Origin of the sequence: Tateyamaria pelophila (assembly GCF_019966495.1) — a bacterium.
Taxonomy (GTDB): domain Bacteria; phylum Pseudomonadota; class Alphaproteobacteria; order Rhodobacterales; family Rhodobacteraceae; genus Tateyamaria; species Tateyamaria pelophila.
Genome location: NZ_JAIMIA010000014.1, coordinates 1 through 57,671, shown reverse-complemented (window position 1 = coordinate 57,671; position 57,671 = coordinate 1). Strand labels below are relative to the sequence as shown.

At 58.8% G+C, this 57,671-nt stretch carries 47 protein-coding genes and 1 pseudogene (1 of these 48 running past the window's edge); 27 read left to right on the top strand and 21 right to left on the bottom strand.

Annotated elements, in window-relative coordinates; translation table 11 throughout:
• The 3 genes in view from LC354_RS07045 to LC354_RS07035 are tightly spaced (each overlapping or abutting the next) and all read right to left on the bottom strand, a layout consistent with a single transcriptional unit that may run on beyond the window.
• A protein-coding gene (locus LC354_RS07045) for a thymidine phosphorylase (protein WP_223422382.1) crosses the window boundary here: on the bottom strand, positions 1–1,236 show its 5' portion. 72 nt of this gene lie to the left of the window's left edge; 1,236 of the gene's 1,308 nt are visible here — the first part of the coding sequence; its start codon is at positions 1,234–1,236; its stop codon lies off the left edge, out of view.
• Positions 1,233–1,631, bottom strand: a complete 399-nt coding sequence (locus tag LC354_RS07040; protein ID WP_223422380.1) for a cytidine deaminase — start codon at positions 1,629–1,631, stop codon at positions 1,233–1,235. Before LC354_RS07040 ends, LC354_RS07045 begins: the two co-directional genes overlap by 4 nt.
• On the bottom strand, positions 1,628–2,731 hold the full coding sequence (locus LC354_RS07035) for a cupin domain-containing protein (protein WP_223422379.1): 1,104 nt from the start codon (positions 2,729–2,731) through the stop codon (positions 1,628–1,630). Before LC354_RS07035 ends, LC354_RS07040 begins: the two co-directional genes overlap by 4 nt.
• Positions 2,732–2,924: 193 nt before the next feature.
• Between LC354_RS07035 and LC354_RS07030 the strand changes: the two genes are divergently transcribed.
• The 5 genes from LC354_RS07030 to LC354_RS07010 all read left to right on the top strand — a co-directional run bounded on the left by LC354_RS07030 (position 2,925) and on the right by LC354_RS07010 (position 9,465).
• Positions 2,925–5,198, top strand: coding sequence for an NADP-dependent malic enzyme (locus LC354_RS07030; RefSeq protein WP_223422377.1), 2,274 nt, complete (start codon positions 2,925–2,927; stop codon positions 5,196–5,198).
• A gap of 129 nt (positions 5,199–5,327) precedes the next feature.
• Positions 5,328–5,582: a hypothetical protein gene (locus LC354_RS07025; RefSeq protein ID WP_223422375.1), complete on the top strand. Its 255-nt coding sequence runs from the start codon at positions 5,328–5,330 to the stop codon at positions 5,580–5,582.
• A gap of 109 nt (positions 5,583–5,691) precedes the next feature.
• On the top strand, positions 5,692–5,946 hold the full coding sequence (locus LC354_RS07020; protein WP_223422374.1) for a hypothetical protein: 255 nt from the start codon (positions 5,692–5,694) through the stop codon (positions 5,944–5,946).
• A 127-nt stretch (positions 5,947–6,073) separates the two neighbouring features.
• Positions 6,074–7,963, top strand: coding sequence for a propionyl-CoA synthetase (locus LC354_RS07015; RefSeq protein WP_223422372.1), 1,890 nt, complete (start codon positions 6,074–6,076; stop codon positions 7,961–7,963).
• Between the two features lie 206 nt (positions 7,964–8,169).
• The gene (locus LC354_RS07010) at positions 8,170–9,465 is read left to right on the top strand and encodes a hypothetical protein (RefSeq protein ID WP_223422371.1); all 1,296 of its coding nucleotides are present in this window, start codon (positions 8,170–8,172) and stop codon (positions 9,463–9,465) included.
• 40 nt (positions 9,466–9,505) lie between these two features.
• On the opposite strand, the gene LC354_RS07005 is transcribed toward LC354_RS07010, so the two are convergent.
• The 5 genes and pseudogenes from LC354_RS07005 to LC354_RS06985 form a co-directional block, all read right to left on the bottom strand.
• Positions 9,506–10,636: an alpha-hydroxy acid oxidase gene (locus LC354_RS07005; RefSeq protein WP_223422369.1), complete on the bottom strand. Its 1,131-nt coding sequence runs from the start codon at positions 10,634–10,636 to the stop codon at positions 9,506–9,508.
• A gap of 66 nt (positions 10,637–10,702) precedes the next feature.
• A complete protein-coding gene (locus tag LC354_RS07000; RefSeq protein ID WP_223422367.1) occupies positions 10,703–11,161 on the bottom strand; it encodes a tripartite tricarboxylate transporter TctB family protein in 459 nt (152 codons plus the stop codon).
• Positions 11,158–12,663: a tripartite tricarboxylate transporter permease gene (locus tag LC354_RS06995; protein ID WP_223422365.1), complete on the bottom strand. Its 1,506-nt coding sequence runs from the start codon at positions 12,661–12,663 to the stop codon at positions 11,158–11,160. The genes LC354_RS07000 and LC354_RS06995 overlap by 4 nt, the downstream gene beginning before the upstream one ends.
• Before the next feature lie 32 nt (positions 12,664–12,695).
• The gene (locus LC354_RS06990; protein ID WP_223422363.1) at positions 12,696–13,649 is read right to left on the bottom strand and encodes a Bug family tripartite tricarboxylate transporter substrate binding protein; all 954 of its coding nucleotides are present in this window, start codon (positions 13,647–13,649) and stop codon (positions 12,696–12,698) included.
• Between the two features lie 45 nt (positions 13,650–13,694).
• A pseudogene (locus tag LC354_RS06985) lies at positions 13,695–13,963 on the bottom strand (sulfopyruvate decarboxylase subunit beta); the annotation flags it as partial.
• A 144-nt stretch (positions 13,964–14,107) separates the two neighbouring features.
• On the opposite strand from LC354_RS06985, the gene LC354_RS06980 reads away from it, so the two are divergent.
• Both LC354_RS06980 and LC354_RS06975 read left to right on the top strand, forming a co-directional pair.
• A complete protein-coding gene (locus tag LC354_RS06980; protein ID WP_223422361.1) occupies positions 14,108–15,001 on the top strand; it encodes a LysR family transcriptional regulator in 894 nt (297 codons plus the stop codon).
• A gap of 95 nt (positions 15,002–15,096) precedes the next feature.
• Positions 15,097–16,545, top strand: coding sequence for an FAD-binding oxidoreductase (locus LC354_RS06975; protein ID WP_223422359.1), 1,449 nt, complete (start codon positions 15,097–15,099; stop codon positions 16,543–16,545).
• A gap of 62 nt (positions 16,546–16,607) precedes the next feature.
• Here LC354_RS06975 and LC354_RS06970 read toward each other — a convergent pair whose 3' ends face one another.
• The gene (locus tag LC354_RS06970) at positions 16,608–18,236 is read right to left on the bottom strand and encodes an AMP-binding protein (protein ID WP_223422357.1); all 1,629 of its coding nucleotides are present in this window, start codon (positions 18,234–18,236) and stop codon (positions 16,608–16,610) included.
• A gap of 211 nt (positions 18,237–18,447) precedes the next feature.
• Here LC354_RS06970 and LC354_RS06965 point away from each other — a divergent pair, with 211 nt between their 5' ends.
• Both LC354_RS06965 and LC354_RS06960 read left to right on the top strand, forming a co-directional pair.
• The gene (locus LC354_RS06965; protein ID WP_223422407.1) at positions 18,448–19,089 is read left to right on the top strand and encodes a sulfotransferase family 2 domain-containing protein; all 642 of its coding nucleotides are present in this window, start codon (positions 18,448–18,450) and stop codon (positions 19,087–19,089) included.
• A gap of 210 nt (positions 19,090–19,299) precedes the next feature.
• Positions 19,300–19,812 carry a GNAT family N-acetyltransferase gene (locus LC354_RS06960; protein WP_223422355.1) on the top strand — a complete coding sequence of 171 codons (513 nt, stop codon included), beginning with the start codon at positions 19,300–19,302 and terminating at the stop codon, positions 19,810–19,812.
• A gap of 74 nt (positions 19,813–19,886) precedes the next feature.
• Here LC354_RS06960 and LC354_RS06955 read toward each other — a convergent pair whose 3' ends face one another.
• The 8 genes from LC354_RS06955 to LC354_RS06920 all read right to left on the bottom strand — a co-directional run bounded on the left by LC354_RS06955 (position 19,887) and on the right by LC354_RS06920 (position 30,710).
• Positions 19,887–22,088 (bottom strand): 3-hydroxyacyl-CoA dehydrogenase NAD-binding domain-containing protein, encoded by a 2,202-nt coding sequence (locus LC354_RS06955; protein ID WP_223422353.1) that lies wholly within the window; start codon positions 22,086–22,088, stop codon positions 19,887–19,889.
• Entirely contained in the window at positions 22,085–23,011 is a 927-nt protein-coding gene (locus LC354_RS06950) for a nuclear transport factor 2 family protein (RefSeq protein ID WP_223422351.1), read from the bottom strand. Before LC354_RS06950 ends, LC354_RS06955 begins: the two co-directional genes overlap by 4 nt.
• 4 nt (positions 23,012–23,015) lie before the next feature.
• Positions 23,016–24,227 carry an acetyl-CoA C-acetyltransferase gene (locus LC354_RS06945; protein ID WP_223422349.1) on the bottom strand — a complete coding sequence of 404 codons (1,212 nt, stop codon included), beginning with the start codon at positions 24,225–24,227 and terminating at the stop codon, positions 23,016–23,018.
• Positions 24,228–24,342: 115 nt separating this feature from the next.
• Positions 24,343–24,975 carry a glutathione S-transferase family protein gene (locus tag LC354_RS06940; RefSeq protein WP_223422347.1) on the bottom strand — a complete coding sequence of 211 codons (633 nt, stop codon included), beginning with the start codon at positions 24,973–24,975 and terminating at the stop codon, positions 24,343–24,345.
• A 321-nt stretch (positions 24,976–25,296) separates the two neighbouring features.
• The gene (locus LC354_RS06935) at positions 25,297–26,445 is read right to left on the bottom strand and encodes an acyl-CoA dehydrogenase family protein (protein WP_223422405.1); all 1,149 of its coding nucleotides are present in this window, start codon (positions 26,443–26,445) and stop codon (positions 25,297–25,299) included.
• Positions 26,446–26,736: 291 nt separating this feature from the next.
• Positions 26,737–28,518: an acyl-CoA dehydrogenase C-terminal domain-containing protein gene (locus LC354_RS06930; RefSeq protein WP_223422345.1), complete on the bottom strand. Its 1,782-nt coding sequence runs from the start codon at positions 28,516–28,518 to the stop codon at positions 26,737–26,739.
• A gap of 31 nt (positions 28,519–28,549) precedes the next feature.
• Complete coding sequence (locus LC354_RS06925) at positions 28,550–28,951, bottom strand: MerR family transcriptional regulator (protein WP_223422343.1); 402 nt, start codon at positions 28,949–28,951, stop codon at positions 28,550–28,552.
• Positions 28,952–29,354: 403 nt separating this feature from the next.
• The gene (locus LC354_RS06920; RefSeq protein ID WP_223422341.1) at positions 29,355–30,710 is read right to left on the bottom strand and encodes a SagB family peptide dehydrogenase; all 1,356 of its coding nucleotides are present in this window, start codon (positions 30,708–30,710) and stop codon (positions 29,355–29,357) included.
• A 14-nt stretch (positions 30,711–30,724) separates the two neighbouring features.
• Between LC354_RS06920 and LC354_RS06915 the strand changes: the two genes are divergently transcribed.
• The 14 genes from LC354_RS06915 (at position 30,725) to LC354_RS06850 (ending at position 51,852) form a co-directional block, all read left to right on the top strand.
• A complete protein-coding gene (locus tag LC354_RS06915; RefSeq protein WP_223422340.1) occupies positions 30,725–32,044 on the top strand; it encodes a cytochrome P450 in 1,320 nt (439 codons plus the stop codon).
• A 165-nt stretch (positions 32,045–32,209) separates the two neighbouring features.
• Positions 32,210–32,434, top strand: a complete 225-nt coding sequence (locus tag LC354_RS06910) for a nitrile hydratase subunit alpha (RefSeq protein ID WP_223422338.1) — start codon at positions 32,210–32,212, stop codon at positions 32,432–32,434.
• A gap of 14 nt (positions 32,435–32,448) precedes the next feature.
• Positions 32,449–34,719 carry a TOMM precursor leader peptide-binding protein gene (locus tag LC354_RS06905; RefSeq protein ID WP_223422336.1) on the top strand — a complete coding sequence of 757 codons (2,271 nt, stop codon included), beginning with the start codon at positions 32,449–32,451 and terminating at the stop codon, positions 34,717–34,719.
• A gap of 26 nt (positions 34,720–34,745) precedes the next feature.
• A complete protein-coding gene (locus LC354_RS06900; RefSeq protein WP_223422334.1) occupies positions 34,746–35,357 on the top strand; it encodes a hypothetical protein in 612 nt (203 codons plus the stop codon).
• 34 nt (positions 35,358–35,391) lie between these two features.
• Entirely contained in the window at positions 35,392–36,663 is a 1,272-nt protein-coding gene (locus LC354_RS06895) for an NAD(P)/FAD-dependent oxidoreductase (RefSeq protein ID WP_223422332.1), read from the top strand.
• Positions 36,660–37,982 (top strand): tryptophan 7-halogenase, encoded by a 1,323-nt coding sequence (locus tag LC354_RS06890; protein WP_223422331.1) that lies wholly within the window; start codon positions 36,660–36,662, stop codon positions 37,980–37,982. Before LC354_RS06895 ends, LC354_RS06890 begins: the two co-directional genes overlap by 4 nt.
• 3 nt (positions 37,983–37,985) lie before the next feature.
• Positions 37,986–43,514 (top strand): AAA family ATPase, encoded by a 5,529-nt coding sequence (locus LC354_RS06885; protein WP_223422329.1) that lies wholly within the window; start codon positions 37,986–37,988, stop codon positions 43,512–43,514.
• Between the two features lie 142 nt (positions 43,515–43,656).
• Complete coding sequence (locus LC354_RS06880; RefSeq protein ID WP_223422327.1) at positions 43,657–45,051, top strand: alpha/beta fold hydrolase; 1,395 nt, start codon at positions 43,657–43,659, stop codon at positions 45,049–45,051.
• Positions 45,052–45,554: 503 nt separating this feature from the next.
• On the top strand, positions 45,555–46,547 hold the full coding sequence (locus LC354_RS06875; protein WP_223422325.1) for a TRAP transporter substrate-binding protein: 993 nt from the start codon (positions 45,555–45,557) through the stop codon (positions 46,545–46,547).
• A 59-nt stretch (positions 46,548–46,606) separates the two neighbouring features.
• Entirely contained in the window at positions 46,607–47,104 is a 498-nt protein-coding gene (locus LC354_RS06870; protein ID WP_223422323.1) for a TRAP transporter small permease, read from the top strand.
• Positions 47,101–48,375 (top strand): TRAP transporter large permease, encoded by a 1,275-nt coding sequence (locus LC354_RS06865; protein ID WP_223422321.1) that lies wholly within the window; start codon positions 47,101–47,103, stop codon positions 48,373–48,375. The genes LC354_RS06870 and LC354_RS06865 overlap by 4 nt, the downstream gene beginning before the upstream one ends.
• Positions 48,376–48,379: 4 nt before the next feature.
• Positions 48,380–49,255: an isocitrate lyase/PEP mutase family protein gene (locus LC354_RS06860; protein WP_223422319.1), complete on the top strand. Its 876-nt coding sequence runs from the start codon at positions 48,380–48,382 to the stop codon at positions 49,253–49,255.
• 144 nt (positions 49,256–49,399) lie between these two features.
• Positions 49,400–50,005, top strand: coding sequence for a glutathione S-transferase family protein (locus LC354_RS06855; protein ID WP_223422318.1), 606 nt, complete (start codon positions 49,400–49,402; stop codon positions 50,003–50,005).
• A gap of 56 nt (positions 50,006–50,061) precedes the next feature.
• Positions 50,062–51,852, top strand: a complete 1,791-nt coding sequence (locus tag LC354_RS06850; protein WP_223422316.1) for an adenylate/guanylate cyclase domain-containing protein — start codon at positions 50,062–50,064, stop codon at positions 51,850–51,852.
• Positions 51,853–52,137: 285 nt separating this feature from the next.
• Here LC354_RS06850 and LC354_RS06845 read toward each other — a convergent pair whose 3' ends face one another.
• Genes LC354_RS06845 through LC354_RS06835 form a run of 3 tightly spaced genes read right to left on the bottom strand, consistent with a single transcriptional unit; the run spans position 52,138 to position 54,414 of the window.
• Positions 52,138–53,445: a sensor histidine kinase gene (locus LC354_RS06845; RefSeq protein ID WP_223422314.1), complete on the bottom strand. Its 1,308-nt coding sequence runs from the start codon at positions 53,443–53,445 to the stop codon at positions 52,138–52,140.
• 8 nt (positions 53,446–53,453) lie between these two features.
• Positions 53,454–54,113, bottom strand: coding sequence for a response regulator transcription factor (locus tag LC354_RS06840; protein WP_223422312.1), 660 nt, complete (start codon positions 54,111–54,113; stop codon positions 53,454–53,456).
• A 1-nt stretch (position 54,114) separates the two neighbouring features.
• Entirely contained in the window at positions 54,115–54,414 is a 300-nt protein-coding gene (locus LC354_RS06835; RefSeq protein WP_223422310.1) for a PepSY domain-containing protein, read from the bottom strand.
• Between the two features lie 128 nt (positions 54,415–54,542).
• Here LC354_RS06835 and LC354_RS06830 point away from each other — a divergent pair, with 128 nt between their 5' ends.
• Both LC354_RS06830 and LC354_RS06825 read left to right on the top strand, forming a co-directional pair.
• Positions 54,543–54,851 (top strand): PepSY domain-containing protein, encoded by a 309-nt coding sequence (locus tag LC354_RS06830; RefSeq protein WP_223422308.1) that lies wholly within the window; start codon positions 54,543–54,545, stop codon positions 54,849–54,851.
• Positions 54,851–55,471, top strand: a complete 621-nt coding sequence (locus LC354_RS06825) for a cytochrome b/b6 domain-containing protein (protein ID WP_223422306.1) — start codon at positions 54,851–54,853, stop codon at positions 55,469–55,471. The genes LC354_RS06830 and LC354_RS06825 overlap by 1 nt, the downstream gene beginning before the upstream one ends.
• 248 nt (positions 55,472–55,719) lie before the next feature.
• Here the strand turns inward: LC354_RS06825 and LC354_RS06820 are convergent, their stop codons facing one another.
• On the bottom strand, positions 55,720–56,106 hold the full coding sequence (locus tag LC354_RS06820) for a YidH family protein (RefSeq protein WP_223422304.1): 387 nt from the start codon (positions 56,104–56,106) through the stop codon (positions 55,720–55,722).
• Positions 56,107–56,739: 633 nt separating this feature from the next.
• Here LC354_RS06820 and LC354_RS06815 point away from each other — a divergent pair.
• Positions 56,740–57,261, top strand: coding sequence for a cyclic nucleotide-binding domain-containing protein (locus LC354_RS06815; RefSeq protein ID WP_223422302.1), 522 nt, complete (start codon positions 56,740–56,742; stop codon positions 57,259–57,261).
• 120 nt (positions 57,262–57,381) lie between these two features.
• The coding region (locus LC354_RS06810; RefSeq protein ID WP_223422300.1) for a transposase at positions 57,382–57,671 on the top strand (290 nt) is incomplete at its 3' end.

The following is a 57,671-nucleotide window of genomic DNA, read 5'->3' as shown; positions in this document are numbered from 1 at the left end:
TGCGTCCTCCGCCTTGTCTGCATCACCCGGGCGCGCCGCATGGATGACGGCTAAGGGCTGACCCTTGGCCAGATACGTACCCAGCCTGGCGATGCCGGAGAGGCCGACCGCCGGGTTGATCAGATCCGTTTCGACCGCACGTCCACCGCCCAGATCTACGACGGCGAGTCCAAGTGCCTCACCATCGATGGCCGACACATAGGCGGCCTCGCGCGCACAGATTTCACGGATCACGGTTGCCTCCGGCAAAAACCGTGGCCAATTCTCGACAAACTGTACCGGGCCACCCATTGCCCCGACCATCGTCCCGAACCGTTCCGCCGCGCGCCCGTCCGCAATCGCCGCCGCAATTGCGTTGGCTCCGTCCTGCACGTCCTTTGCCAGCCCGGCATTGGCCAGCAGAACACCGCCCAAGGCGGCCGACAGATCCACCAACGGGCCGCGCACCTGTCCCGTCAGAACGCGCATGGCCTCGGCCACTTCCAACGCATTTCCCAAGGCCGGCGCCAGCGGCTGGCTCATGTCGGTGATCAGGGCGGATGTCTTGCATCCGGCGGCATTGGCGGTCTTGACCAAAGCTTGCGCCAGGGCGCGTGCCGCTTCCATATCCTTCATGAACGCGCCCGATCCCACCTTGACGTCAAGCACCAGCCCCGCCAGCCCCGCCGCCAGTTTCTTCGACAGGATCGACGCGGTGATCAGGTCGAGGCTTTCGACGGTCGCAGTCACATCGCGCACCGCATAGAGACGTTTGTCAGCCGGCGCGATGTCAGAGGATGCACCGATGATCGCACAGCCCGCCTTGGCCACAGTGTCGCGCAAGCGCGCTTCGCTCAACTGCGTTGACAGGCCCGGGATGGCATCAAGTTTATCCAATGTGCCGCCTGTATGACCCAGCCCGCGCCCTGAGATCATCGGTACAAATGCACCGCACGCGGCGAGTGCGGGGGCAAGCGCAAGGCTCACGCAATCGCCCACTCCGCCAGTTGAATGCTTGTCAAGCACCGGTCCGGGCAGGTCCCAGTGCAAGACACGGCCACTGTCACGCATCGACAAGGTCAAACCCACGCGGCCCTCATCCCCCAGCCCGTTCAGGCAAACCGCCATGGCAAAAGCCCCTGCTTGCGCATCCGTCACGCCCCCATCCGCAAGACCCTGCGCGAACCAATTCAGTTCCGCCGCAGTGGGGGTTTCGTGTTGGCGCAGCTTGGCAATGATGGCGCGGGCCGAGCTCATTTTTGAGTATCCAGAAAGGCCTGGGAAAACGCACCGGGCAGCAGGTCGGCCAGGGTCGTCATCTGTTCCATGCCGCCGGTCGTGGCCATGGTGACGACCACATCTCCCGCTCCGAACTCGGCCAGCTTTTGGCGGCACCCGCCACAGGGGGTCACAGGCATTGGACTGCCCGCCACCACGTAAACCTCCGCGATCTCGTAGTCACCGGCCGCAGCCATCGCGGCAATCGCTCCGGCTTCGGCACAGGTGCCTTCGGGATAGGCCACATTCTCGACATTGCAGCCCACATAGACCGCCCCCGAAGCGGAGCGAATAGCCGCACCCACCTTGAAGTTGGAATAGGGCGCGTGTGCATTCTCGCGCACAGCGACGGCGGCTTCTTTCAAAACACTCATGTCACGTCCTCAGGCTGGCCCGGATTGGTATTGAAATCGCCGGGCAAAGACACTTCCAGCAACTCCAGATCGGATGAGATCTCTGCATAGCGCGTGGCCATCCCCGGTGGAATAACAAAGGCGTCTCCCGGTGATAATGGCACCGGATCGCGGCCTTCTCCTTCCAGGGTCATCGTGCCCTCCAGAACAAAGTTGAACAAGATGTCACTGTCATGAGACGCCCACTGCGCAGCACCTGTGTCGCGGCGGACGACCTTGACGTCGGCAACGCCTTGGGTGCCCTCGGAAATCCCGGTATCGCTGGCTTTAAAGCCTTGCAGGCGGAAAGGACGCCACGTGGCCTCGTCGGCCCTGTGATGCACAAACCGTTGGCCCTGAAACCGTCGATGCGGATTCGCAGGCCCATTCGGCAAGGTCATTTCGTGATCGATCGTCGTGATATGTTCCGCAGGCACGCCGATTTCGATGACCTCGATATTATCACTGGCGAACAGAACGCGATGCCGGATTTCAGGGGGCTGGATGACACAGGACCCGGCGGTCAGGCGAAACGGGTCCCCTTGATCTTCGTAAACAAGATCGACCCAGCCCCGATAGCAGAAAATCAACTGAAACCCGATCGTATGATAGTGCACCATGTCCGGCACCGGCCCGCCATCGGGGATACGGATGTGACTGGCGATGATTGCGCCGCCCAAACGATCGGGAATCAGATCGCGATATTGCATCCCGGCGCGCCCGATGACCCAGGGGGCCTGATCCGCCAGCCGACGCACGACAAAACTGTGGGCCGTCTCCGGGACGCTCAACGGCGGGTTCAGATCGGCGATCTCGATGCGGGTCCCATTTGGCGCTTCCAACAAGCGCAGACCGCCTGCGAACCCGTCCGGATCATCCGTCAGAATGCGCACTGTGCCCGGCGATTCAATCGCGCCCGTTTCAATACGGATCCGTATTCCATGCCCGAAAAACACGGCAACGATCGGATCATCCGCAGGGTAGATCATATCCATACGCATGCCCAAAACCTTGGTGTAAAATGGAATGTCATCTTGCAGCGCGGTGGTTGGCAGCCGTATTTCCGCCTGAATATCTGTCATTGCGATCCCCCTTCATCTTGCCAAATAAACTCCGGGGGAATGGGGGATGCAATCCACCATGGGGGCAGCGCCCCCTCGACGGTGATATGCGCAGGCTCGTGTGACGATCAAAATGCAGCTAAGAAGCACCATGGTCATTGGCCAGAGCGCAATACTCGTTTAACGCTAAACCAAATTTTCAAAGTGAGGCACCATGTCCGATCAACCGAACCTCCGCCAGGCCGCGCTGGACTATCATGAGTTCCCAAAACCCGGCAAACTCGAGATCCGCGCAACCAAGCCGATGGCAAACGGGCGCGATCTTGCGCGGGCCTATTCGCCCGGCGTGGCCGAGGCCTGCCTCGAAATCAAGGACGATCCCGCCAATGCCGCCCGCTATACCGCGCGGGGCAATCTGGTGGCGGTGGTCAGCAATGGCACGGCGGTTCTCGGGCTTGGTAACATCGGCGCGCTGGCCTCCAAACCGGTGATGGAGGGCAAAGCGGTGCTCTTCAAGAAATTCGCATCGATCGACTGCTTCGATATCGAAGTCGACGAAACGGACCCGGAGAAACTGGCCGATATCGTCTGCGCGCTTGAACCCTCTTTCGGTGCGATCAACCTCGAAGACATCAAGGCCCCCGATTGCTTTACCGTCGAGCGGATTTGCCGCGAGCGGATGAATATCCCGGTCTTTCACGACGACCAGCACGGTACGGCTATCGTCGTCGGGGCGGCGGCCAAGAATGCGCTCCACGTGTCCGGAAAACGCTTTGAAGATATCAAGATTGTCTCGACCGGCGGCGGGGCCGCCGGGATTGCCTGTCTCAACATGTTGCTCAAGATGGGTGTCAAACGCGAAAACGTCTGGCTGTGCGACATCCATGGGCTTGTCTACGAAGGCCGCGAAATCGACATGAATCCGGCCAAGGCGGCCTTTGCGCAGCCCAGCGACAAACGCACGCTGGACGACGTGATTGACGGCGCCGATCTGTTTCTGGGCCTGTCCGGACCCGGGGTGCTCTCTCAGGATCATGTGAAGAAAATGGCCAAGGCGCCGATCATTTTCGCATTGGCCAATCCCACACCGGAAATCCTGCCCGATCTGGCGCGCGAAGTGGCCCCGGATGCCATCATCGCCACGGGACGGAGCGATTTTCCCAATCAGGTCAACAACGTGCTGTGTTTTCCGTTCATCTTCCGGGGGGCGTTGGATGTCGGGGCCACGACCATCAATGACGAGATGCAACTGGCCTGTATCGAAGGGATCGCCGCCCTTGCGCGCGCGACGACCAGTGCCGAAGCGGCGGCGGCCTATCAAGGTGAGCATCTGACCTTTGGAGCCGAGTACCTGATTCCCAAACCCTTCGATCCGCGGCTTGTGAGCATTGTGAGTTCCGCCGTTGCCAAGGCAGCCATGGAGACAGGCGTGGCGACCCGACCCATCGACGACCTTGAGGCTTACAAGCGAAAACTGGATGGATCGGTGTTCAAGTCCGCTTTGCTGATGCGTCCCGTCTTCGAAGCCGCCCGCGCCCGGGCGCGCCGCATCGTGTTTGCCGAAGGCGAAGACGAGCGCGTTCTGCGTGCAGCCCAGGCCATGGTCGAGGAAACCACGGAACGCCCCATCCTGATCGGTCGCCCAGAGGTCATCGAGGCGCGCATCGAACGGGCAGGTCTGACGATCAGAATGGGCGACACCGTGGATCTGGTGAACCCGGAAAATGACCCCCGTTATCGCGATTACTGGGAAACCTACCATAGCCTCATGTGCCGACGCGGGGTGACCCCCGATCTGGCCCGGGCGATCATGCGCACCAACACAACGGCTATTGGTGCCGTGATGGTGCACCGCGATGAGGCGGACAGCCTGATTTGCGGCACATTTGGCGAATTTCGCTGGCACCTGAATTACATCACGCAAGTGTTGGGGCGTGAAGCGCGGCACCCGGTCGGTGCGCTCAGCATGATGATCCTCGAAGACGGCCCGCTGTTCATCGCCGATACGCAGGTGCATCTGCACCCAACGCCCGAAGAGATCGCGGAGATCGCGGTTGGGGCTGCCCGTCACGTGCGCCGGTTCGGGATCGAGCCGAATGTCGCATTCTGCTCGCAATCCCAGTTCGGGAATCAGGGGGATGGATCAGGCTGGCGGTTGCGCGAAGCGATCCGGATGCTGGATACACAGGGTCATGATTTTTGCTATGAAGGCGAGATGAACATAGATACCGCCCTCGACCCCGAATTGCGCAGTCGGCTGTTTCCCAGCAACCGGATGAAGGGGCCTGCCAACGTTCTGGTCTTTGCGCATGCGGATGCGGCGTCCGGTGTGCGCAATATCCTCAAGATGAAAGGCGGGGGTCTCGAAGTGGGTCCGATCCTGATGGGTATGGGTAACCGGGCACATATCGTGAGCCCGTCGATCACGGCACGAGGGCTTTTGAACATGTCGGCTGTCGCAGGGACGCCGGTTACACATTACGGATAAGTCTTGCGATTGTCCCGCCCAAGGCCGGGATCCTGTGCACGAATAAGTGAATGCTGTTCAATAATTTGTTGCACGACCAAAAGTTGATTCGATGTAATGTGATTTTGAGCAAAGACAGGAGACGTTTGAATGAGAATTGCAGTGTTGTTCTTGGTGGTCTTGTCGCTGGCCGCTTGCGCGGAGACGGCAAACCAGACGGAGGGGACATTCGTCTATAACGGCCGGGCGTTACCCACGGTGACACGTGAATTCGTGCGCAACGACGGGACAACATTTGAAAGGCGGTCCATTCAGCTTGGCGGGCGCAGTGTAACGTGCTCTGCGACCGACGATCAGGACTGCGTTGCGGCCATTCGCGACAGAAACCATTCAGGCAACCGATAGGGAACTGTTGCGAGCAACCAAGTTCGCGATTATTTTGGTTTAACACTCGATGGTAGGACCTGAAAATCCTTCATAGGGAAACAATTCATCAAAGTCAGGAGACGTTTGGATGAGATTTATCGCAGTATTTCTGATGGCGCTTCCGCTTTCCGCATGGGCGAAAACGATCAGCGAAACGGAAGGTACATTTGTCTATAACGACGAGACCTATAGTTCGGTCACACGCGAGTTGGAGCGCGCGGACGGCTCAACATATTCGATCCGCACCATTAAAGTAGGTGCACGTTTCGTTGACTGCTCTGCGACCGACGACGAGGACTGCGCCGGAGCCATTCGCGATGCCCGCTCGGAGGGGGACCGCTAACAGACCAAAGCACGCGTCATTTCACTAAATGGCGCTATTCCGTCACTGATTGCGCTCACACCTCTTGCCCCGGGCCCTTGCCCGGGCGTAACCCTTTGTGAGATCGAAAAGGTGGAGGAACGAACTCATGGGGTATCGCGCGGAATATGATCGCTGGAAGGCTGATCCAGAGGCGTATTGGCTAAAGCAAGCCGAAGCGATTGACTGGTTTGAGGCGCCTCAAAAGGCCTTGTTCGATCACGGCGACGGCTTGTACGAATGGTTCGCCGATGCAAAGGTCAACACCTGCTGGAACGCGGTGGACCGGCATGTGGAGGCCGGTCGCGGTGATCAGGTGGCGATCATTTACGATAGCCCCATCACCGGCACGCAGTCAAAAACCACCTATGCAGAACTCCAGGATCAAGTCGCTTCGCTAGCCGGGGCATTGGCCGCGCGCGGTGTGACCCTTGGGGACCGCGTTATCATTTACATGCCGATGGTGACCGAGGCGTTGGTTGCGATGCTCGCCTGTAGCCGTCTGGGTGCGGTGCATTCCGTGGTGTTTGGCGGCTTTGCTGCACATGAGCTGGCGGTTCGTATCGACGATTGCACGCCCAAGGCCATCATCGCGGCGTCTTGCGGGTTGGAGCCGGGCCGCATCGTTGCGTATAAACCCCTTCTTGAGGGGGCCATTGAGATGGCCGACCATAAACCCGAGTTCTGCGTCATTCTGCAACGCGAGCAAAACCCGTGTGACCTGACCGCGCTAGATGTCGATTGGCACGAATGCCAAGAGGGTGTGACACCAGCGGCGTGCGTGCCTGTCGCAGGGAACCATCCTGCCTACATCCTTTACACTTCCGGAACCACCGGTGCGCCCAAGGGGGTCGTCCGGCACACGGGCGGTCATTTGGTTGCCCTCAACTGGACCATGAAAAACATCTATCAGGTTGAGCCGGGCGAGGTGTTCTGGGCCGCGTCCGATGTCGGCTGGGTCGTGGGGCACTCCTACATCTGCTACGCGCCACTGGTGCATGGCAACACAACGATCGTGTTCGAGGGCAAGCCCGTCGGCACCCCCGATGCCGGTACGTTCTGGCGTGTCATCGAAGAACATGACGTCAAAAGTTTCTTTACGGCCCCCACGGCGATCAGGGCGGTCAAACGCGAAGACCCCAAGGGACTGGAGCGGCAAAAATATGACCTGAGCGGATTGCGGGCGCTCTATCTTGCGGGGGAGCGCGCGGATCCCGACACCATCGTGTGGGCGCAAGAGGTGTTGGGTGTTCCGGTTTACGATCACTGGTGGCAGACGGAAACCGGCTTTACCATTGCGGGCAACCCTGCGGGCCTCGAGGCCTTGCCGGTGAAAATCGGCTCTCCGACCGTCGCAATGCCGGGTTATGACGTGCAAATCCTGGACGAGGCAGGGCACCCCGTCGCGCCGGGCGAGTTGGGCGCGATTGCGATCAAGCTGCCACTGCCGCCGGGCACCTTGCCGACGCTGTGGAATGCGCATGATCGGTACAAGAAGTCCTATTTGCACGCTTTCCCCGGCTACTACGAGACGGGCGATGCGGGCATGATGGACGAGGACGGCTATTTGTATATCATGGCCCGGACCGATGACGTGATCAACGTGGCCGGCCATCGCCTGAGCACGGGCGCGATGGAAGAGGTTCTGGCCGGTCATCCGGACGTGGCGGAATGTGCGGTCATCGGGGTCAGCGACGCGCTCAAGGGCCAGGCTCCTGTCGGTCTTTTGTGTCTGACGAAGGGCGTAAACCGCCCGCATGAAGAGATCGTCAAAGAATGCGTGAAGCGCGTGCGGGATCAGATCGGGCCTGTGGCGGCCTTCAAACAGGCAATGGTCGTGGACCGGTTGCCCAAGACCCGATCGGGCAAGATATTGCGCGCTACGGTCGTCAAGATTGCCGATAACGAAGCGTTCAAGATGCCTGCCACCATCGACGACCCGGCAATCTTGGATGAGATCAAGCTTGCCTTGCAAGCGCTGGGCTACGCCAAGGGCTAAGCGCTTTCTCGCGTCGGCAAACCGGATATGTGGCCGTTTTTATGTCACTTTTCTGCACAAGATCACGCATGCCAGGTGAAGATTGGCATGCGCATTCACCGTATCGCACGCAAATTTGCTTGATCCATCGGCCTTTCATTGGCAGCTTGGCGGCAGCCTGCTCGTCGTTTTAGGTGGGTGGGACAGAGAATTAAGGTTTCAGATACGTGCCACTTTCCAAGACAGCATTGGTCAGGATCGCTGAAAAAGTCCGAGCTGGTGACCGTCTGGATATCGAGCTGGTCGAGCCGTTTCTGACTCACAGCTTTCCGGAAACCACCAGCTTTGCGCGTTTCATGCTCAGAGTCGCTGGCTGGCTGACCCTGTTCTTCGCGTCGGTCCTCGTGATATTTCCGGAGGTCGGCGAATACCTGATCAGCGTGCTGCCCGGATTTTTCTTGCTGCCCGAGCGGTTGGCAAAGGCGCTGGATTACGTCTGGGGGTTGGTTGGCAAGCCAGTTGGCAAACAGCATCTGATGTACCATCTGCCGAATATTCTGATCTATGCCTTCGGCGTGGCGGGAATTCGGCAGTTGTGGCGCAAGATCAATAAAAACAACTGGAAAGACCGGGTTTATGATGCTCAGGAAAAACTGAGAAAGGCAATTGATGAGGGCAACGGCCGGTTCAATTTCCCATCCGGCTTTTCATTGCTGTTTGCCGGTGACGGGGATCAGGTCGCCAAGAGCCTTGTGGTCGATAACCCGACCATCGGTCCGACACTCTCTTCGTCGCGGCCGCTTTACACAAATCTTTGGGGCAAGTTCATCAGTGCGGACGGGGACGAAGGATTCGTGCGGGCTCTGGATCAGTTCAATACACAGGATGCGGGCGAATACATGCTGTTTCCCGTGGTCGACGAACACCTTTTTTTGCCGGGGCCGCAGGAATACGATGCGGCGCCGCACCGGGTCGAAATCGCGGTGCAGCGCATTCGTGAATACGAAAAAGAGGTTGGCTGGGCCCAGAAAAGCATCGTCATCGTCGGCGACAAGGAGCAACGCAGCCAGTTTGTCACCTCGTCGATCGATGGTAGAGTGGCCTCTCCGAATGATGAGGTCAGCTTGCGCACGATCGAGGCCGAGTACGAGGGGGTCACGGTCGCTGATCCTACAGATATCACGCTGCGGCGCATTATCGAGATTGCGGATGGCCGCCAGATTTTCTTTCGGGCATCCAATCAGGGCGCTGAGAAATATAGTGCCGAGTTTTACCGTCGGCTGGCCTTGTTGGGATATCAGTCGACCCGCGAAGAAAATCTTGTGGTCGGGTATGACATTTCTGATCTGGAGACCGAACATCAGGTCGTCTCGCGGAAACACACGGCCTACCTTCCGGTGATCCTGTCGCGGGATGTGTACGACTTGCTCTCCAAGAGCTACCTGCGGGACGGCAGCTTTATCTTCGTGCCTGCATTGGTAAAGCGGGAACTGCAAAGGATCGTGGACGGTCCAGGCACATAAACGGTCATGCGCCGGGCCTGGAGATGTTTTCCGATGGCAATCAGATATTCGGGTTCGGGGCCAGGACATCCGATGTGATGTCATTGATATCGTCCAGACCAAGCTGCGCCAGCGTGATACTGACCTCATCCGCCAGCAGGTCGGTCATTTCCGTCAGGCCCCGTGCGCCACCGGCCGCGATGGCAAAGGAAAACGGCCGCCCGAGGAACACGAAATTTGCACCCATGGCATAGGCTTTGACGATATCTTCACCGCTTCGAATACCGCTGTCATAGAACAGTGTCATGTCCGGACCCACGGCGGCGCGGATGTCGCGCAACGCGAGGATCGCGGGCTTTGCACCGTCCAATTGACGCCCTCCGTGGCTCGAGACCTGAATGGCGTCGACCCCGGCGGTATGCAGGCGTTTCGCATCTTCGACACTGACGACCCCTTTGACGACGAGGTTGCCTTTCCAGTCGTCACGTATTTGGGCCAGCGTGTCCCAAGTGGCCGCCGCCCGGCTTTCGGTGCGGTCGAATTCGCCATGTTCGCCGCCGAAATTTGCCATTTCGGGCTTGCCCATCATGACCTGCGGAATGGACCACAGAGGATGGCAGGCAAAGTCTATGAATTGCCGTGGGCCGATGCGGAACGGCATCTTGAACCCGCGCCGCAGCTCGCGCGGACGGCGGCCGACTTCGGGGACGTCGACAGTCAGTACAAGGGTCTCATAGCCGGAGGCTTTGGCGCGCGCCACAAGCCGGTTCGATCCTTCCATGGCTCCGCTGAGATAAAGTTGGAACCAGGCGTGGCCTTGTGACAATTCGATCATTCGTTCCAGCGACGTGGAGGCGACCGTCGAGACACCGACGGGGATCTTGTGTTTCGCCGCCAACCCGGCCAGCAAGATATCCGCCTTGGGAGACGACAGGTTGCACATGCCCATCGGTGCGATCCCGAAGGGCAAACCGGCCTGCTTGCCGAACAAGGGCGTCGTGATATTGCGGTGCTGTACATTCTTCAGAATCCGCGGCTGCAACCAAAGGGCGCGGAGCAAGTCGCGATTGAGCCGCTCGGCATATTCCGTCCCGGCCGCGCCGTCGATATAGTCGAACACCATCCAGGGAAGCCGCCGACGCGCGATCCGGCGAGCATCTTCGAACGCGTGTATGGTGTTGTCGAAAATCATGGTCTGAGGCCTTTGCCGAAGAAGCGCCCCGTTGGAGACGTCTGGAGGGTGTTGGAGAAGCGCGTTTTAGGGCAGCGGCACCAGCAGCACGAATTTGAACAGCGAAAAGAAAGCGACCATCGTTACCGCCCCTGAAACCCAATAGAGCAAGACCGTGCCGACGCTCCAGCGATCATGCATCGCCGCAATCAAGCCGCCTGCAAAGGCTATCGCTCCGGCGGGGAGGAACCCAAGGTAAGGCATTGTAAAACAGGCAAGAAACATCGCTGCGATCAGCAGGCAACGCCGCCACCAGACGCCATCGCCGAACCCGCCCTCATCCGAGGGTTTGAGGAACCGCGTAACTAAGGAAATACTGGCGGTGATGATCAGGATGATCGCTACGGTTTGTGGAAAAACCTGGCTGTCGCGATCCGTGTACCCGGTTGTGTCGTAAAGGGTCACGACACCCGCGATGACAAAGAAGAAAGAGACGAGCAAAGATCCCATTTGACCTTGCGAATTGGCTTCGGGCGCATTGATCATTGGTTGGTCTTCCTCGCAGTTTTGCGGTGTTTGCGCTCCAGAAAGAGCGGCAGGAACAGTGTTATCAGCGTGAAGGCCAGGATGCCCTGAGAAATGGGGCGGCCAAAGAACATGCCTAAGAGGTTGTTCGTTGCGGCACCGATGGTCCAGCCCTGAACAAATCCCTGCTCTGCAATCGGGCCCAGAATGAGGCCCAGCACAATCGGTGAGGCTTTGAAGCCAAAGCGGGCGACCACCCAGCCAAAAACACCCAGCGACAGCATGATGAACACGTCCGAGACGCTGTTGTGGATGGCGAAAGTTCCGATGATCGTCATGAAACCAACGGCAGGGACGAGCACCGCCTTGGGGATCGAGACGATGGATTTGTACGCATAGCGCCCAATCAGCAAGCCTGCAGGCAGCATCAGGATGGTTGCGATGATCAGCCCGTAGATGAAGGTATAAACGATGGAACCGCTTTGCGAGAACATCGACGGTCCGGTGCGCACCCCCTGAATGAGCAGGGCACCCAGAACAATTGCATCCGGTGGCGTTCCGGGTATGCCCAGAACGAGCGTCGGGATGAACCCGCCGCCCACGGTCGCGTTGTTCGCGGACTCGGTGGCCAGAATGCCATCTGGTTCGCCTTCGCCGAATTTCTGTCCGGGTTTCGCTGTCCGTTTCGCCTCGGAATAGGCAACAAGTCCGGCGACGGACCCACCGGCACCGGGCAAGATCCCCACCACCGTGCCAATCACTGAGGAGCGCACAAGATTGAATTTTGACTTCATCGCGATGCGATAGGCTTCGCCGATACGCACGGATTTGACGTCGTCTTCGACCTTCAGGTGCCGGTCGGGTACGGCGACCAGGTCGATCAGCACCGGGATGCAATAGAGCCCGATCAATGCGCCCACCACACCAAAGCCGCCGATGAGAACCTGACTGCCAAAGGTCAGCCGGATATCTGCCGAAATCTCGGCCACGCCCACGGTGGACAGGATCATGCCGAACGCGCCGCCCGCCAACCCTTTGGCCAGGTTGCCATCCGACAGCGATGCGATCAGCGACAGGCCAAAGACAGAGAGCCAGAAATATTCAACCGGGCCGAAAGCCAATGCGACCTTGGACAAGGGCGGGGCCAGAAAGAGCAGCGCAATCGCCCCGACCATGCCCCCGAAAACCGAGGCAAAACAGGCCAATGCGACGGCCAGATCGCCATCGCCCCGTTTGGCCATGGGGTAGCCATCAAAGGTTGTGGCAATCGCAGACGGCGTGCCGGGGGTGTTGAGCAGGATGGCGGAATATGCACCGCCGTAGATGGCACCGGTATAGATGGCGCCCAGCAGGATCAGCGCGGAGGCAGGTTCCATGCTGAATGTAATCGGCACCAGCACGGCCAGTGCCATCGTGGCGGTTAACCCGGGGATTGATCCGACGACCGTTCCCGCAATGACCCCAAACAGGGCCAAGCCCAGGTTGAGCGGCGTGAGGGCCGACAAAAAATGACCGAACTCCATTGTCATCCCTTCCCTGGGTTAACCGCTGACTTTTAGTTGATCAGACCGGCTTCGCGGGCATCTGCCAGATACTCTTCGGTGCGGGCGGCGATGAAATCATCCATGTCGTCGGCGTTGACGTCCAGCAAGGCAAATCCGCCGTCCAACATCTTTTGCCGGAACGCTGGGTCTGCATTGATTTCGCCTATCATGTCGGACCACATTTTGGTGGTTTCCGCACTGGCGGTGTTTGGCAGAGCGATACCGCGATATGCGCCGCCCACCATGTCATAGCCGAGTTCCTTGAAAGTCGGCACATCCGGGAAGAGCGGGTGGCGTTCCTCCATGGCTACGGCCAGCAACCGCACAGCTTCGCCCTGAGTGGCACCGACCGTGGTGTAGCCCCACTGCGCCTTGACCTGATTGCCAAGCAGCGCGGTCACGGATGCACCCGTTCCCTTGAACGGAACATAGGTTGTGCGCGCACCGGTCATCTTGTCGAATTTTATCTGCGCCAGGTGGTTTGCGCTGGCCTTGCCGGATCCCGACATGGTCACCTGACCGGGGTTCGCCTTGGCATCATCCACCAGATCGGCAAGCGTCTCATAGGGGCTGTCTGCTGCTACGACGATAGCATCGGGCGTGAAGTGGAACATGTAGAAGGTGTTCAGATCCTCTGTGGTGAACCCAACTGCCTTTTGTGCTGGCTGGATGATGATATGCGGCAGGTTCACACCCATGATGGTCTGTCCGTTGCCGTTCAACCCGTTGAGCGACGCCCAGCCCACGGCACCGCCGCCGCCCGGCTGATAGGAAACCACCAGATCCTCGCCAAACTTGTCTTTGAAATAGGGCTGTTGCAGCCGGGCAGAGATATCGGATTCACCGCCGGGTCCGAAGGGAATGATGTAGTTTACCGGGCCGTCGAGTTCGGCCTGTGCAACGGTGCCGAATGTCGCGGCAAGCGCAAAGGCGGCCCCTATTTTCAGGATTGATCGTCTCAGCATGTTGTTCCTCCCTAATGCTGGTATGTCGCGTCTGTCCGGGCCGTGTCAGGCCCGTACAGCCTTCGTGAACCTGTCCTTGATGACGACGGGGTCCATTGTGATGAAGGGCAGTTTGATATTGCCACTGTCGCATTTCAAAACGATCACAGTCATCTTCTTGCTGTCAATGGCCACGTGCGGAACCCTGCCGGTGTCACCGTCACGAAACTCTCACGGCCGCAGGCCGCCGCGACGGCTTCCCGTACATTTCTTTTGTCCGCGTAGGTCGGTTGATCGCCGGTGGAGCCGTAGGGCCCGTTGTCGATGATCATCAGGAAGGCCTTTCGGGTTGGGGCGTGTGCCACCATTTTTTTGATCTTAAAATTTCCTTCACGCGAGTCATATTTTTTTGACCCTTCGTAAAGCTTGTGTTTACTTTGGCCGACAATGCTTCAACTGCAATCCGTATCTAAGCCCGTATGACGATCTCGCTCTTCAAGACTCTGATCGCGATCTCGGAAAGTGGCAGCTTCAGTGCTGCCGCTGAAACGGTGTGCGTGACACACGCCGCCGTCGGGCAACAGATGAAGCGGCTGGAAGACTCGTTGGGCGTCAAGCTGTTTGACCGGTCGGAAAAAACGCCACGCCTGAACCAGCTTGGCAGGGCATTCGTCCCAAAAGCGAAAGCGGTCGTGTTTGCCTATGATACCATTCTTGACGATCTGACGGGTGATCCTCGCATGATCGGTGAGCTTATCCTTGGGGCCGTTCCTTCGACCATCCACGGATTGATACCGAAAGCTTCCAAGCGGTTGCTTCAATTGTATCCTGATCTGCACATCCGCATCGTCCCCGAGCTTTCGCCGAGATTGCTTGAGCTTGTGGAACAGGGGGTTCTGGACGCCGCCGTCATGAGCGAACCGCTGCGGGTGCAGGACAATCTGAACTGGACACCGTTTTTCGAGGAAGAACTTGTTTTGCTAACCGCGCGTGAGGTGATGGAAACGGACCCGCGCAAAATCCTCGCGACGATGCCGTATATTCGTCATACCCGTCAGGCGTCCGTCGGCATGCTGGCCGAAGAATGGCTGTCCACGCAAAAGGTGAAGGTGAATGATGCCATGGAAATGGGTTCGCTTGAAAACCTCGCCAGCATGGTGGCGCATAATCTGGGCGTCTCTGTTGGCCCAAATATCTGCGTGCCTGATCCGATATTCCGGCAACTCAGGAAAATATCGTTGGGGGCGGAAGCGCCGTCTCGGACATTGGGCATTCTGACGCGCGCGGATTGTTCCAAACTGCGCTTGGTGGAAAAGCTGTTGGAGCAGATCGAAACTGTCGTGGCGCAGGCCGCAGAGACAGAAAAACCCTAAAGAGTGTCTTTAGGAAACTTCAAAAAACAATGATTTGCCGAAGTTATGCTTTCGTTGAACAATGGCGGCAGATTGTTCAATGGGAAGTGTTCTCCATGTCGTCCAGCTTTAATGCACCGGGGTCACAGGTGTTGCATGATCTCAAGGCGGTCGTGGGGGATGAGGGGTGGAAACCTGCGGCCGACGGTGCGCGATATTTTGAGGACCCCCGTGGGCGTTTCAAAGGCCGTGCCAGCCTGATCGTCCTGCCAGATAGCACCGAACAGGTCGCTCAGGTCGTGCGGATTTGCAATGACGCCAAGGTCGGCATCGTCCCGTTCAGCGGTGGAACCGGCGTTGTGGCGGGGCAAATGTCCGTCGATAGCGACGCGGCCATCGTTTTGTCGCTGGAGCGCATGAACAAAGTGCGTGAGGTGTTGATCGACGATGGTGCCATCGTGGTTGAGGCGGGGTGTATTCTGGAAAACATCCACCACAGCGCCAGCGCCCATGATCTGATGTTTCCGCTTAGCATGGCCTCCAAGGGCAGCTGTTGTATTGGTGGAAATCTGGCGACGAATGCGGGGGGCATTCAGGTCGTCCGGCACGGTAATGCGCGCGATCTTTGCCTTGGTATCGAAGCGGTCTTGCCGGATGGGTCGATTTACAGTGCCCTGAGCCCGCTGCGCAAGGACAACACCGGATATGATTTGCGGCACCTGTTGATCGGAAGCGAAGGCACGCTGGGGATCATTACAGCGGCCACGTTGGTGCTCAAGCCGGTTGATCCGGAGACGGTGACTGTCCTGTGCGCCATCGCGTCGCCCGGCGCCGGGCTGGAGCTTTACAAGCATATCCGCAAGCAGTTGGGGGAGAGTATTTCGGCGCTGGAACTGATGAGTGATTTCGGACTCCGGCTTGTCACCACGCATTTCCCTGCTCTGTCCATCCCTTTCACGGAGGATCACGACTGGTATCTATTGTTGGAGGCCAGTGGCCCGACAGGCATACGGGACCGGTTGGAAGAGGTGCTGGAGGCGTGTCTTGAAGGCGAATTGCTGTTCGACGCCGTCGTCGCCCAATCCCAAACCCAGCAGAAAAGCTTGTGGGATTTGCGCGAAAACACTCCCGAAGCGAACCGGGCTGGGGGCGCGTTTTGCAACAGCGACACATCGGTGCCGATCAGCAAAGTGGGCGCCTTCATCGCACAAACCACGCGCATGATTCACGATATCCATCCCGGCCTGCGGATGAACACGTACGGACATATCGGGGATGGCAATATTCATCACAATGTGCTGCCACCGGAAGGCATCTCCAAGTCTGAATTCGTCGCGACCCATCCGGAAATTGTGAAAGCCGTGCGTATGGCCATCAACGAGGCCACGCGGATGTTCGATGGCTCCATCAGCGCAGAACACGGTATTGGAAGGCTCAAGACCGAAGATCTTGAACTTTATGCCAGCCCGGAAAAACAAGCGCTGCTGCGCCGGATCAAGTCCGCCCTGGATCCCAACAACATCATGAACCCGGGCGCAATGATGACAGACGGCCCTGCGCATTGATGTCAGCCACCTGACGATGAAACGGCAGATGTCCGAGCGTGTTGGCGGATCAGATTGCCGCGCTACAACCCTTCAGCAACCTTGCGCAGTTCGAATTTCTGTATTTTGCCGGTCGATGTCTTGGGCAATTCCTGAAACACGACGCGTTTGGGTGACTTGAACCCGGCCAGCGTCTCACGGCTGAAGGCAATCAGGTCGGCCTCCGTCGCCGCGCTGCCCGGCTTGAGTTCCACAAAGGCACAGGGCACCTCGCCCCATTTTGCGTCCGGTTGGGCAACGACCGCCGCAAGGTTCACGTCCGGGTGGCCCATCAACACCCCTTCGACCTCCACCGAGCTGATGTTTTCACCGCCCGAAATGATGATGTCCTTGGCCCGGTCTGCAATCTGGATATAGCCATCGGGATGCTGAACCGCGATGTCGCCAGAGTGAAAATACCCACCGGCAAAAGCCTCTGCCGTGGCATCCGGGTTCTTCAGATAACCTTTCATGACTGAATTGCCGCGGATCATGATCTCGCCTTGCGCGGTCGCGTCCATCGGTATCTGGGTCATATCGGCGTCCATCACCGTGATATCGTCCATCATCGGAAAGGCGACGCCCTGGCGCGCCTTGATCGCCGCCCGCTCGCCATGCTCCAGACCGTCCCACTCATCGTCGCGCCAGATACATTCGGTTACGTGCCCATAGGTTTCGGTCAATCCGTAGACTTGGGTGACGTTAAAGCCCAATCCTTCGATCTTGCCCAACGTGGCAGGGGCAGGGGGCGCACCCGCCGTGAAGACTTCCACGACATGGTCAAAGGCGCGGCGGTCCGCTTCGTCGGCGTTCACGATCATGTTCAGCACGATGGGCGCTCCGCCAAAATGGGTCACGCCCTCGTCCGCGATGGCATCATAAATCGGTTTGGCTGCGATTTCGCGACAGCAGACGACCGTGCCGCCCAGCAACGGCATCATCCACGTATGGTTCCATCCATTGCAATGAAACAAGGGAACGATGGCAAGATAGACCGGGTGCAATTGCATCCGCCACGAAATCACGGTGCCCATTGTCATGAGGTAGGAGCCGCGATGATGCGTCACGACGCCCTTGGGGCGGCCCGTTGTGCCGGAAGTATAATTAAGGGCGATGCTCTCCCATTCATCCTCCGGCATGATCCAGTCAAAGTCAGGGTCGCCGCCCTCTAGAACATCCTCATATTCCGTATGCCGACCGGTGGCGGGCCATCCGTGGGCGGCATCAGCCACTTCGATGATGATCGGTGCCGCACCGTCGATCCGGGCGATCGCGTCTTCCGCCAAGGTGATAAACTGTGTATCGACCAGAACCACTTTCGCGCCACCATGCTCAAGGATGTAAGTCACTGTCCCGACGTCAAGGCGCATGTTGATCGTGTTCAACACGGCGCCACAGGCGGGCACGCCGAAGTGCGCTTCGGCCTGCGCCGGCAGGTTGGGGATCAAGGTGGCGACCACATCCCCCGGTTTGACATCCATCGCCGCAAGCGCGGAGGCGAGGCGCGAACACCGGGCATAGTATTCGGCATAGGTGACGCGGTGTGCGCCATACACAACAGCAGGCCGTTCTGCAAAAACATGTGCTGCGCGCCGCAAATGAGACAAAGGGGTCAACGCTACATAGTTTGCAGCCGTTTTATCCAGACCAGTTTCGTCGGCCATCCAGCCCATTGCAGTTTCCTCTCAACCCGGTGCATTCAGCCAAAAACTATGCCGGACTGTATGGCAATTGGAAAGAGAGGATACGGGGCAGATTCCAAGGTGGGTTTGTCGACCCGAAATGCGCACCAAGACCCACCAAGCCAGGGTTCATCATTTGCTGATCGGGGAATACTCCACCGGCACCCATGGACGCGGACGGCCCAGCGGATACACTGGGGGTATGATCCTGTCTCCCGGCCGAAAGTATATCTTTGTCCATGCGCCCAAAACCGGTGGCACAGCGATGGCCTTGGCGCTCGAAGCGCGCGCGATGAAAGACGACATCATGTTGGGAGACACGCCCAAGGCGCTCAAGCGGAGGCGGCGGCTCAAGGGCATCAAGACCCGTGGGCGGCTTTGGAAGCACAGCACGCTCTCGGACATTGATGGATTGGTGCCTTCGCTGGATGGTCTCTTTGCCTTTACGCTGGTGCGCAACCCCTGGGACCGGATGGTCAGCTATTATCACTGGCTCAAGACGCAGCGGTTTCAACATCCGGTTGTGGAATTGGCGTCGGGGCTGCCATTTGATAGTTTCGTACAATCCGCAAAAGTGCGCGCGTCGATGCGCGCAAGCCCCGCGCGGCACTATATGACGGACGCGACGGGGGTGGATCGGGGCGATGCCTATATTCGGATCGAAGCTTTGAAACAGGACGGAGCGCCGCTTTGGGCGCATCTGGGATTTGAGTTGGACTTGCCCCGCGTCAACGCATCCGAGCGTGATGCGGACTATCGAAACTACTATACCGCCGCTGCCCGGCAGGCTGTCGCCGAGGATTGTGCGGAAGATATCGCGCGCTTCAAATATACCTTCGACTAACACATGGAACTTATGTCCGAGTGGCATTTCGAACGGTACAGAGCCCAATCCGAGAGCGGGCAAAGACCCGTCGGCAAACCCGCTGCGCTTTGCAAGCGACGCGCAAACGACAGTTTGACGTGGTCCCGAACCACAAAATAGCGGCGTCGCGCGCAACTGTCCTTCTTTATGCCCGTATGCGTGTATAGTGCCCATCCGAGGGGAGACACCATGCGGATCCAGAACTTTACTACCAGCCGTCTCAGCATCACGTCATGGCGCACGATCGTTCAGGGGCCAAAGCAGCGCGCTGCCCTTGAACAGGACCTTGCACTTATCCTGACGCCGAACGTGTTGGCTCCCTTGCCTGAACCGCTGCGCTTGCCGCGCGGGGCAGGTCAGATTGCCGATTGGGTTCGGGCCCGCGAGGCCGAAAGCGATGTCTATTCGGTCACACATCTTGGCACGGGTGTTCTGCTCGGCTTGCTGATCCTGGCGCATGATGGCCCACAGAATGTGCATCTGGGGTATATGCTGGCCGATGCGGCCTGGGGCAGGGGCTATGCCACCGAAGTGGTTTGGGGCCTGCTGGAGGCCACGCCGAAGGGGCAGGGAGTCGTGTATGTTGCCGGTGTGGGCGTTGCCAACCCTGCCTCTTCGAGTGTCTTGTTGAAAACCGGCTTTGTCCTGTCACCGCAGATGTCGAGCCTCGATACCCGGGTTTACACGCAGGTTGTTGCCTAGTGATTTGCCGAAGAACGCAAGACGCCGCCGACTGGTTTCGGCGGCGTCCAGATTTGGCATGGGTTCGGTCTTTATCAGGCTGCTGCGGACGCGTTTGATCCAAACCGACCGTAAAAGCTCTGTCCCTTTGCGGCCATTTCGCGCAGCAGATCGGGGCATTTGAACCGCTCGCCGAACTTGGCTTCCAATTGATCACACCGTTCGGCGGCGTAGGGTGTGCCAATGATGTCAAGCCAGCTGAACGGGCCGCCGGACCAAGGAGCAAAGCCCCAGCCCAGGATCGCGCCCACGTCGCCCTCGCGGATGTCCATCAACACACCTTCTTCCAACGCGCGCACCGCTTCGAGCACCTGGCTGAACAACAGGCGGTGCTGCACTTCGGTCAGATCAGGTTGATCTTCGGCGGCAGGGTATTTTTCGCCCAGACCCTCCCAAAGCCCGATGCGCTTGCCCTTGTCGTCATAGCTGTAAAAGCCGGCATTTGCCTTGCGCCCCAGACGCCCTTCGGCCTCCAACCAGAAGATCAGGTCATCTGCGCCGGATTTGGGGTAGGCGTCACCCATGGCCGCCATGGTGGCGCGTGCGATTTTCGCACCAAGGTCGATGGCCGTTTCGTCAGTCAGTTGCAGCGGACCTAGCGGCATGCCGACCAATTTGGCGGCGTTTTCGATCAGAGCGGGTTCAACGCCTTCGGTGACCATCCGCGCGCCTTCGTTCACGTAGGGAATGATGCAGCGGTTGGCATAGAAGAACCGCGCGTCGTTGACGACGATCGGTGTTTTCCTGATCTGGCGGACGTAGTCCAATGCCTTGGCAACCGCGCGGTCCCCGGTTTTGGCGCCCTTGATGATCTCGACCAGCAACATTTTTTCGACCGGCGAAAAGAAGTGGATACCGATGAACTGCTCTTGATTGTGCGACGCCTTGGCCAGATCAGAAATCGGCAAGGTCGAGGTATTGGACGCAAAGATACAATCCTCGGGGATGATCGCTTCGACCTTTTGGGTGATCTCGGCCTTGATTGCGGGATCTTCGAACACGGCTTCGATGATCAGGTCGCATTCTTTCAACGCGTCCAGATCAGGGGTTGCGGTGATCAGGCCCAACATGGCGTCGGCCTTTTCCTGCGTGACCTTTTTGCGCGCCATACCCTTTTCGAGATATTTCTCTGTGTAGTTTTTACCCCGATCGGCGGCCTCCTGATCGCGGTCGATCAAAACCACCTCGATGCCCGCTTGTGCGGAGACAAGCGCAATCCCGGCACCCATCAGGCCCGCACCCAGAACGCCCAGTTTCTTGACCCGTTGATCCGGCACACCTGCTGGGCGCACAGCGCCTTTTTCAAGTGCTTCCTTGTTCAGAAACAAGGACCGGATCATCGCGCCCGAGGATGGGTTCAGCAGCACGTGGGTGAACCAGCGCGCTTCGATCTTTAGGGCGGTGTCGAAGGGAACGAGGGCCCCTTCGTAAACGGCACTCAGCAAGGCCTTGGCCGCAGGGTAAACGCCTTGAGTCTTGCCGTTGACCATCGCGCTGGCACCGACGAAGGTCATGAACCCGGCCGGATGATAGGGCGCGCCGCCGGGCATTTTGTAACCCTTGGCATCCCAAGGTTTAACAAGGTCCGCATCCTTGGCGTTCAGCACCCATGCGCGGGCGGCGGCCACGGGGTCGTCCACCACCTCGTGGATCAGACCTGCACGTTTGGCAGCGTCCGGGTTCGACAGCTTGCCTTCGAGCAAAAACGGCGAGGCGGCCATTGCACCCAGCATCCGCGCGAGGCGGGTTGTCCCGCCAGCACCGGGAAAGATACCGACAAGAATTTCCGGCAGACCCAGACGCGCCTTGGGATTGTTGGCGACAAAGGTGCGGTGCGTGGCGAGCGGCAATTCCAGTCCGATCCCGACGGCAGTACCCGGGATCGCGGACGCGACCGGCTTGCCACCCTTTTGGGTTTTCGGGTCCATGCCCGCCAGCTCGATCTTGCGCAGCAGCCCGTGCATTTTCATCGTGCCGTCAAACAAACCCTTGGCGGGATCATCGCCGGCGCTTTCCTTCATCTTGGCCAGCAGGTTCAGGTCCATGCCGCCTGCAAAGGTGTCCTTGCCGGAGGTGATCACGATCCCCTTGATGGCATCATCCGACAAAGCGTCGTCGATCAGATCGTTCAAAAGGGCAAGCCCTTCGAAAGACATGACATTCATGGATTTATCGGCAACATCCCATGTGATGGTCGCAACGCCCTCGGCGTCCTTGTGCATGGTGAAATCGGTCATTGATGATCTCCCTTCTTCGGAGTGTCTTGGGGTATGTCTTCGATTGCAGCCCGGGTTTGAGCCGACCAGTTGAGGTGACCGATGGCACGCATGACGGTGGTCGCGCGCCAAATGCCATCTTCGCGGCGCAGGGTTAAAGACGCCTCCCACGGGGGGACAACATGATTGCCCCTGTTCATGATATGCGTACGATATGTCCCGACCATATGGTCGTCATCAATCAACTCTGCGGTTTTTGCTTCGCGGATGATGTCCGTGACACCGTGGGTTTTGAATTCGCGCTGATAGGCTTCGAAATCCCGCCGCATCTCGTCCCTCGTGGTAAAGGTCTCGACCCCGTGGCGTGAGACCAGTTGAAATGGCAGGCTGCACGCATTTAGCCAGGCGTCCGCGTCACCGGATAGAAACGCGGCACTGATCCGATCCAGAATGGTTTGGAAGAGCTTGAGCCGCTTGTCTTGTGCGGACACGTCTTTCGTCAAGCTGTCGCCTTCTGTCTGGCTGACCCAGTTCGGGATCAATTGCCAATCTGCAGAACACAGAACTGAGTCGCTCAATGTTGCCCGCCAATGCCCATCCTTTGACCGGTACAGGCCAAGCCTGGTTACATAGGGCGATATCACTTCCTTGTCTCCGGACATGACACGGCTGGTGTGGTGGCCAATGATGTGATCCGCGTTCAGAAACTGCGCTGAGTCGCAGACTCGCGACATATCGGTGACGCCGTATTGCTCGAGCTGTTCCGCGAAGTTGTTGACGGAGCGGGCGACGTCGGATTTGTCTTTGCAAACAATCATGCCGTCCATGACGCGGATCTCATAGGGAAACTCCACGTATTCGGCAAAGGCCGCCGGATCGCGCGACATGACAGCGGCTGTCATGCCATCGAGCGTCTCCTGATAGATTTGGCGGGCATTGCGCACTGGACTACACCCGCTCGATGATTGTCGCGGCTCCCATACCGGAGGCGATACACAGGGTCGCAAGGCCGACTTCCTTGTCTGCGCGTTCCAATTCGTCCAGCAAGGTTCCGATGATGATGGCTCCGGTGGCGCCCAGCGGGTGACCCATGGCGATGGAGCCACCGTTTACGTTGACTTTGTCATGGTCCACGTTGAAGGCCTGCATGAAGCGCAGCACGACTGAGGCAAAGGCTTCGTTGACCTCGAAAAGGTCGATGTCACCGATGGCCATACCAGTGTCCTTGAGGATTTTCTCGGTCACGGGCACCGGGCCTGTCAGCATGATGGTGGGATCGGTGCCGATCTTGGCCGTGGCGCGGATGCGCGCGCGCGGCTTGAGGCCCCATTTCTCGCCGAACTCTTTGTTGCCGATCAAAACGGCGGCGGACCCATCGACAATACCGGACGAGTTTCCCGCGTGGTGGATGTGATTGATCCGCTCAAGGTGCGGATACTTCATCAACGCGACCTTGTCGAAGCCGGGCATAACCTCGCCCATGGCTTGAAACGCCGGGTTCAGACCACCCAGGCTTTGCATGTCGGTCTGGGGGCGCATGTATTCGTCATGGGCCAGAATGGGCAGGCCGTTGATGTCGGTGACCGTGATGACGGATTTACCGAAGCGGCCTTCATCCCAGGCGGCCTTGGCGCGCTGTTGCGAGGCGACGGCCAATGCGTCGGCGTCATCCCGGCTGAAGCCATATTCAGTTGCAATAATGTCTGCGCTGATGCCCTGAGGCACGAAATACGTTTCCATCGCGAGAGAGGGGTCAACGGCGATGGCCGCCCCGTCGCTGCCCATGGCCACACGGCCCATCATCTCGACGCCCCCGGCGATGTAGCCGTCACCTGCGCCTCCCTTGACCTGGTTGGCGGCCAGGTTCACCGCTTCCATCCCGCTTGCACAAAAGCGGTTGATGGCGAGACCCGGTATGCGCTCATCCAGGTCGGAGGCCAAAACCGCAGACCTTGCCAGACAGCCACCTTGCTCCATCACTTGGGTTACGTTGCCCCAAATGACATCCTCGACCGCATGCCCTTCGAGGTTGTTGCGATCCTTGATCGCGTTCATGGTCAGGGCGCTGAGGCGCAGGGCGGTCACTTCGTGCAGGCTTCCGTCCTTGCGGCCCTTGCCACGAGGCGTGCGCAGAGCATCATAAATATAGGCTTCGGTCATGGTTTCGTGTCCTTTTGCCGTCGGCAGTCTTGTGCGAGTTCTAAGCATCAGATGGGGTGGACCGGTTGGTCCAATCAAGGGTGACGTTGCGGCTCTTTGCGTAAACTGTAACGTCCTACGCCCGATCGGCGGGCGAACCTGGCATGAGGTCGTAGGGGCTCTTCCACCCGGGAAGGTTTTCTATGTTGCTCAACCATCGATCGATGTTTGGCCAGTCCACGCGATCAAAACCAAATGGTTCAGGATAGAAAAGATAGCCGCAGCAACTGATGTCGGCGTTGGTTATATCCTTTCCCACAAACCAGTCACGACCCGCGAGGTGGGCGTCCAGCACAGCGAAGGCGGCCTTCAGTCGTCCCTGATTAAAGGCGATCACCTCGTGCGGGCGCTTGTCTTCGGGCAAAAAATTCATCAGGAAACGGATCATACCAGCCATAGAACTGAGCTTGTGGTTGTCCCACAAGGTCCAGCGCAAGACTTCATATCGATCGTCCCCTTCACCACCGAACCGGCCCGTTTTATCCGTGACGTATTGCTGGATCACGCCTGATTGGCTCAACCGCCTGTCGCCGTCGATCAAAAGCGGCGCTTCCCCCATGGGATTCAAATCACGGTATGCATCAGACCGCGTTTCGCCATTGAAGAAATCGACGAAGACCGGCTCCCACGCTGACCCGGACAATTCCAGAGCCAAAGCGGCTTTGTAGGAATTTCCGCTTTCACCAAAGCAGTGCAATTTGAGGGTCATGTGGTCTGGCCTTTTCGCTGGTTATGGTTGATGGGGCAGAACCGGGGGTTTCACACCCCCGGACCCCCGTGGAGTTTATTCCGCAAGATGAAGCGGGATCAGTTTACCGCGCATTAAGGTTAATGCGTGACGGTGTGGGTGCAGGGCAGGCTGGAGAGCTGAGCCCTGTGCAAGGTGAAGCCCCAACGTCCCGCCCAACAGGGTCAATCCCGATCAAGGGCCGGACGGCGGGGCGGATCGTGTGCATTGATCCTTCATTCATCTTGCCCGGCAAACTCTCCCCGAAGGGCCAGGATGCAACACGCTTATCTGTCTGACGCATCAGAACGCCCTCGCAATCAGTTCCTTCATGATTTCGTTGGTACCGCCATAGATCCGCTGAACCCGGGCATCTGTCCACATCTCACCAATCGCGTATTCCTGCATGAAGCCATAGCCGCCGTGCAGTTGCAGGCATTCGTCCAGCACCCAGGCTTGCGTATCGGTGGTCCAGTATTTGCACATGGCGGCTTTGTCGACGGTCAACGCGCCGCGCAAATGCTCGACCATGCATTCATCAAAAAACGCCCGGCTGACCATGGTTTTGGTCTTGGCCTCGGCCAGTTTGAAACGAGTGTTCTGGAACTGCATGATGGGGCCACCAAAGGCTTCGCGTTCCTTGGCATATGCAATCGTGCGCTCCACCGCACCTTCCATAGCGCCCACCGCCGAGCAGGCGATGATCAGCCGTTCTTGGGGAAGTTGGCTCATCAATTGGACAAAGCCTTGCCCTTCTGCGCCACCAAGGATGTTTTCCGGCGTGATTTCTACATTGTCAAAGAAGAGCTCGGACGTATCGGATGCATGCATCCCGATCTTTTCCAGATTGCGCCCACGTGCAAAGCCCGGGGCATCATCGGTTTCGACGACAACCAAAGAGATCCCTTTTGAACCCAGTGACGGATCAGTCTTGGCCGCGACGATGATCAGATTGGCGTGCTGTCCGTTGGTGATGAACGTTTTTTGCCCCGAAAGCCGGTAGGCGTTGCCGTCCCGCAAGGCGCGGGTTTTGATGGCCTGAACGTCCGAGCCGGTAGAGGGCTCTGTCATGGCCAGCGCACCCACAAGCTCCCCTGTTACCATCTTGGGCAACCATCGCGCTTTTTGTTCCTCGGTCCCATAGGCCAGCACGTAATGTGCGACGATACCGGAATGTATTCCGTGGCCCCAGGCGGCGAGATTTGCACGCGAGGCTTCGATCAGGATCGCGGCTTCATGGCCGAAGTCGCCTCCCGCGCCGCCATATTCTTCGGGGATCGAGGGGCAGAGCAGTCCCAGCTCTCCGGCTTGCGCCCAGGTCGAGCGGTCCATTTCGCCCTGTTTGCGCCAGCGGTCGAAGTGGGGAGCCCATTCGTTTGTGATGAACTGGGCCGTCATGTCGGCGATCATCTGGTGTTCGTCGGTCATCCAGCCGGTTTGATCCGCGTTCATATCTTTCATCTAACTCCTCCCCAAAGTGCGTTTCAGTGTGTTCGGCCGTCTGGTGCGATGGCGCGCCGCTCCAAGTGTGTCTTCAGGCTCTTGCGCTTCATCACGTGTTGTCGCCTTCGCATGAAAACGACAGTGCCGCCTTTTCGTTTAGACCTGCGCCACGCGCGCAACTTGTGACGCTGCGTTCGCGCTCAGCGGACATGGCAACAGAAAAGAGCCGTGTTACAAAAAGCCCGTTTTCCATAGTGGTTCTCACGCAAAATGGAGGGGGCGGTCCCCCTCCACATCAGCTTAGAAGTTGGCGGCGTCGAGCGCCATCACCGTTTCACTCCCCGATTGAATTCGGGTCAGGTGAAGCGCTGTCGCCGGCAATTGACGCGCCATGTAGTAGCGCCCCGTGGCCAGCTTGGTTTCAAAGAACGCAGGATCGGATGTGCCATTTGCCAACGCGGTGCGCGCCGCTTTGCCCATGCGGGCCCACATCAGGCCAAGGCAGACGTGCCCGAACATGTGCATGAAGTCATAGGAACCTGACAGCGCGTTGTTGGGATTCTTCATCCCTTGTTGCATGAAATACATGCCCGCAGCTTGCAGATCCTTGGAGGCGGCTTTCAACGGGTCAAGGAACTCCTTGTCGTAAGCTTCGTCCTGCCCTGCGTTTTCCTTGATGAAGGTTTTGACCAGATCGAAGAAGGCCATCACGTGTTTGCCGCCATCCTGGGCCAGCTTGCGCCCGACGAGGTCCAGCGCCTGAATGCCGTTCGCCCCTTCGTAGATCATCGCGATCCGGGCATCGCGGGTAAATTGCGACATGCCCCATTCTTCGATGTAGCCATGGCCGCCGTAAACCTGCTGCGCCTTGATCGTATTGTCATATCCGACATCCGTCAGAAACCCTTTGATCACGGGTGTGAGCAAAGATACGATCCCGTCTGCATCCTTGTCGCCCGCGCGGTGGGCCGCGTCGATCATGGTGGCTCCCCACAGCACGAAGGCCCGCGCGCCTTCGGCAAAGGATTTCTGATCCATCAGCGACCGTCGGATATCCGGGTGCACGATCAGCGGGTCGGCTGGACCATCCGGGTTCTTTACACCGGTCACGTCCCGCCCTTGCAGCCGGTCCGTGGCATATTCGAGCGCGTTCTGGTAGGCGACCTCTGCCTGCGACAGGCCTTGCATGCCAACGCCCAGACGTGCCTCGTTCATCATCGTGAACATCGCGCGCATGCCTTTATGCGCGTCGCCGATCAGATAACCGGTTGCACCGTCGTAATTCATGACGCAGGTCGAGTTGCCGTGGATCCCCATTTTCTCTTCGATGTTGCCTACTGCGACGCCGTTGCGTGCACCCAGGGATCCATCTTCGTTCACAAGTATCTTTGGAACAATGAACAGGGACACGCCCTTGATGCCTTCAGGGCCACCAGCAATTTTGGCCAGAACGAGGTGGATGATGTTGTCCGCCATGTCGTGTTCCCCGGCGGAGATAAAAATCTTCTGTCCGGTGATTTTGTAGCTGCCGTCGTCCTGTGGTTCGGCCTTGGTCCGCATCAGCCCCAGATCGGTGCCGCAATGCGGTTCGGTCAAATTCATCGTCCCTGTCCATTCGCAGCTGACCATTTTGGGCAGGTAGGTTTCCTTTTGCTCCTGCGAGCCGTGCGCCAGAATGGCAGATGCCGCACCATGGGTCAGGCCCTGATACATGGTGAAGGCCATGTTCGAGGACGAAAACATCTCGCCTACTGCTGAGCCGATAACGACGGGCATGTTCTGGCCGCCAAACTCTTCGGGCATGTCCAGGCCGGGCCATCCGCCTTCCTTGACCTGCTCGAACGCTGCCTTGAAACCGGTCGGTGTATAGACCACGCCATTTTCCAGACGGCAGCCTTCCTTGTCGCCCACCGCGTTCAATGGCGCGAGAACTTCGGAGGACAAGCGACCGGCTTCTTCGAGGATGGCAGAAGTGAAATCGGCTTCCAGTTCATCATATCCCGGTATGTCGCTCGCGGTGATATTAAGCACATCGTGCAGGATGAACTGCATGTCTTTGGTTGGCGGTGTATAACTAGGCATCGTCTTTTCCCTCAGGTGTCTTGCCGCTTGCTTATTGAGCGGCTTTTGATGTCGTGTTCATCGAGGCGAGCATCTTTTCGCCCCACTTGAGTTGGTTCTTAAGGTCGTCAATGGCTTCGGTCAGTTCGTTACGCTGGCTTTCCATGTCTGCCAGTCGGGCGCGCGCGACCTCGTAGGTGCGTGCCAGCTGTGTTTGTTGCTGGTCGCCCATATCATAAAGGTCCAAAAGCTGGCGGATTTCCTCCAAGCTAAAGCCGAAACGTTTGCCGCGCAGGATGAGTTTCAACCGTGCCCTGTCACGCTTGGTGAACAGGCGTTTCTGGCCTTGCCGGATCGGAAACAGGAGCTCTTTGGCTTCGTAAAAACGCAATGTGCGTGGTGTGACGCTGAAGGCCTCGCACATCTCGCGGATTGTCAGTGTTTTCTCGCTCATGTCTTTTCTCGGTTGCTGTTACCGCCATGACATGGGGAAGGAGAGAACGTCTTGCAATACGTAGTTGACGTTGACGTAAAGGATACGTCACGTCACTTTGGTGACGGTGCATTTTGACAGGTGCTGCGTGCCGTGAAGCCAAGTGTTTTTGATCCGGATGATGTGCCGGAGACGGTCATTGTCAGTCCATGCCGACAGGATTCGAACCCTGATCGGAGGCATTGGCACTATCCTTTTCAGCCGTGACTTTAATCGTGATAGCCAAACTGGGTGGATCAGCCACTCTGGCCACGACGCAATGCATTCCGATGCGCAGCGATATCACGGCAAGGTGCAGGAGAAAGCCTGATGTGACGACTGAAACCTTTGACCATTATAGGGGTCGCGACGATCGGACCGCCCGCTATGCGTTTGGTGGACCGTTCGGATCGGCATCAGAGGCAGCGCCCAGCATCAATTCACCCACAGACGTTTCAACCAACGGATCGAGGCCAGCAAGCGCCGAAAAGGCAAGGGCGTTGCCCGTGCCGAGCGGGCAGGCGGCAAGGCCCATGGCAGCCGCGGACAGCATCGCCATCTGAAAGACAGCGCCGACTTCTTTCAGGATCAGGCTGTAGGACAGGTCTTCGTAGATGCTGCTGGTTTTTGCGAACCGTGCGGACAGGATCAACAATACTTGAGGCCGTTCCGAGACGCCGGCGTTTGCAGCCGCGTCGGTCAGAAGACGGTTGAGCGCGCGATCCGTTTCAGCCACCATATCGAGGCAATGTGCCACCGCATCGTAGCGATACAGCCCGGATGGCACGTCCAAAGAGTGATGGAGAGCGAGATAGCCAGTCAGGGGATAACACGCGCCGCCACTGGGATGAGGTCTGTGGCCGTCCCGTTGATGCAATGTGCGATAGAGGAACTCCGACAGCTGTTGCGCGCTGATGGGAGGGTCGCCATGCAATCGACGCGACCGGCGCTGCGTGGACAGGGCGGAAAACGGCGGGTCCCGCCGGTCCAGAGTTTCTTGGTTCGGGATCTCGAGGTCGATACGCCTCAGCGACGTCGGCTGCCGGTCCTGCGCGTCGGAGTGGGGCAGGCCCGTCTTGCCCAGCGGCTTGCGTCCGTAGCCCTGGCGCGTCGCGGCATGCAACACCAGATCATGAAGCGCCCAGTCCGACGGATCAGTTTGGGTGATGATACCGCACCACTGCAGGGCGCACAGAACAGCGTCCACCCACGCGGCAGGCCGGTCCTGAACTGTGTCGGCACAGTCCTCGGCGTTGCACCCGGCCGCAAGCAGGGGCAGCAACTCAAGCACTTTGGTATCGTGCACCACGATACGCGCCCAAGCTCCGGGCATTTCCAGCGAAAGGCCTCCGTCGCGGACCCGCAGCATTGCTTGAGGCGCAAGGGCGATCTGTCCCGTGATCTTCCGGCGTGGCCTTGGCCCGCGCGGGGGTCGCAGGGGGATGCAGGTGACCACAGCGCCGAAAGAGCCGTCAAGCCGATGCGCGACAAGGCCTTGTCGATCAAGGTGGTCCAATGGGCTGCCGTTCCCGGGCGCGGCCAGGTCGGCAGGTGCGCCCGACTTCAGGTCTCGGTTTTCGGTCTGTCCGGGTTCAAGCAGCGTGTTGGCGACCCAAGCAGCGTCTTTGGGTGGCAGTTTGACATGGCCCACAGCCGTTTGCAGGGCCATCCCACGCACATTGGTGGTCACACGAACGTCTGGCGCGAGGATGCAGGTCCAGCGGGTCGGCTCATCCGCCAAGGAAATCGCCTGCGATGGGTTGGCGCTTCGTGTTAAAAGCGGTTGATCCACCCGGGCCAACAGGGGCCGCAAACGGCCGTATCAATGCACGGTTTTTTCGGTCCGACGTCTTCACGTTCTTGTCCAATCTGACGCAGGTTTATGGCGATATCGTCCGTTTTGATATTGGGCACACTGCCTGCGTTCTCGTCAATGGGGCTTCGGCCGTCGACAGGCTCTTGCATACATGCGAGCCGTTCTTGCACAAACCCGACTTTGTCAGCGCGTCGAACCGTGGACATTGGGGAGACGGCCTTACGACCCTCGAGGGGGCGGACTGGCAGGACCGACGGCGTCTGCTCAGACCTCAGTTTCGACCGCGAGAGATAACGCCGAGACTGGATATCGTCGCTGAATGCACGGCGGACATGATCCGCAATTGGCGGGCAGAGCCGCCCGTGGACCTGATGACCGACATTCGTTTGCTGACGGCACGTATCGCGGCGCGCACTGTCATGGATGTGGATATCGAGGGGTGGGGAAATCCGGATGGGTGTACCTCACTCTTGCCCTATGACGAGATATTCGGTGAAGACTTCACAGCCAGTGAGCCCAATGATGCTGACGGCATATTACGCATGGAACGCCCACGCGCGCCGCGCGATCTGCCTGTCATAACGGATCTGATCAAGCGCCGCCTGGACAGCGACTGCGATGGTCGTGACGTCCTGTCTGTGCTGATCCGGACCTGTCGCGCAGCGGGCGTGCCGCCCGATTACGACATGATCACAGGCGAGATCGTCCAGATGCTCTATGCGGGTCACTTGACGATGCCGACCAGTCTTGGCGCGTTGTGGTCCTGCCTGGCGCAAGACGCGCAGACAGAACAGCAGATCGCGGAAGAAGCTGATCGGCTGGAGGTTGGCACTGCCCCTCCGGCACTCCCGGAACTGGGGCGCAGCCTTGCGTTGGCGGCGCTGAAAGAAGCCTTGCGGATGCATCCGCCGGCGCCTCTGCTGTATCGCATCGCGGCGCAAGCATTCGAGCTTGAAGGTTTCGCTGTGACCGCAGGCCATCACGTGTGGGTCAGCCCGCGCCTCTTGCATCGCGACCCGCGCTATTTCGAGGATCCCGACCAGTTTCAACCCGCGCGGTTTGAGTTTGGTCGACCGCAAAACGTGCCGCGGTCCGTATACTTGCCGTTTGGCGCAGGGCCCCGCACGTGTATCGCGATGCACCAGGCATTCAACCAGATGACGCTTATCATCCTGATGGTGGCGCAACATTTTGAACTGCGCTCAAGTGCGGGCAGCCTTGCGCACGTAACGCTGATCGCTCGCGGGGGATCGCCTTGAAAGCAGCGGTGCGCCAATATCTTGCCAAAAGGTTAACACGTGTGTACTCTTTGACAGTCAATAGTCGGTTCGCTGTTGTATTTATTGGTAAAATTGGTTGATAGACCAGCTATACGACTGGGACAGAACGCAACTTGAAAAGACCATTAAGAAGGGGATATTGATATGAGCTCGCCAACAGACGAGGACTGGCTGGAAATCCACAAAAAAGCGTGGACCGACCCTGCATTCAGAGAGAATTTGGAATCGGACCCTACGGCAACGTTGCGCGCATATGGCGAGAGTGTCGGCAAGACATACACGCAATTTGTAAAGATGCCGCCCGCGCCGAATGAAGATCTCGAAAAGTATGTCGGCGATGAATACAAGGCTCCGCCCGCCTGCTGCTGATGACATCAGCTGGCATGGACTCGCAAGCTCGCGAACGTCCGCGCTTCAAGACCCGAATCCAGCCTGTTGTCGATGCCGACGATGGGCTGTTTCTTTTGTGGGAGGGTGGCGCGGAATGGCTGCCCAACTCTATATTCTGCGATCTGGCACCGCTTCTGGATGGACGGCATCGCATTGGGGACATTTTTTCCCGATTGTCCGAGCGCCATGCTGGCGCGAGCATACTTGCGGCGCTCCAAAGGCTCGAAAACCTTGGCGTTCTGGCGGAAGACACGGCGGACGTGCCGAGATCCACAGCGGCTTTCTGGGAGCAGGCCAACATATCGCCAGGGCAGGCGACGCACCGGTTGGCGCAAAACCAGGTGAAGATCATGGCGCTGGGCCAGGTATCCGGCGACGCACTGGCGGATCTGTTGGAACAACAGGGGCTGCACATATCAGAACAGGGCGCGCATACCATCGTCATCACCGATGACTACCTTCACCCTGAACTGCCAAGGATCAATCAACAGTTCATCGACGATCAACAACCGTGGCTGCTGGTCAAGCCGCACGGTGCCGAAAACTGGATCGGCCCGGCGATCACGCCGCATCAATCCGCCTGCTGGGCGTGTCTGGCGCACCGTTTGCGCTGGCACCGGCGCGTCGAGAGATATGCCATCGCGCGAAACGGGATCACAGACGGCGCACAACCGGGCCATCTGCCATCCACGTCGCTCACTGGTTTGGCCGAGGCCGCAACGGCGATGACGGGGTGGATCGGTACCGGAACGGCTTCAGCGCTGGAGAATTGCGTGATGTCGACAAACACGCTGACATTCGAACGGACGCGCCATCACCTCATCCGGCGTCCGCACTGTCCTGCATGCGGGACGGTCGCCGTGCTCGACCGCTCGCCCGCACCCATCATCCTGAAACCCCGGCCCAAAATTGTCACATCGGATGGCGGCCATCGCGGCAGCGATCCTGCGGAAACCGCCCGCCGGTTGGAACGGCATCTGAGCCCGATCACAGGCGTTGTGGGCGCGGTGGACCCCGGCAGCCGCACCCATCCTGCTGGGTGCGACGCGAGATGGCTGACGCCGACCTTTTCGGCGGATCACAATTTTTCCGACATGCACGACACGCGTTTCGTCTTGCGCGACGGGATGCGGCGTCGGTCCGGCGGCAAGGGCAAGACCGCAGCGCAGGCCCGCGTGAGTGCGCTCGCGGAATCCCTTGAGCGTTATTGTGGTGTTTTCGACGGCACCGAACCGCGCTGCCGCGCGCGCGCGCGCGATCTTGGCGCGGCGGCGCTCCGGCCCAATGACTGTATGCTCTACAGCGAAACACAGTTCGCCAATCGCGATCATCACAACCTCAAGGAGCACAAGGCCCACTGGGTGCCCGAACCCTTCGATCGGGAGGCAGAGATCGAGTGGACGCCGATGTGGTCACTGACCCATCAGCAGCGCCGGTATCTGCCCACATCCATGTGCTACTTCGGCTACCAGACCGCGGACCCTGTGTTTGGTCGCGGAGATTCCAACGGCTGTGCCGTGGGGTCGGTCATGGAGGAAGCGATCCTGCAAGGTCTGCTGGAGCTTGTGGAACGCGACGCTGTCGCGATCTGGTGGTACAATCGGGTGCAGCGCCCGGGCGTCGATCTGACATCTGCCGATGATCCATACGTGGCCGATCTGGTCGCCCATTATGCGACGCTTGGCCGGTCCATCTGGGTTCTGGATGTCACGGGCGATCTGGGCATTCCGACCTTTGCGGCCCTCTCCAAACGTATCGACACGCCAGAAGAGGACATCATTTACGGCTTTGGCTGTCATCTGGATCCCACGGTGGCACTGACCCGCGCGATTACCGAAATCAATCAATCTCTGGATGCGGTTCCGGCCCTGCATCAACCTGAGACCCAAAACAGCTATCTTGGCTCGCAAGAGGCCGTTGCCTGGTGGCGCACTGTCCGAACGCGGGACAATCCCTATCTTGTGCCCGATGCGCAGGCGACGCCGGTCGACCTGAAAACGGCCGGGAATCACGCAACCGACGATCTGGCCCGCGACGTCGAAATTTGCGTCGAACGGCTGAAGTCTGTTGGCATAGAAGTTGTAGTGCTCGATCAATCACGACCTGACGTTGAATTTCCGGCCGTGCGGGTGGTCGCGCCGGGCCTGAGACACTTTTGGGCTCGCTTCGGACCGGGCCGTCTGTATGATGTTCCCGTAGATCTCGGGTGGCTGCAAAGCCCGAAAACCGAGGCCAGTTTAAACAGTGATGTGGTGCAATTCTGAAAACTGTAAAAACTGGGGAGACGACAATGTCCGACACGACAATTTTCGATTATGCGACACCTTACGACATTATGGTGGGCGCTTGGACAGGTCATTCGATCCTTTACGACAGCAAGGGCGAGTACAAGTTCACCGGGCCAAGCATCCTCTCGATCTACTGGAAGGTGCCCGGCAAGGTGCTTCGATATTTTCAGGAAGATATGGGGAACCTCGATGCAATCGTCGCGCAGCACGAAGGTCATTATCCGGTGGCGGATGTGATCCAGACCCGCGCATTTGATTTGCACATCGATCCCAAATTTCCCAAGGCTTGCGCGTCGGGCAAGGATAGTCCGATCCGGGTGCAAGGGTCCGAAAGTCGGCCGGGCACCTATCTTTTCCATCTTGAGTTCCCGGCCGAAGGCAAGTCGCCCGGCGGAAACTACTACAACAACCAGTATTTCTCCAATCCGAACGAGCGTCACATCATTGGGCCCTATGTGCCCAATGTTCATGCGGACAGCGCAACGCCCGCGTCTGATTTCTCCTCTGTGATCGCCCAGACATTCACGCGAATTTCCTATGCGGATATTCCCGAAGAATTCCAGGCGCTGGAGAAAGCACACATGAAAAATGTCGAAGAGGCTGCTTCGAAATAAGCTTGAGAAAAACTGACACCAAAGAGTCGAAGAAATGAACTGCCATGCCATCGTCATAGGAGGAGGCCCCGGAGGGCTTTTGGCGGCGCACACGCTGGCGAGCCGTAACTGGCAGGTCACCGTTCTTGAACGCGCAACCTATCCAAGCGCTGCCGTCGCTGGTCCGCAACCGCGTCGGGGCGCTCCGCAGAGCCATTGCTTGCACATGCTGATGGGGGCCGGTGCCGAAGCATTCGACGCGATCGTGCCGGATTGGCGGCCATCGATCCTCCGGCACGGTGCTTTGCCCTTTGATGCGTTGCAGGATGCCGCCATGCGTTTGCCGGGCGGCTGGTTGCCGCGCAGCGCGTCGGGTATCACGATGTATGCGTGCTCGCGCACATTGCTCGAAAACGTTTTGCATGAGGAACTCCTGCGGTATCCGCGGGCCCAAGTTGTTCAGGCCAGCCCAGTTGTGGGTTTGGACATCCGCGACAATCACGTTGCGGGAGTTCATACGGCCTCAGGTACAACGTTGAGCGCTGAACTGGTGGTTGATGTCAGCGGCACCGCCTCGCGGTTGCCGCATTGGCTGGCCGATCAAACGGGCCAGAGCGACGCCGAGCCGTGGCCTGAAACCGTCGTTGCATCGCCTTGGAACTATGCGTCGCGCTGGTTCCGCATTGCGGGCGGTCGCCAACCGGACTGGCAGTGCCTGACCGTCGCCCCCGAAGGAAACGGCGGGTGCGCTGCCATGATGCTGCGGGCAGAGGAGGATTTCTGGAACGTCGTCCTGCTGGGCCGCAAGGGTCAGGTGATGCCACAAAACGACGTGGAATTTCGCGCCTTCACGGCGCCCCTGGCCGATGGTCGCCTGAGCGCCGCACTGGAAGGCGCGCGCCCGGTCACGCCAATTCATCATTACGGTCGTACCACAAATCGGTTGCGGCATGTGGAAGATCTGCTGGGCTGGCCAAGTGGGCTTGCCGCGCTGGGGGATAGCGTTCTCACGTTGGATCCCTATTTTGGGCTTGGGATGACCAATGCGGCGCGCGGAGCCGTCTTGTTGGCCGAACATCTGGATGCGCAGGGGAGCGGTCCGTTTGATGGGCCAGCGTACCAGCAAGACCTCGCGCGTTTGAATGCTGCGCCGTGGCGCCTTGTCACGGGGCGGAACACGGATGGCACGCCCGTGCATCGCAAAAGCGCGCAACTGGCACAACTCTACGCCGCTGCGCCCTCCAGCCCGGACATCGCGCGTGCGATCCTGGAAGTGCAACATTTGCTGCGGTCAGAAGACAGCCTGATGAAAGGGGTAGCTGCATGAAAATAGCGGTTTTAGGCGGCGGTACAGCCGGTTTCATCTCGGCGGCCCACATCAGCAAGAAGTTTCCCGATGCAGAGCTTGTGCACATTTTCGACTCGCGCATCCCTACGATTGGCGTGGGCGAGGGGACAACACCGCGTTTTCCGGCCTGGCTCAGAGAGATTACCGGCCTCGAGTTCAACGACATCGCCGAACATTGCGGAGCCACGCTCAAAAAAGGGACCTTGTTTGACGGGTGGGGCGAGGACGGTGTGCCCTTCACAAATCGATTTCAGCCAACCAGTCTGATTGGATATCACTTCAACGCGGCGCGTGTCGTGGAACTGATCGCGCCGCACGTTCAGGCCGAGTATATCGATGCACGGGTCGATGCGCTGGACAGCATGCCCGAGACGGCAGAGATCACGTTTGAAGACGGCAGCACGCGGTCGTTCGACTATGTGTTCGATGCGCGTGGTTTCCCGCGCAATGCCAATTCGGGCGGCGAGGATGGCGCAGAGCTGATCCGAATGGATTGGATTCCCACAGGCCGTGCATTGCTCAGAGGGCTGCCCAAGGGCAGGCTGTCCGGGGCGACGCGGGCCGTGGCACGGGCGCATGGCTGGGTTTTCCAAATCCCTTTGGCTGGTTCGATGTCATGTGGCTATCTCTTCAATCCCGACCTGAACACGGATGAAGAAGTCGCTGCGGATTTTGACGCATTCCTCGATGACGAAGGCATTGTCGATTGGCAGACGCGCGGAGCGCTCGATTTTCCGAATTTCCTGCGTCGTTCCCTGTTTGACGGGCGGGTGTTCTGGATCGGAAACGCGGCGTCCTTTGTGGAGCCCCTGGAGGCCACGTCGATCGGCGCATCCATCCTGCAAGTTCGGTCGGCACAACGCTGGATCGAAGGACATGATCCCAATGCGCGCCCAAATCCGGCGGAACTGGAGCTCTATAACAAAACGATGCGGTCCTACATCTTGTGTAATTCGCTCTTTCTCGCGTGGCACTATGCCTGCGGGTCGCGGTGGGACACTGCGTTCTGGCGACATGCCAAACAAGGGCTGGAACGCGCCCGCCAGATCCCCGAAGTCGCCCAGTACCTTAATCAGATGACGCCGTTCATCGAAGCAGGCCGCGCCCTGCCGGGGCTTGCGCTTTCGAGCTACGAAGACGAAAATGAATGGCAGCGGGACATCTACCCCCTGCTTAAAATATATATGCCTTTTGGTAACTTCTCTGAGTTGAACTTTGCCCAGGTCGGGCACGGTATAGGCTTTTACGAAAAGCCCGAAGGCCACTTTGAGGCTCCGTCACTGGCGGTTGGAATATAGAATATGGCCTTCATTCCCGGTTTTCGTCTCGTCGAGCGGCTTTACGAGAGCGACAATTCAATGGTCGTCAAGGCCACACGCGAATCTGATGGCATGCCCGTTGTTCTCAAGATTCTGAAGAACGATTTTCCGACAATCGAGGAATTGGCGCGGTATCGGCGCGAATACGAGGTGACCAGCGCGGTTGACGCGCCCGGTGTCGTACGCGGGCATGATCTGCGGCGACATGAAAAAACGCTGTTCATGGTCCTTGAGGATTTTGGCGGCATGTCCATTGCCGGGCTCTTAAAGGACCGGTCCCTGGAAATCGACGAGTTCATCGAAACCGGTATCCAGATTGCAGAAGCGTTGGACAAGGTGCACCGGGCCAACATCATCCACAAGGATATCAGTCCGCAGAACATCGTCATCAACCCGTCCACGGGCGAGGTCAAGATCATTGATTTCGGGATCGCGTCCCGCTTTTCGCGTGAGCAACCGTCGCTCAAAAGCCCGGCGGTCCTGGAAGGCACGCTGTCCTACATGTCGCCGGAACAGACCGGGCGAATGAACCGGTCGCTGGACTACAGAACTGATTTCTATTCGCTGGGCTCGACCTTTTACGAGATGCTGACGGGCAGCCCGCCATTCGAGGCGGACGACATGATGGAACTGGTGCATTGCCACATCGCGCGCGATCCCGTTCCGGTGCACCGGCGCAACCCGACGGTGCCGCTTGCCTTGTCGAAAATCCTCAGCAAGCTGATGGCCAAAAAAGCGGAACATCGGTACCAGAGTGCCTCTGGCTTGATTGCCGATCTGGAAATCGTCCGGCTTGGTGTCGGGCTGGAACGTTTTGAGCCGGGTCTGCGTGACCGGTCGCATCGGTTCCATATGCCCGAGCGTCTTTATGGGCGCGAGAGCGATGTCCAACGCCTGATGGAAGCCTTTGAGAGGACACGCACGGGCAAGGCCGAGTTGATGTTGCTGGCAGGCCAGTCGGGCATCGGCAAGTCCGCTCTTGTGCATGAAGTGCACAAGCCGATCACCCGCGCGCGCGGGTATTTCATCGGCGGAAAATTCGACCAGTTCCAACGCAATACACCTTATCTCGGGCTGGTTGCCGCTTTGCGCGAACTGGTGCGCCAGTTGCTGACCGAAAGCGATGCGAGCCTTGCGACATGGCGGCGGGATCTGAACCTTGCGCTGTCCCCGAACGCCCAGGTCATTCTGGATGTGCTTCCGGAACTTGAGCTCGTCATCGGACCGCAGTCGGCCGTGCCCGAGTTGGGCGCGACCGAGGCAGTCAACCGGTTCAATCGCGTTATCGTGCAATTGTTGCATGTCCTGTCAGCGGACAACCGGGTCATCGTGATCTTCCTTGACGACCTGCAATGGGCGGATACGGCGACGCTGAACCTGCTGCGTGTTGTGCTGACGGACGAAAGCATCGAGCGGCTTCTGGTGATCGGAGCCTATCGCGACAACGAAGTTGATGCGATGCACCCGCTGGGGCTGTTGCTCAAGGATCTGCGCGGCGGCGGCACGTCGATGGACAGTTTGAAGCTGGAGTCGCTTGGCCTTCCTGACGTTGCCAATCTCCTCTCCGATACGTTGCACGCGGATTCCGCCGAAGTCACCGGATTGGCGCGCTTGGTTTTGCAAAAGACCCAAGGCAACCCGCTGTTCGTGCGGCAGTTTCTGATGGACCTGTACCGTGAAGGTCTGATTTATCGATCAACAGATACCGAGATCGACAGCGCGCCGTGGGCGTGGGATCTCAAGGCAATTCGCGCGGCCGGTATCACCGATAACGTCGTGGATCTGCTGCTGCGGCGCTTGCGCAAGCTGTCGCCCGAAGCACAGGAAACGCTCAGAATTGCGGCCTGTATCGGCAACCGTTTCGATATTGATACCTTGGCGTTGATCCAGAATCTGGGTCGTCAGGAAACCTTTGAACGTCTGCGCGAGGCCGTCGACGAGGAACTGCTGAGACCGCTTTCAGAATTCACGACATCCGAGGCCGAAGACATTCTGTCGCCGTTACTGGTGAAAGAATTCCAGTTCCAGCATGACCGGGTGCAGCAAGCCGCATACAGCCTGATTGATCCGGACAGCCAGCGCATCGTTCAGCTCACAATCGGGCGCAGTCTGTTGGCCACGTTGTCGCCCGAAGCGCGAAGCGAGCGCGTTTTTGAAATCGTGGATCACATGAACCTGGGCCGGACACTGATCGAGGACGATCAGGAGAAGTTGGAGTTGGCCCAGCTCAACGTGACAGCCGCACACAAGGCGTCGGGCGCTACGGCCTATGAGGCTGCATTGTCATTTGTACGGATCGCTCAGGAGCTCTTGGGCGATAACGGTTGGTGCGATAATTACGATCTGACACTGAACGCATTCCGTCAACGCGCAATGCTTGAATATCTGTGCGGAAATCACGACGCATGCGCACAGACCGTCTCCGTCACGCTCGACCATGTGCGGACGGACCTTGAACGTGCGGAAGTCTATTTTACCCGCATCGCACAACATACGCACCTCGCTGAATTTGATGCTGCAATCGACGCGGCCTACATGGCGCTTTCGCTGGTTGGGGTGCCATTGCCCAGAGAGAACCTCGGCCAGGCCGGTCAGCAGATTATCGGTGAGGTCATGCAGTTGCTGGGCGGACGGAACCCGACAAGCCTGATCGACGAGCCCAATATCACCGACGACAAAATGGTCCTTGCGCAACGATGTTTGCGCCACCTGACCATTGCCGCTTTCCTGTCCAACCAGGAACTTTTTCCGCTTGTCGTCGGCACCTCCGTCAAGGTGTCGCTCGAATACGGCAACGCGCCGGAATCCGCGCTGTCTTACGCAAATATCGGCCTGATCATGGGGGCCTTCATGGACAAGTTCCAGGAAGGTGCGGCCTTTGGAGATCTCGCCCTTAAACTCTGCGAGCGGTTCGAGGGACAGGCCCCGAGCGCGACCGTATGTCTGGTGGTCGGTTCAGAGCTCAAGCCCTGGGTCAGCCATATCGACGAAGCACTCCCGATTATTGAACTCGGTATCCAGGAAGGTCTGGATTCGGGCGAAATTTTGTGGGTCGGGTATCTTGCGATGTACCGGATCCTGCTTGAGACCTTTTCAGGGACCCGCATCGAAACTGTGTTGGAGGGGCTTCAGGAGCGGCTTGAATTCACTGACGAAACGCAGAACCTTGGCGCGTCGGCGGCGATCCGGGCCTACAAGATCGTGTTGTCGACGCTCGCGGGCCGGACGAAATCCAGCATTGATTTCCGCTCGGATGAGATCGACGAAGCGACGTTTCTTCAGGCGTGCGAAGAGCAACAGCTGACTTTGGCGTCTTGCCTGTACAAGGTGCTCAAGGCGCAAGCGCTATATCTGTATGGGCGGCCAAAAGAAGCGCTGGATCTGACCCAGGATGTCGAGGGCATGCTCCACTTCATTCCGAACCATCCGACCCTTGCGGATCATCGGTTGTACCAGTCCTTGTCGCTGGCGGCGCTCTACCCGAGCGGCGACGCGGATCGGGATGCGGCAGCGTTGGAGCAGATCCGCGCCAATATCGGGCGTCTTACGGTATGGGCGTCCAGCTGCCCGGACAACTATCTGGCCAAGCGTTTGATCGTCGAAGCCGAACTGGCCCGGATCACCGAAAAGGATCTTGAAGCGTCAGACCTCTACGATCAGGCGATCGATGCAGCCCACAAGCACAGGTTCATTCAGGACGAGGCGCTCGCCAATGAATTGGCCGCGCGCTTCGTCATGGAAAACCGACCCAAGTCGCGTATCGGCGGGATGTATTTGCGCAGCGCCCATTACGCCTATGGCATGTGGGGCGCGACCCGCAAGAACGAGGAGCTCGAGATGGAGTTCCCGCAACTCCTGACAGAGTTTGGTGAGGTGCGCTCGGTGTCCAGACCGGCGGCGGACTTCAGACGAAACACCATTCAGCGTAGCCGCACCAATTCAGGAGAAGCCCAGCTCGATATCGATACACTGATCAAGGCGGGCCAGACCATATCCGGCGAGATCAATTTGAGCCGTCTGTTGGAACGTCTGCTGACGAACCTGATCGAAAATGCAGGTGCCCAGCGCGGTGTCCTTCTGCTGGCGCGCAATGGCGCGCTGATGGTCGAAGCGGAGGCCAACGTCAATTCAGAGAGGGTGGACGTCATGATGTCGATCCCTCTCGACTCGCCCGACGGAACCCGCCTCGTACCACAGCGCGTCATCAACTATGCGGCGCGCACATCGAATATGGTTTTGATCGACGATGCCCATCATGACGAACGCTTTCTGGTCGACCCCTATATTCAGTCCCGGGAAACCCGTTCGGTTTTATGCCAACCGATCATCAATCAGGGCGTATTGGTCGGGGTTGTCTATCTCGAAAACGATCTGACGTCGTCCGCCTTCACGCCGGGTCGGGCGCATCTGATTTCGCTGCTCTCCGGTCAAATCGCGATTTCCATCCAGAATGCCGAACTGGTGGAGAACCTCGAAGAGAAAGTCCGCGAGCGCACGGAGCAGCTCGAAACGCATTCGGAGTTCATCCAACAGACATTTGGCCGTTACATGTCGGACCAGATCGTCGATCAGTTGCTGAAGTCCCCGGATGCACTGGATTTTCGCGGGCGCAAGGCCACCGTCACGGCGGTCATGTCTGATCTGCGCGGGTTCATGACATTCTCGGACAATTTGCCCCCGGAAACGATCGTGAAACTGCTGAACAATTATCTCAGCGAGATGACGACGGTCATCGACAAGTACAAAGGCACTATCGACGCCTTCGTCGGTGACGGCATTCTCACGATATTCGGCGTGCCGTTCCAACGCCCCGACGATGCGGAACGGGCCGTGGCCTGTGCGCTGGAAATGCAACTGGCCATGCCGCGCGTCAACGAATGGAACAGACGCAACGGGTTGCCCGATCTTGAAATGGGGATCGGTATCAACACAGGTGAGGTGGTCGCAGGCAACATCGGATCGAGAAAGCGGGCCAAATACGGGATCGTCGGAAGTAACGTGAATCTGGCCAGCCGCGTCGAGGGTTATACTGTTGGTGGACAGGTGCTAATCACGGAGTCGACGGTAAACGCGATAAGCGCGCCCATGACCGTGCGTGATATCGGTTCGGTCGAACCCAAAGGGGTGACCGAGCCACTCAGCCTGTTTCAGGTCACGGCGATGGGGGGAGCGCATGATCTGGAGCTGGCAGAACCGGATCTGGCATGGGTGGACCTTGCTGATTCAGTTCCCGTTTCCTTCCGTCTCGTCGTCGACAAGAAGGTGACGGACGACGTACATCAAGGCACAATGATCCGGCTTTCGCCACAAGGGGCACAGATTCAGGGCACGTTGGTACCGGATCCGTTCACCGACGTGGAACTAATGCTGAAAGATGACGATGGCGACGACACCGGAATAGGCATCTACGGTAAAGTGGTGGATGATCCGGCGCCGGAAAAGGCCTTTTCCGTTCGCTTCACATCCGTCCCGGCAGAGATGAGCCGCCTGCTGAAGCGCATGATGGCTTAGTCCGGCGCGCTGGCTGTCTGCGTGCCGCGATCCGGGGCGTTTGCCGCCGGGTAGTTTTGTCGTTTCCCGGGCGATTTGAGAGCGCTGGTGGGTATTGGCGTTGCTGCATCTTTTGAACGAACGTCCAGAAAAGGGAGCGACGATGGAACGCCGACTTGCAGCAATACTTGCCACAGACATGGTTGGCTACAGCAGACTGATGGAAGCTGATCAAAGCGGCACCATCTCGCGTCAAAAGGCGCATCGCCGGGAGTTGATCGATCCCGAGATCGAACGAAATCGCGGCGCCATCATCAAGACCACCGGTGATGGTCTGCTCGTCGTGTTCCCCAGCGCAACAGACGCTGTTCGCGCCGCAATCGACATTCAACGGGGCATGGTCCGGCGCGAGCGCGAAAGCACGGAAGAGACCCGCATCAGGTACCGCGTTGGCATAAACGTCGGGGATGTTGTTTTCGACGAAGGTGACGTTTTCGGAGGTGCGGTGAATGTCGCCTCCCGACTGGAGAGCATGTCCGAGCCTGGCGGAGTTTGCGTATCGGATGTCATCTATCACTTGGTCGAAGACAGCCTGGACGAGCCGTTCAAGAACCTTGGCTCACAGCGGGTCAAGAACATCACGCGCCCGGTACTGGTTTGGCAGTGGACCCCTGATACGGATTTCGGGGATGTCGATGTTGTCGAAACGCCGCTCAATCAAAGAGTGCAATTCTGCATTGCCCCGGACGGTGTCCAGATTGCCTATGCCCGTGTCGGAGAAGGTCCGCCGCTTCTGAAGGCACCAAATTGGCTCAATCATATCGAATATGAATGGCGCAGTGCTGTCTGGGGCCCGTTTCTGGCCGGATTAGCCAAGAACCATGAATTGGTCCGGTTTGATCAGCGCGGCGGCGGATTGTCCGACTGGGAGGTCGAGGACATCTCCGAGGCGGCGATGGTCTCTGACATGGCCACGGTGGTCGAAGCCGCCAAACTGGAGCACTTTGCCTTGTTCGGGGTGTCTCAGGGGTGTTCGTTCTCCATCCGCTATGCGGTCGAACATCCGGAAAAGGTACGGTGTCTCGTGCTGCTTGGTGGATTTGCCAGAGGCGCGCTCAACCGGAGTTCCCGTGAACAGGAAAAACTGTTCGAAGCGTCACAGACGATGATCACGGAAGGCTGGGGTTCAAAAAATCCTGTCTATCGTCAATTCTTTACGGCCGGATTCATCCCGGACGCCACGTCGGCGCAAAAGTCCGGTTTCGACGAATTGCAACGCGTGTCGGTTGGACCGGATAACCTGGCGCGCATCAACAGAATGAACGCCTTGGTCGATACCACGGAGCTTGCAAGACGGCTGCGCGTTCCAACCCTGGTCTTGCACTCTGAGGGTGACAGGCGGGTGCCATTGGAAGAGGGGCGTAGGCTTGCCGCATTGATCCCGGACGCCCGCTTCGTTGCCCTGAAGGGAAACAATCATGCGCTCGTCGAAGGGACGCCCTCTTTCGACCGATTTTTCGAAGAGGTCCACGCCTTTTTGAAGGAGCATGACAGTTGAGAGCGTAAGACCAACGCCAAGGCGTCGTTTGCACTTGTGCATCGCTGTTCGGACGAAACGCTGGCCGTTACCATCGAGAACGGCCTGATGCAGTCATGATGGCACATGTCAAAAGCAACCCAGCAGCAGTCTTCGGTTGTACCGGAGCGCTTGCGGACAGACCAGCAGCTTCGGCGTCGCGCGATTGATGCCGGGGCCGATCTTCTCGCCGGAACTGTTCATTTGTCTACCGCGTCGTCCATTGCTCAGACATCACGATGTGCCAAACATCCGTTCTCTTTTCAAATCGGACTGTTTGGCCGCAGACCGGGTTTCATCCGAAAAAATTGGACACAGTGTCGATGACCGATCTGCGAAAGCCGCGCTGCCGCACCGGCTCATCTGATCACGTCATCGGCTTTAATTGTAAAGCGGACTGAAACGTACGCACTCGGCTTGGGAACAGTTGTCAATTCAACAACTCTGGCTATGATCCGCCTACTACGAAAAATGGGAGGATGAAAATGTTTAGGGAAACCCTCGTCGCTGCGGCGTGTCTGTCGGTTTTGGGAACTGCTGCGTTGGCGCAAGAAAAGATGCGGATTTCGCTACAGCTTCCGCTGACGAGCCATCTGGGTGAGAATCTGGTGCTGTTCGAGAAAGAAGTCGAAGAGCGCACGGGTGGCGCAATTGACGTCGAGATTTACGACAGTGCCACGCTTTACAAAGACAGCGAAGTGCCTGCGGCCGTTGGGTCCGGATCGATCGAAGCGGGCGTTGCGTCGCTGACGCGGTACGTGGGTGATGCGCCGGTGGTTGACGTGTTCTACATGCCATTTCTGTTTAACACCGAAGAAAAGGTGCGCGCGGCTGTCGCCGAAGGTTCAACCGTCCGGGACGTGCTGGAAGCGGAAATCGCCAAGACCGGTGGTCAGGTGCTGTACTGGCAGGCCTATGGTGGCGCGATCTTGTTGTCGCAAGAAGAACCGATCCGGACGCCTGCTGACCTGGAAGGCAAGAAAGTCCGTGTCTTTGGCAAAACGCTCGGCGATTTCGTGAGTGCCGCGGGTGGCGCACCAACGCTGATTTCGGGATCTGAACAGTACCTTGCCTACCAGCGTGGCACCGTGGATGTCGGCATGACCGGGGTTTCGGGTGTGAAGTCCCGCAAACTTTGGGAAGTGATGGACACCATCACCAAGACAAATCACGCGGATATCGAATTTATCGTCGTGGTCAACACGGAGTGGTGGGACAGTCTGGACGCTGAAATCCAGGGCCATATTCGGGATGCGGCCAAGGTCGCCCAAGACGACGTGCGCGACCGGATGAGCCAGATCGAAGCCGACGCCTATGCGGCGGCTGAAGAGAACGGCATGACCATTGTCGAGTTGTCGGACGAAGAACTGGCCGCATGGCAGGCCGTCACGCAGCCCGTTTACGACAACTATCTCGAAGCCACAGGCGAAGCGGGTCAGAAGATTTTTGACGCACTTGGCGTGAACTCCGGCTCGTAAACGCTTTTCTCAAACCCTTTGGAAACGGGCGGTCTTCGGGCCGTCCGTTCAATGTGCATATGTCCTTGATAAGCCGCATTTCCCATCTGGCCTGCGTCATTGGCGCAGTGTTGATGGCCGCGACCGGTGCCATGCTGACCTATGAGGTCATCGCACGGTATTTCTTTATCAAACCGACCATCTGGGCGGCCGAACTCAGCCAGCTTTGCCTGGTTTGGGGCTGTCTTCTGGCGATGGCGCACTTGCTGACGCTGCGGCGGCATATCACGGTGAATGCGGTGACATCTCTCTTGCCCGATACCGGACAACGCATCTGCGCCTATATCGCCTTGGTTGTGGTGATCGTGTTCTCGGCGATCGTGGCCGTTTGGGGCTTTGATATTTTCTACACCAGTTTCGAGCGGGGGCGCACAACCGGGTCGCTCATGAATATGCCGATCTGGATTTCAGAAGCATCGGTGCCCATCGGCTTTGGGCTACTTGCGCTGCAAGGCGTGGTCGAACTGTTGCGTCTGAAAGACGCCGACAGCGCCAGTCTGGGGGCAACACACGAATGACCATTATCCTGATCCTCGCGGTTCTGTTCATTGTATTGCTTCTGGGCGTACCTGTGGCTTTTGCGCTTGGGGGCATGGGGCTTGGCATGCTCATATTGGGCGGCTTTTCCCCTCTCATGGCCCCGCAATCGATCCTGTCGACCCTGAACGGGTTTATCCTGCTGGCGGTGCCACTGTTTCTCTTGATGTCGAACCTGCTGCTCAAAGGCGGGGTGGGGCGCGATCTCTTTGCTGCGGTGCAGGCCTGGGTCGGTCATTGGCCCGGGGGCCTTGCCGTCGCGACGATCATCAGTTGTGCGCTTTTTGCCGCGATTTCCGGATCGTCGGTGGCGACCGCGGCCACCATTGGCACCGTTGCCATCCCCGAGATGATCAACCGTGGGTACGAGAAGCGTTTCGTGTATGGGCTGCTTGCGGCGGGAGGTACGCTGGGCATTCTGATCCCGCCGTCGATCCCGATGATCGTCTATGGCTTTGTCACCGAACAATCGGTGATCGCATTGTTTCTTGCCGGGATTGGGCCGGGTCTTGTTCTGGTGACGCTGTTCATCATTTTTGCGATGCTGCACGCCAAACTGTCCGGCAATTTCGAAGACATTCCCAAGGCCACCTGGCAAGAGCGCATGACCGCGTCAAAGCGGGCGCTGCCTTCGGTGGCGCTGGCCACTCTTGTCATCGTCGGTCTGTATTCCGGTGCATTCACCCCGACCGAAGCGGCCGCGATCGGCTCTGCGGCGGCGCTCTGCATCGTTGCGTTCTGGCTTCGGACCCTGACATGGGCAACCTTTTGGGAGGCCATTCGTGAATCCGCGATCACCACCGCAGCGATCCTTCTGATCGTGGCCGGGGCCAAAGTTTTCGGAAAGGCCATAGCACTTTACCGTATCCCGCAGGACATTTCGGCGTTTCTCGCCCAAACCATCGACGGGCCGATCATGTTCATCATCGTGGTGTCTGTGGTGCTCTTGTTGATGGGGCTGGTGTTCGAGGCGCTGTCGATGATCCTGATCATGACACCTGTTCTTTTGCCGGCCGCATTGGGTCTTGGCTTTGATCCGATCTGGTTTGGGATCTACATGGTGATCATGGTCGAATGCGCATTGATCACGCCGCCGGTCGGGTTGAACCTGTACGTCATCCAATCCGTTGCCCGCACATCACTCGGAAACGTGGCGCGGGGTGTTTGGCCATTCCTTGGGTTGATGCTCGTGACGGTGGGTATTCTCTACGCTTTCCCGGACCTTGCTCTCTATATTCCATTCAAATGGTGAAATCATGAACCACACTAAAACGCTGCGCGATTTGCTGGCGCAAGATAACTGCAACATCATGCCGTGTTGCTTTGATGCGCTCTCCGCGCGGTTGATCCAGCAAGAGGGCTATGCGTTGACGTTCATGTCGGGCTTTGCAGCCTCTGCCAGCCGCATTGGTGCGCCCGATCTGGGGTTGATGAGCTATGGCGAAGTCGTCGATCAGGCCCGCAACATCACCGATGCTGTCACGATCCCCCTGATCGCGGATGGTGACACCGGCTATGGCAATGCCATGAACGTGCGCCGGACGGTTGCGGGTTTCGCCAAGGCAGGTTGCGCATCTGTGATGATCGAAGATCAGGTTGCACCGAAACGCTGCGGACACACACCGGGCAAAGCCGTTGTGGCCCGAGACGAAGCGTTTGACCGCATCCGCGCTGCCGTGGATGAGCGCGAGGCGCTGCGCGCACAGGGGGGCGACATCCTGATCCTCGCCCGCACCGATGCGCGCCATGAACACGGGTTATCCGAAGCCATTGATCGCGCCGCAAAATTTGCAGAGCTTGGAGCCGATATTCTTTTTGTTGAGGCTCCACAAACCGAGGCTGAAATGCGCGAGGTTTGCGCCAACCTGCCGGGTCCGAAAATGGCCAACATCGTGGAAGGCGGCGCGACGCCGGACTTACCCAACGCTGCGCTGCACGATATCGGCTATTCCATCGCGGCCTATCCTTTGTCGCTGATGGCCTCGGCAATGCAGGCCATGGTGACGACGCTGCGCGCGATGCGAGACGACGCGCGCCCGAACCAGATGGATTTCTCCGAACTGCGCCAGCGTATTGGATTTGACGACTATTACGAGGCATCCGAACGCTATGGGTCCTCCAAGCGCACTTGACGCCATACATCCGGCAAAGGGCGTGCCACGTGACCGTCATATTGCCAAACAAACGCGCGGGAGATCGTTCCTGATACGTAGATTTGTAGATAACGTAGCAGCATAAACTCATGCTGTATTTCGAGTTTCGGAGGATCAGATCCCTTGGACACCTTCAAGGTTACTTATTTCGATGTTGCAGGGAGCCGGGGCGAAGAACTTCGGCTGGCCCTGACAATCGCAGGTGCACCCTTCGAAGATGTCAGGATCAAGCGCCCCGATTATCCGGCTCTGAAGACAAACCATCCATTTCCATCCTTGCCTGTGCTGGAGATCAACAACCAACACAAGATCGCTCAGACAAACGCGGCCTTGCGCTACATTGGTCTGATGTTTGATCTCTATCCCACCGATCCGTTAGCAGCGGCTAAAACGGATGTGGTCATGGATGCCGTTGAAGACCTGCGCCACAAGGTGTCACCGACGCTGAGCATGCGCGACCCGGTCGAAAAATCGGACGTCCGGCAGCGCATCGCAAAGGAATACATTCCGCATTGGGGCAGAGGCATCGAGGAACAGTTCTCAACAGGCCCGTTTCTTTCAGGGGACAAACCGGGCGTCGCCGATATCAAGCTTTTCGTCTTGGACAGATGGATTGGCAGCGGGATGATCGATGACATTCCCGCAGCCGTGTTTGATCCGTTCAAATCACTGAAGCGCGCCGTCTCAGCCGTCTCTCGCCTGCCGGTCTTGAAAGGTCGGTATAACTGAGCTTGTTGGAGCGCACCGGGCGTGACAATCATCTCCGGGGGTGCATAGTTCTCCCCATGGACGATGCCACGGTCACAAGCTTTCAACAGCGTCGGCTTGCCGCGATCATGGCCACCGATGTGGTGGGCTATTCCCGCATGATGTCCAGCGATGAATTGGGCACATTGCAGGCCCTCAAATCCCATCAGGAAGATGATTTGACGCCTGCTGTCGCGGCCTATAGTGGACGGATCGTGAAATATATGGGCGACGGTGCGCTGATCGAGTTTGCCAGCGTTCTGGACGCGGTCGCCTGTGCGTTGGACATTCAAAACATAACGAATGCGAAGGCCGCGACATGCCCGGCAGAAAAACAGATTCTGTTGCGCATTGGAATTCACCTTGGCGATGTCATTTTTGAAGGAAATGATGTCTTTGGAAACGGCGTCATTACAGCCGCGCGGCTTGAACCGTTGGCGGATCCGGGCGGCATTTGTATCTCTTCGCTCGTCAAGGAAAGCATCCAGAACCGGTTGGAGGCGACCTTTGAATATGCCGGTGATACCGCGCTCAAGAATCTCGATGGGAAGGTGAGCCTCTATAAATGGCGGCCCCACGCGCACGCGCCACCTGACAATGCTGCCCCGCAAGGCCCTCGGGCCGTTCAGGCGGCCACAGCCTCTATCGCCATTCTGCCGTTTGACAACCGGTCAGGCAGCGCCGATCAGGACTATTTTGCGGATGGGATCACCGAGGATATCATTACGGATCTGTCAAAGCTCAACGGTCTGAAGGTCGCGACGCGGAATGCAAGCTTTGGCTTCAAGGGAAAAGACGTCGATATTTTCTCTGCGGGTCGCCACCTGAATGTCGAAACGGTTATGGAAGGCAGCGTGCGGCAGTCGGGAAACCGCGTGCGTATCACCGTGCAACTGGTGGAAATCGCATCGCGGACATCGCTTTGGTCTGAACGGTTTGACCGTGAACTGAACGACATCTTCGAAGTGCAGGACGAGGTGGCGCGGCAGATTGTCGACGCGATGGGGCGTCAGTTTTCCGCCCGGATCGAGCAACCCGGCAGCGGGATGCACCAGACCTCGAATGTTGCGGCACATGACGCCTATTTGAGGGCGCGCTTCCTTTCATCCATGCCTGACCTCACGCCCGAGCAGTTTCGCATCGGGGTGGAATGGCTCGACAAAGCAACTGGCTACGACCCGAACTATGCCAAACCATTCGCGCTGTTGGCAATTTTTCGCGTCTTGAGCCATCTGAACGCCAGCTTCCAAGATGGTGAAGGCCATGAGTTGGAGCGGGCGGAAGCTGCCGCGTTGACGTCGGTAAAACTGAGCCCGAACGAACCCGATGGCTATCAATCCTTGGCGATCGTGCGCCAATGGCAGGGGGAAAGAGACGTCGCCCTGTCGCAGGTCACACATGCCATCGAGTTGAATCCGGGTCAGGCTGAATATTATTTCACCCGCGGTTCGATCCTCGTGGGATTGGGGCGCCCCGAAGATGCGATCAGCGATCTTGAGCAAGCGAACCGGCTGGACCCGACAAACACGCATCAGACTTTGCACTATCTTGGGCTGGCCCATTTGTTTCTTGGCAATCTCGAGAATGCAAAGCTGATGTTCACACAAAGACTGAGCTACGCCAAGGACACCGATGTCGGCCGTGCAATGCTTGCGGCGACTTTTGGTCTTTTGGGGCAGTACGAAGACGCGCGCAGGGTTTGGGCGGATCTTCGGAATCTGAACCCGGATTTCGATACTGAGGATCGCTTGTCGAAATTCAGATATAGCAGAGCCTCCGATATTGAACGCATCAGATCGGGGCTTTCCAAGGCGGGTATTCTGCCCTGACAAGGGTTGGAAACAGGAGGCCGAATTGCGGTCTACGCCGTTTTTCGGGAAATGTCCGCTTGTTGCCTGGTACGATCTTTCGATCGGTGCACCGCATCTATTGATGTGGAAAATCGTTCATGTCAGGGTTATCGACGCGTACCACCTCGGGGCGGCCCACCATTCCAGACCTTTGTCAGGCATCCGCATCTTGGCAATGGAGCCTGCATTTGATCCCGCGCCGCCGAACGCCATGCGTCCGGTTCGCAACAGCGTCTAAACCGTTGTGCGTTGACGTCCCCGCCGTCATGGCAGCACGAGCGTTACAGTCAGGCCAGGGGCGGCGTCGGAGAGGGTCAGCTTCCCGCCGGCGGCCTCGGCAATCTCGGCGGCGATGGCAAGGCCGAGGCCGGTGCCGGTTTCATCGGCGCGCCCGTGGCGGGCGATCAGGGCTGCGCGGCGGTCGGCGGGGATGCCGGGGCCGTCATCCGTTATGCTCAGCAAGGTCCGCGCCTCTTGCGCCCGCGCCGACACCGTGACGCAGGATATGGCGTGACGGGCGGCGTTCTCGGCCAGCGCACCAAGCGCCTCGGAGAGGTCAGCGGGGTCCAGAGCCACACGCATCCCCTGCGGGATGTCGATGCGCCAGTCCAGCCGATCTCCATCGGGGGTGCGCCGGAGCACCGCGAGCAGCCGCTCAGCCACCTGACCTACATCGGCGCTGACATCGCTGGCACGGGCGGCAGTGCGGGCGCGGGCCAATTCACGATCCACAATGCGGCGCATGGCGCGGGCGGTGTCCTCGATCCCATCCGCCTGCTGGTCGGCGCCGGCCGCGCGCAAGCGTGCGGCCTCGCCCATCAGGGCCTGCAGCGGGGTCTTCAGGCCATGGGCCAGGTCGGCCGCCCGGGCGCGGGCGCGGTCGGTTTCTGCCTCGCGTGCCGTCAGCAGCGCGTCGATCTCGCCCGCGACCGGACGCAGTTCGACGGGCCAGTCTGTGCCGACCCGTTCTGCCTGCCCCGAGCGCAGAGCAGAAATCCGAGCGCCGAGGCCTTGCAACGGCCGCAGGCCGATCCAGAGCTGCGCCCAACCCGCTCCGGTCAGCACCAGAGCCAACAAACCCAGATAGGGTGCGAGATCGGCTATGAAGGCGCGTCGCGCGGCATCGAGTTCCGCCGCCTCCATACCCACCGCAACGCGTGCGGGCCCACCCCCCAAGCGCGCTGTCAGCATGACGGAGCGCTCCAGAACCAACAGCGTCGCCCCTTGGGGCCCGATCAGCCGGTGCACGTGAATCCCCCCGTCGCCGAGGTCATCCACCGGAAGGTCCAACGCGCTGTCCCACAAGGAGCGGGACCGCTGCATGCCATCAGCTCCCTCGATCTGCCAGTAGAGCCCGCCATAGGGCTGCCGGAACCGGGGGTCTGCGGGCGGGCGGGCCAGTGTCAGACCGTCCTCGCCCCGCTCCAGCCCGGCCAGCACCTGGTCGAGTTGCACGCTCATCTCCGCCACCGCACGGCGTTCCACATGCCCACCGAAGAGTTGCGACAACCCGAAGGCCGCCAGTCCGAGTGCGGCGAGGATCGCGATGGCCCCGGCCAGTGCGAGGCGCATGCGCAGGCTCATGCCGTCTCGAGGAAATAGCCGAAGCCGCGCCGCGTGCCGATCACGCCCTGCCCGAGCTTGCGGCGCAGCCTTGCGATCACCGCCTCCAATGCGTTGGCTTCGCGGGCATCGTCATCACCGTACAGGTGTTCAAGCAATTCGCTGGGCGGTACGGGACGGTCCAGATGTTGCATCAGGTAGGCCAGAAGGCGGTACTCCAGCGCAGTGACATGCACCGGGGTGCCGCGCACCGCCACGCCCATCCGGTTGGTGTCGAGGCTCAGATCGCCCGCTTCTTGCAATGCCCCCGCGTGGCCACCCGCGCGGCGTACCAGTGCACGGGCGCGCGCCACCAGTTCCTCCATGCGGAAAGGCTTGGGCAAGTAGTCGTCGGCACCCGCCTCGATCCCTTCTACCCGTTCCTGCCAGGTGCCGCGCGCGGTCAGCACCAGCACAGGCATGGCGCGTCCGTTCGCGCGCCATCGCTTGAGTACGGCCAGTCCGTCCAGCCCCGGCAGGCCAAGGTCCAGCACGACAAGGTCGTAGTCCTCCGTATCGCCAAGAAACCACGCATCCTCGCCGTCCCCTGTTACCTCAACCCGAAATCCGGCGCCCGTCAGCGCGCCCACGATGTCGGCAGCGATGCGGGTATCGTCTTCGACGGCCAGCGCGCGCATCTCAGTCGTCCTCCTCCCGCTCCAGGTCCAACACGGTTGCCGTGGCCGCGTCGATCTCCATCTCGTAGAGCACTCCCTCGGGCGTCACGAGTTCCAGTTCGTAGACCCAGCGGCCATCTTCGCGCTCCAATTCCACTTCGATCACGCGGCCCGGGCGCACGGTTCCGGCGACGGCAAGAATTTGTGACAGCGGCAAGATTTCGCCGGCTTCCAACGCGCGGTGTGCGCGGTCCTGGTCGTCGCGATCAGCCAGCGCAGGACCGGTCAACAGGGCTGTAAGGATGAGAGCACGGCATATCATGGAGGCAGTATCTACCGCAGCCGTCCTGACAGCAAGCTGACAGCGGTGATCAGGCTGGTGTCAGGCGGTGCCGTGCAAAAGGGGACATCGGCGGCCAAGGGGGCTGCCTTGCAAAACGGAGATACGATATGAAACGCACCATCCTCTTCACCACATCGCTGGCAACGGTCGTCGGCCTGTTCACCCTGGGCGCGACCGCGCAGCAACAAGACAGTGCCGCACCGACACAGGCACCGATGAGCATTGCCGAGATCGCCACAATGCTGAAAGGCAAAGGCTATACCATCCGTGAAATCGAACTGGAACGCGACCGCTATGAGGTGGAAATGATCGACGCCGCCGGGATGCGCGTCGAGGCTTACCTGAACCCGGTCACGGGCGCTGTGTTGCCCTATCGGGATGACGATGATGACCGCAGCGAGCGGGATGACGATTGATGGCCAAGCCTGCTGACACAGGCACGGTGCGGGTCTGGGATCCCCTGATCCGCATCGCCCATTGGGCTCTGGTGGCGGGGTTTGCCATCGCCTACCTGACCGAAGGTGAACCGCAATGGCTGCACAGCTACGCCGGCTACATCATCGCAGTGGTGGTCGTCCTGCGACTTGCCTGGGGGTTTGTCGGTCCGCGTTCCGCCCGGTTTTCTGATTTTGTCACCGGGCCGGGGCAGGTGATCGCCTATTTGCGCGGCCTCGTTACCGGTCGGGCCAAGCGCCATATCGGCCATAGCCCGGCAGGCGGTGCCATGACCGTGGCGCTGCTGCTTGCACTCGCCCTGACGGCGCTGTCGGGTATGGCCACCCTGGCCGTCGAAGACGGCGAAGGTCCTCTGGCTGGTCTCGTCACGGCCCAGAGCCTGCCCGCATGGGCGATGGAGGACGAGGATTACGGTGACGGCGAGACAGGCGAAGCCTTTGAAGAGATCCACGAGATCGCCGTCAACGCCACCCTTTTGTTGATCGTACTACACGTTGCGGGAGTTGTCGTGGCCAGCATGGTACATCATGAAAACCTCGTGCGCTCAATGCTGACAGGGCGCAAGCGCATCGGCGAATAATATGTGCCGGGCCTGTCCCACCGGGCCCGGCGATCTCAATCGATCGGACCAGTATCCCGGCTTTGTCGAAGGCTCACACTGGGACCGCGCGAGGCCAATGCGCTGGATATGGCGAAAATTCGTGCGGGCATCCTTAAGACGAAGATGATGTTTCGGTCCTTCACGGTGGGCAGGTTGACGAAACTCTTTTGCAAGGCATTGCCCACAATGTGGGTCGACGCCAGCGGCTCATGACCAAACTCTTGTCGTCAGAGCAGCCACAAAATAACGCCCGTCACAACAGCGCCGAAGGTCAGGATGCTGGCCAGCAAGAGCATTTGCTGGTTTGACGTCGCTTCGACGTCGTGGTCACGCATCCGGTCATTTGCCTTATGACATTTCCTGACCGCCGCCCAAAAGATGAGGACCGCCACGAGAATAAAGATTTCCGCCGCTGCCTTCGCAACGTAAGGATATTCCGTATCCTGAAATACAGCTTTCAGCCCCAACGCGAGCGCGACGCACGCCATGCCGGTTCTCATCCACCCGGCAAATGTGCGTTCGTTTGCCAGAACAGTGCGGTCTTCGGCCCAGGCGGTGCGCGCATCGGCCATTTCGGTTGAATCAGGATCATCTGGCAAATCAGTTTTCGTCATTTCATCTTTCCAGACTTGTTTTCATGTCGATATAACCGTTTTAACGGGCTTATGCACTCGCAGCCCCCAAAACCTGTCGGGATCATCTTCGGCAGGCGAAGCGTGCGATGAACCATTAGCATCTGAGCAACATAACAGGGACGCTCCATGACAGGTTCCGACCGGGGCAGATGCCTGATGTCGAAGTTCCTGCGGGACAACGCGGGCGGGCCCCACAATTCTGCGTCAGCTTCGTACAGGCAGGATGGATATCAGTGTCCCGGCGGATCAAGCAGAGACGGTGAAGGCTTTGAAGTGGCCTTTGCATGGCCTGTTGAAGAAGCTTTCAGCTGGACTTGGTATATCTCGGGGCTGCCAGTTCAAATTCCGTAGGACGTGCCGGGCTTCTGCCGTTTCTGTAAACGTTAACGCGTCTTGCCAGATGTATTTTTCTGAAACAACCGGATGGATCAGTTCCAGTATCGGGCCGAGACATTCGGATCCTTCGCCACTTGGTCAAGCACGCGGATCCGCATCGTTGTGGCGCGTTGGAGCATTGCGCAGCTGACCGGGTGCAATCGTTCACCCAAAGAGCTTGCCTAAGGCAACACCTGCATCCATTCTCGGTTTCATTTGCATTTGGAGGAGCCGTTTATGGAGCTTACTTTGGACTCCGCCCTGTCCGCGGGCGCCTTGGTTGGCCATCTGTCCTATCTGTTGCTTGTAATCTCGATGGTCATGCGTGTGATGTGGGTTTTGCGTGTCCTTGTTATTCTGTCTGCATTTGTCGCCATCGCCTATGACCTGATTTGGTTAAAGGATCCCGTTGGTGTCTTTTGGGAAAGCCTTCTGGTGATCGTGAACATCGTCCAACTGGCCGTCACCTACTCACAGAATAGGTTCCATAAGTTCGACAATCTGGAATCCTCCTTTGTTCACAGCGCGTTCCCGGGCCTCAGCAACACGCTCAAGAGAAAAATCCTTAGAAACGGATGCTGGGAGCGAGCGGCGCCAGGTACCGAACTTACCAAGGCCGGAGAGCCAGTGACGCAACTCGTCTATATCGCGGATGGTGAAGTCGAAATCACCGTGAATGACAATATCGTCGGGTATTGCAGGAAAGGCGATCTGATTGGTGAACTTACGGTCCTCTCGGCGAATCCGGCGGTACTGTAACCTGACGTCTGGAAATTTAGTTGGAGATTGCGCTGAGAGCCCCTGCCGAGGCGTGCCCCGGCAGAGGGGATCCACTCTGGTATTCCATGGAATTGCAAAACCAACCATGGAGAACCGAAAATGGACAGACAGAAGGATACAGGCGTTGAGGCCATCTTGGAACAGTTGATCGAACAAGGCCCGAACGACATCGCGAGCGTGTTCGCCCGGGCGTTTGAACTCGCGATGCGGATCGAGCGCGAGCGTTTTCTTGGGGCCGGGCATTATGAGCGTACGCCTGGGCGGCATGGCTATGCCAACGGCACCAAGCCGAAGCGGATCGACACGCCCGCTGGCACCGTGACGGTTCAGATTCCCAAGACCGCTGGGCATGACGGCGAGGCGTTCTACCCACAATCACTGGAGCGTGG

What these genes read in the sequence shown, in the direction of transcription:
- LC354_RS06940 (WP_223422347.1), bottom strand. Translation starts at nt 24,975, where the DNA reads ATGACCCTCAAATTGCACTGCTTTGGTGAAAGCGGAAATTCCTACAAA.
- LC354_RS06960 (WP_223422355.1), top strand. Translation starts at nt 19,300, where the DNA reads ATGCGGATCCAGAACTTTACTACCAGCCGTCTCAGCATCACGTCATGG.
- LC354_RS06965 (WP_223422407.1), top strand. Translation starts at nt 18,448, where the DNA reads ATGATCCTGTCTCCCGGCCGAAAGTATATCTTTGTCCATGCGCCCAAA.
- LC354_RS06975 (WP_223422359.1), top strand. Translation starts at nt 15,097, where the DNA reads ATGTCGTCCAGCTTTAATGCACCGGGGTCACAGGTGTTGCATGATCTC.
- LC354_RS06830 (WP_223422308.1), top strand. Translation starts at nt 54,543, where the DNA reads ATGAAACGCACCATCCTCTTCACCACATCGCTGGCAACGGTCGTCGGC.
- LC354_RS07020 (WP_223422374.1), top strand. Translation starts at nt 5,692, where the DNA reads ATGAGATTTATCGCAGTATTTCTGATGGCGCTTCCGCTTTCCGCATGG.
- LC354_RS06865 (WP_223422321.1), top strand. Translation starts at nt 47,101, where the DNA reads ATGACCATTATCCTGATCCTCGCGGTTCTGTTCATTGTATTGCTTCTG.
- LC354_RS06840 (WP_223422312.1), bottom strand. Translation starts at nt 54,113, where the DNA reads ATGCGCGCGCTGGCCGTCGAAGACGATACCCGCATCGCTGCCGACATC.
- LC354_RS07035 (WP_223422379.1), bottom strand. Translation starts at nt 2,731, where the DNA reads ATGACAGATATTCAGGCGGAAATACGGCTGCCAACCACCGCGCTGCAA.
- LC354_RS06955 (WP_223422353.1), bottom strand. Translation starts at nt 22,088, where the DNA reads ATGACCGATTTCACCATGCACAAGGACGCCGAGGGCGTTGCGACCATC.
- LC354_RS07000 (WP_223422367.1), bottom strand. Translation starts at nt 11,161, where the DNA reads ATGATCAATGCGCCCGAAGCCAATTCGCAAGGTCAAATGGGATCTTTG.
- LC354_RS06990 (WP_223422363.1), bottom strand. Translation starts at nt 13,649, where the DNA reads ATGCTGAGACGATCAATCCTGAAAATAGGGGCCGCCTTTGCGCTTGCC.
- LC354_RS06905 (WP_223422336.1), top strand. Translation starts at nt 32,449, where the DNA reads ATGGACTCGCAAGCTCGCGAACGTCCGCGCTTCAAGACCCGAATCCAG.
- LC354_RS06910 (WP_223422338.1), top strand. Translation starts at nt 32,210, where the DNA reads ATGAGCTCGCCAACAGACGAGGACTGGCTGGAAATCCACAAAAAAGCG.
- LC354_RS06845 (WP_223422314.1), bottom strand. Translation starts at nt 53,445, where the DNA reads ATGCGCCTCGCACTGGCCGGGGCCATCGCGATCCTCGCCGCACTCGGA.
- LC354_RS06900 (WP_223422334.1), top strand. Translation starts at nt 34,746, where the DNA reads ATGTCCGACACGACAATTTTCGATTATGCGACACCTTACGACATTATG.
- LC354_RS07005 (WP_223422369.1), bottom strand. Translation starts at nt 10,636, where the DNA reads ATGATTTTCGACAACACCATACACGCGTTCGAAGATGCTCGCCGGATC.
- LC354_RS06860 (WP_223422319.1), top strand. Translation starts at nt 48,380, where the DNA reads ATGAACCACACTAAAACGCTGCGCGATTTGCTGGCGCAAGATAACTGC.
- LC354_RS07030 (WP_223422377.1), top strand. Translation starts at nt 2,925, where the DNA reads ATGTCCGATCAACCGAACCTCCGCCAGGCCGCGCTGGACTATCATGAG.
- LC354_RS06915 (WP_223422340.1), top strand. Translation starts at nt 30,725, where the DNA reads ATGGGTTGGCGCTTCGTGTTAAAAGCGGTTGATCCACCCGGGCCAACA.
- LC354_RS06995 (WP_223422365.1), bottom strand. Translation starts at nt 12,663, where the DNA reads ATGGAGTTCGGTCATTTTTTGTCGGCCCTCACGCCGCTCAACCTGGGC.
- LC354_RS06875 (WP_223422325.1), top strand. Translation starts at nt 45,555, where the DNA reads ATGTTTAGGGAAACCCTCGTCGCTGCGGCGTGTCTGTCGGTTTTGGGA.
- LC354_RS06880 (WP_223422327.1), top strand. Translation starts at nt 43,657, where the DNA reads ATGGAACGCCGACTTGCAGCAATACTTGCCACAGACATGGTTGGCTAC.
- LC354_RS06970 (WP_223422357.1), bottom strand. Translation starts at nt 18,236, where the DNA reads ATGGGCTGGATGGCCGACGAAACTGGTCTGGATAAAACGGCTGCAAAC.
- LC354_RS07015 (WP_223422372.1), top strand. Translation starts at nt 6,074, where the DNA reads ATGGGGTATCGCGCGGAATATGATCGCTGGAAGGCTGATCCAGAGGCG.
- LC354_RS06835 (WP_223422310.1), bottom strand. Translation starts at nt 54,414, where the DNA reads ATGATATGCCGTGCTCTCATCCTTACAGCCCTGTTGACCGGTCCTGCG.
- LC354_RS06935 (WP_223422405.1), bottom strand. Translation starts at nt 26,445, where the DNA reads ATGAACGCGGATCAAACCGGCTGGATGACCGACGAACACCAGATGATC.
- LC354_RS06895 (WP_223422332.1), top strand. Translation starts at nt 35,392, where the DNA reads ATGAACTGCCATGCCATCGTCATAGGAGGAGGCCCCGGAGGGCTTTTG.
- LC354_RS06930 (WP_223422345.1), bottom strand. Translation starts at nt 28,518, where the DNA reads ATGCCTAGTTATACACCGCCAACCAAAGACATGCAGTTCATCCTGCAC.
- LC354_RS06890 (WP_223422331.1), top strand. Translation starts at nt 36,660, where the DNA reads ATGAAAATAGCGGTTTTAGGCGGCGGTACAGCCGGTTTCATCTCGGCG.
- LC354_RS06945 (WP_223422349.1), bottom strand. Translation starts at nt 24,227, where the DNA reads ATGACCGAAGCCTATATTTATGATGCTCTGCGCACGCCTCGTGGCAAG.
- LC354_RS07040 (WP_223422380.1), bottom strand. Translation starts at nt 1,631, where the DNA reads ATGAGTGTTTTGAAAGAAGCCGCCGTCGCTGTGCGCGAGAATGCACAC.
- LC354_RS07025 (WP_223422375.1), top strand. Translation starts at nt 5,328, where the DNA reads ATGAGAATTGCAGTGTTGTTCTTGGTGGTCTTGTCGCTGGCCGCTTGC.
- LC354_RS06885 (WP_223422329.1), top strand. Translation starts at nt 37,986, where the DNA reads ATGGCCTTCATTCCCGGTTTTCGTCTCGTCGAGCGGCTTTACGAGAGC.
- LC354_RS06980 (WP_223422361.1), top strand. Translation starts at nt 14,108, where the DNA reads ATGACGATCTCGCTCTTCAAGACTCTGATCGCGATCTCGGAAAGTGGC.
- LC354_RS06825 (WP_223422306.1), top strand. Translation starts at nt 54,851, where the DNA reads ATGGCCAAGCCTGCTGACACAGGCACGGTGCGGGTCTGGGATCCCCTG.
- LC354_RS06925 (WP_223422343.1), bottom strand. Translation starts at nt 28,951, where the DNA reads ATGAGCGAGAAAACACTGACAATCCGCGAGATGTGCGAGGCCTTCAGC.
- LC354_RS06820 (WP_223422304.1), bottom strand. Translation starts at nt 56,106, where the DNA reads ATGACGAAAACTGATTTGCCAGATGATCCTGATTCAACCGAAATGGCC.
- LC354_RS06870 (WP_223422323.1), top strand. Translation starts at nt 46,607, where the DNA reads ATGTCCTTGATAAGCCGCATTTCCCATCTGGCCTGCGTCATTGGCGCA.
- LC354_RS06850 (WP_223422316.1), top strand. Translation starts at nt 50,062, where the DNA reads ATGGACGATGCCACGGTCACAAGCTTTCAACAGCGTCGGCTTGCCGCG.
- LC354_RS06815 (WP_223422302.1), top strand. Translation starts at nt 56,740, where the DNA reads ATGGAGCTTACTTTGGACTCCGCCCTGTCCGCGGGCGCCTTGGTTGGC.